The organism is Bacillus sp. ok061, assembly GCF_900108285.1.
Classification (GTDB): domain Bacteria; phylum Bacillota; class Bacilli; order Bacillales; family Bacillaceae_G; genus Bacillus_A; species Bacillus_A thuringiensis_S.
This window is the reverse complement of sequence record NZ_FNUW01000006.1, coordinates 172,330-230,000: the sequence shown is the minus strand read 5'-3', so window position 1 is coordinate 230,000 and position 57,671 is coordinate 172,330. Positions and strand designations below refer to the sequence as shown.

Below are 57,671 nucleotides of genomic sequence, written 5' to 3'. Positions count from 1 at the left end.
ACTATTTTAGTCCCTCTTACACTAAGTTTTTCATTTGAAAACAAAAACTTATTTTCGCCTTACGATTGAAAAAACGTATGTAAAACTTTCTAAAACAGCTGCCTTATCATACTAATCTATAGCAATTCTGTCTTCTTCCCTTACCTGTTTCCTTTAACACATACGATTTTAAAACAAGCGCCGTTAATGAATCTGTTAGTGTTTTATATGATAAATTTGATAATGCCAATAGATCGTTCGTATATAACATTCTATGCTTCTCTAATAATAATAGTACTAATCGTTCAGACGGTTTTAATGCCTCATCACTTTCTAGTATAAAGTCTATATTTTTCATTTCTCTAATTATTACTCCTTATATAAAAAAATACTTTAGGTGCTAATTTAATATAAAAATAATACACAACAAAATTTGAAATATATTAAAATAGCATTGCTTTAAGACACTATTATACTATAACATATAAAAAGCATTTGCCGAAATAGGAAATGCTTTTTATATTGCTTATATAATTCTTCAAAAACTACATTTAAAAACGGTTAGTCATTCTCTAAATATGAATGACTAACCGTCTTCCAGCTTCTTCTCAATTAACATGTTTTACCTTAAATATTTCTTGCAATATGCGGCTTACTGTAATGACTTGTTCCACCACCACCTACTACTACTTTACCGCCTTTTTCAAAAATTAATAATTTACTTGAACCATCTGCAAGAAGCACTATTACTTCAGCATTATTACTTGTTGCTACATAAATTACATAACCACTCTTTGATATACAAGTTTCCCAATTCGAATCAAATTCTGATCTTACTACACGATTTGAATACACTTGATTTTCAATTCTATCTTGTTCTACGTTTTCCAAATTTATTCTCCCCTCTTCCCTGTATAGTTATATATATATTAAAATAGCAGTCCTGTTTAAAATAGCGACCGATTTTAACATAAATAGTATATGTAATTAGTAGGAGAATGCTTAGACAATGGAAACGAAATAGACTTCGAAAATTTTACAATTGAAACTTCTCTTTAATCATTTCCGCTACTTCTTTTGCACTCAAATACGTGTTATTAATTTTTATATACTCTTCTTTTTCAATTTCACCATGAAGAGAGTTTAATCTATGCTTTTTCATCGTTTCTTTCAAATTATTTTCAGACCACTCAATATCTCTTTTTTTCGGTTTATGTTCTAATCTATTCGGACTTTTATTCCGTTCTAATCTTTCATCTAATTCCGCTTCCAGCTCTACAAAATACACTGTCCCACCTTTTGATTCAAAAATACTTTCTACATGATGTATATAATCCCAATCCGATTGGAGGTCAAATGCCCATATATACGTAAAAATCATTCCAGATAAATGACTTTTAGATACTTCTTCAAATATTTCATTACGAAATAAACTTACTAGTCTTTTTGCTTCTGTCGTACTGTAATCAAAAATTGGACTTACTAAATCTATTGTCATGTGGTTATGAAAAAGTTTTAAACCGGTTAATGTTGCTAATTCTTGACCCACTGTCATTTTCCCAACTGCTTGTGGGCCAAATATTAATATAAGTTTCATTTATTTCCCTCCGATCTTTCTCTATAAACAATTACATAAAATTAAAAATAAGGCAGCCGATTTTGAATCGATTGCCTAATTTTTTTATTCATAGTATTAGTTCTATTCTTTTCGCACAGCTTCAAAAGTAAACATTTGATTTGCATTTGACGGTTCGTTTTTATAAGCATATTCAGCAGAGCAAGTAAAATTAGAGAAACCTATACTTTCTAACAGAAGTTTAAACTCTTCTATCCCATACCAACGTACCGCAAAGCGTTGTAGTTCTGTTTGTACTAACTGTCCTTTACTCCACTTTTCATATTTCAAATATGATACAGTAACTTGGTTCAGCCAATCTATTTCAATTGATTTATTTTCTAATGTGATTCCGTCTCCGCTCGGCAAAGAGAAAGTCGATGTATGAATTCCCCCAGTCTTCCAGTCATGCGGAAGCATAATATCTACAATTAATCGTCCATCTGGATTAAGATGTTCATAAAAACATTTCAATGCATTTATAGAATCCACACGATTTTCAATTAAACAAAAAGATCCAGTAGGAATGATAATTGCATCATATTTATGCGGAAGTGACAATTGTTGCAAGCTTCCTTCATATAAATTAGGATGTAAGCCTCTCTCTTTACAGCGCTTACGGAAAGAATCTAGCATTTCAGGTGAATAATCTATCCCATCCACTTTAAAACCAGCCTCTAGAAGCGGAATGATGACACGCCCTGAACCTACTGCAGCTTCGAGGATTCTTCCTCTACAATCTTTTAAACGTTCTTTGTAATACTCAATATCACCATTTAAAGAATAACCGACAGGCTTTGTGTAATCATACAGTTCCGTACAAAGTGTACTATAAAAACTAAACATTTATTTTCTCCTCCGTTTTTACGTACGGAAGATTTCAATTCAACTAATCTTCCTGTACCTCGAATTTTAATGAGATTTTGAAAGAGCTGACTGTCATAATATATCACTCACTTTCCATAGAATATAATGATATTGTATTACATAACCTTCCAATTTGAAATATAAAAATTAAAAATTCAGACTATAAATTAAAGAGCTTACTTTAGTAAGCTCTTTAGAAAAAATATTTATTTCACCATCGGCAATGTCACTTCACTTAATTTCACTGTAAGTTTCGTGCCACCTTTCGGTCTAATTGTATAATCATAATCACTTGCAATTAAAACAACTCCGATTTGATGCCCCACTTTAAATACATAATCATCTGGCTGCATGTCCCATGTAAATGTATAATCTTTGCCCGGTTGAATCGCTGTTGAATTTTCTATACTCTTTAAGTTTTGTGGATCCATCCAGCCTCTCGTTACGATTTCCGGCTTCGCTCCTCCATAGTCAACAAGTAATGCTGTTAAATTTGATACAGATCGATCAATATTTCCTGTAATTGAAATCTTTGGTGTACCACTTATACGCGTATCTTTTTGCAGTACAGGCATTGTATATACTAATCGATTTGCTACTTCTACTTCTGGGTTTGCTACTAATTGATTTGATTTCATTTGTGCATCATCTACGAATGAGAAAACTTTATTAGCCGATCCCATACTTAATGGCAAATTGACTGATTTATTACTTAAATACATACGGATTTTTGAAGGTACAGCCTCTGGATCTGGCCAATTTTTTATCTTTTGCCACGATTTATTTTCTCTTTGCACATCAACCATTGGTTCATCCATAATTCCATTTTCAATTCCGTATAACCAATAATCTAACCATTTATTTTGTGTTTGCTGCCAGTTATTACTTGATGTCCCACCATGACCACCTTGGTGTAGCCACATTTTACGAGGAACATTATTTTCCGCAAGTGCTTCCCACCATTGCGCGAACTGTTTCGTCTTAACATTCCAATCGTTTAAACCATGAACAACAAATACACTCGCTTTTACATTTTTAGCATCTTTTACATAGTTACGTTTATCCCAAAAATCATTATAATTACCTGTTTTTCGGTCTTGTCCAGCCGTTAACTCTTTTATAACTTGTCCGCAAACTTCAGGATTTTCCCTTGTCAGTACTGCTTCTGCCATATTATCTGTATCTTCTCCTTGATATCCGCCTGGAGCAATGACTGCACCATTTGCACGATAATAATCATACCAACTACTAATTGCTGCGATTGGAATAATTGTTTTTAAACCTTCAACTCCAGTAGTCGCAACAGCATTTGGTAATGTACCATTATAAGAAACTCCAGTCATACCTACATTTCCTGTAGACCAATTTGCCTGAACTTCCTCACCCTGTTCTGTAAATGCTTTCGCACGACCGTTTACCCAATCAATAACAGATTTTGTCCCGAGTATCTCTTGCTCATCTCCAGTTGTAGGACATCCATCTGATTTTCCAGTACCGATACTTTCGCCTAGAATAACTGCATAACCTCTTGGCACGTAATAGTTCCCATACGAACCAAGATTAACCGCTCCATACGGTTTTCCTTCATACGCATACAATTCTTCATCTACATTATATACAGGAACATCTTTTAATCCAGATCGATATGGACTCATTTCATAAATAACAGGAACCTTCACATTCGGATTTGTCTTTGGACGCATAACTTTTATCGATACTCTGTCTTTCTTACCGTCGCGATCACTATCAACTTCTGTCTCTACATATAAATTTTCGATAATAGCTTCATCGAGAGAATAAATCGGCTTTGTCATCCCATTTTCTAATTCAATTTTCGTATTTTTAGTCTCTTCCTTCTTCTCTGCATGCACATTCATAGTAAAGCTAGGTATAATTGTTGCAGATAGCATTGCTGACAGTGTAATTGCCATTTTCTTTTTACTCAAAATGTTCCCTCCCCTTATTCGTTCTCTTTTACTATATAACAAAATAACTGAAAATTCAGTTTTATTTTTATATAAAAGTTGAGAAACTCAAAGATTTCTTATTAAGTAAAATTTAATGCAGGTGTGAAAGTATTTTCCCACTCCCCCCTTCTTTATAAAGTGAAACTTTAATCAGCACTCACCAATCGGGCGTTTACGAGCAGCAGGGCCCCCTCCTAACTTCTTTGCTTCCCCTGAATTTTGAAGTGGGGGTCTTACTGCCCGGCAAATAGCGGGATAAATAGAGAAAAAGACAACCGATATTTCTATCGATTGTCTTACATTCCATTTATTATTTTTCTAACTCTTTAAAGGTATCTTTCAAGTCTTTATCAGATACCTTTATATCTGCATTTTTAAGCAGATCTCTAGTAACTTGTTGATGGAATTGAGGATCTTGTATACGTTGCTGTTCTAATTCTTTACGAATATTTTCTTTCTCTTCCTCATACGGTTTAAGCTCTTTTTTATCCGTTAGCTTAATAATATGATATCCGAAAGAAGATTTAACAGGTTCACTCAATTGACCAACTTCTAACTTATACGCAGCATCCTCAAATTCTTTCACCATCATACCAGGTCCAAATTCAGATAGTTCTCCACCTTTTTCTTTAGAACCTGGATCCTCTGAATATTGTTTAGCCAATGCCGCGAAATCTTCGCCACTATTTAATTTTTCTTTAATTTCTTTTGCTGTCTTTTCATCTTTCACTAAAATATGGCTAACTTGAAGCTTTGGCTTATAGTGATTTTTAATATCTTTTTCCGTTACGGTTGCTTTAATAGCTTTTTCAAAAGCGAAAGTAAGCTTTAATTTCTCTTTCAACTGATCTTCATTTTTCACACCATTAGATTCCATATATGTATTAAAATTATCGCCCATCTTGTCTTTTAATTCTTTCAGTTGTTTCGTTATCTCTTCATCCGTAACTTTATATTTATCATTTAATACTTTCTCTACTACCATTTCAGATAAATTCTGTTTACCGTAGTTTTCTTTTAATTTTTTGTTAAAATCACTTTCTGAAATACTTCCTGATTTTGTAGTTACAATATTATCTGATGAACCACATGCAGATAAAGATAACGTCATACCCATTAAAATGCTACCAATTACTAATTTCTTTCTTTTCAAATCTGAATACCTCACTTCATTAAATTCAAATATAACTATGTAAATATAACGTTTCCCTGTGAACTTCACGTGAATTTAATGAAAGTAGAACATTTGCTAATTCTCCATTTAATACATCAATTTTGAAAATTATGGTGATTCATCCTGTATCGCTAATCTCTAAAGCTGTAAAAAGGACTAATATTTTCATCAGTCCTTTTTCACATTTATATAAAATTGAATTTCTCCATCTATAGAGGAAACTCCATATTCAAAACCATGCCTTTCTAAAATACTTTTCACTATCGCTAGACCTAATCCTGTACCTGATTTTTCTTTACTACGAGAAGATTCTAATACGTAAAAAGGCTCCCAAATTTTCTCGATATCTTTAATTTTATCCGTATGAATGCCATTTTTTATTTGGAAATATATACTTTTATTTCTATCTTCTAATGTAATTATTATGTTTTGATTTGCTGTATATTTTATCGCATTAGAAATTAAATTTTGAAATACCATTCTCATTTTATTTAAATCTGCATAAACGATTGTATCGCCCGTATTACAATTTACTTGCAAGTTAATTTCTTTCGAATCCAGTTCAATCTGATGCTTATCTAATATACTCTGGACAAGTGGTTCAATGGGGAATTCTTCTTTTTGTAAAATATCTCTTTCTAGTTTAGAAAATCGTAATAGTTCTTCAATTAAGTTTGATATTTGATCTGTTTGTTTAATAATTGTATCTACGTAAGTCCCATCATCTAATCCATCTTTAATCCCCATAGAGTATGCTTTTACTAATGCGATCGGTGTCTTTAATTCATGCGTTACATCACCCATAAATCGTTTTAAATGTTCATTACGATCAGTTAAATCTTGATGTGCTTCATGTAGTTTTTCACTCATGATATTAATACTATTGGCCAACTCTCCTATTTCATCATTCGTTTTCACTTTCGTTCTTTTAAACTGCAAATGTGAAATATCCTGAGCTACATCACTTAGCTCTTTCAGTGGCGTCGTTATTATTTTTGAAAGTATCCACACAAGTAAAATAATAAGAAGGAGCGAGAAACATACGATGTATAAGTAAAATGTATTTAACGTATTTATAATTTCATTTGAATTCGCAATGGAAGTCCCAATTAAAATTATCGTATCATCCTTCGCAATATATTTAGCAAAAAAACTCGATTTTACCTTTCCTTGATCGTACAGTTTATTCGATTGCCCTTCCGTCTTCACTTTCATGACTTCGTCTTTCGTAATCCAAAGTTTATTTAAAGTTACTTTCTTTTTCGTAAGTTGCATGCGTAACGCTTCGTTCATAGCATCTTCTGACTGATTAATCGGTGTATACGCAATTGTAACGTTGTTTTCACTTTCAATTTTATGAATAACATCCTCTATATTTCCCACTGTTGTATTTTGTATTTGTGTTGTAAATTTATTTAAGTTTTCACGTGTTTTATAAATATTATAGTTCGGTAAGAGATTGTTAATGAATAATAATGAAATCATAAAGATGAGAATAACAGTTGCAGAAATGCTGAAAAATAACTTTTTCCCAAGTTTATTCACTTTGTTCCTCCAAACTATAGCCCAGCCCGCGATGCGTCTTAATAATATTTTCTCCAATTTTTTTACGCAGCCTTCTTACATGTGTATCAACCGTTCTCTCTTCTCCAAAATAGTCAAATCCCCATACCATATCTAGCAATTTTTTACGAGTTAAAATCGTTCCTTTATGATTTAAAAAGCATTTTATTAATTCGAGCTCTGTTTTTGTAATTTCTAACTCTATATCATTTTTATATACTTTATTTTTGGCGAAATTTATCTTTACATCTTGTACTTGAATAATATCATCATGCTGAATAAGTTTTTTCGCTCGTGTAATTAGTACTCCTGGATGAAATGGTTTTTTTACGTACTCATCTGCCCCACTTTGAAGCGCCGCTAATTCATCTTCGCTTTCACTTTTCGCCGTAAGCATTAATACTTTTACGCTTGAATTCTTTTTTATTTCCTGACAGACAGTAATACCACTATGTTTCGGCATCATCCAATCCAAAATTGCTAAATCAATTTTTTCATCATAAAACATTTGAAGTGCTTCCTCTCCGTCTTTCGCTAATAAAACTTCGAAACCTTCTTTTTCAAAATAAGCTTTTAAAATTCTTAACATATCTTGTTCGTCATCTGCAATTAAAACTTTCATATTTTTTCCTCCATTGCTTTTAAACAAAAACCAATTGTATCATACAACATCTTTGTTACATGAATGTGACAGAAAAATATTTAAAGCTTTTGAGGGGATAGTAATGGTGAGGTGTTGTATTATGATAAAAAAAATCGGGGTCATTTCTCTTCTTTTATTTCTATTATCAACAAATGCGTTCGCAAAAACCAATCAACAAATTGAAGTATTTGATTGTCAAAAAGAAATGGTCATTCAAAAACAATCTTTAGATCCAGTAATCCAAAAAGAAGCAGTTCAATACGCTAAAGCAATAACCGGTCCATTTAAAAACTTAAATGTCGTTCCAAAAGATGGCTATATGATAAAAATCCCATTATCTAAGCCGGTTTCTATTACTAATCAATGGTTACACACTACAATAGACGAGGTACTTATACTGCTCCCACTAAATGAAAAGCCTTATATTATGCTTTATGATGATGAAAATAATCCACATTTTTATTATGTAAAAGGTAAACCAGGATTATTATTGAAACAAATGAACGTTAAAACGTAATTGACTGAAAAGGAGTCACCTTATAAGCTAAATTTTAAAAGCTAAGGTGCTCTTTTTTATAATAACAATTTAGTAAATGAAATTATAAAAGTTGTTTTTTAATATAAGGGTCGCAACTTCATATATATCAGCGATTTTTAAGATATATCGATTTACCAACAAAAACCCTGTCCGTAGCTATTCTTTGGATAGCAATCTCTATAATAGTTTGTAGTGACTCGATCCCTTATATAATCCCCCTTTTACAAATCCATTTGCAGTATAAAACACATCCCCTTGCTTCGTGTCAGCATGTAAAACAATCACTTCAAAATACTTTTCCGCATGACATAATAGTTGGTTTAATAATAAGTTCCCTAACCCTATACGCCGATAATCCCTTGAAATATAAAATCTCCTTAACCGTCCAATCTTATTGTCTTTTGTGTACGGATCCTCATTTAAACCTCCAACTCCAATTAACATATCACCTTGGAAAACACCATATAAACATTCTCCAGTTTTATTGAATACATTTATTTTGTTTTTATATTCATTTATTAGCCTTATAAGGAAATTAAAGCCCTCTTCTTCACTGTCTTGAACGAGATGACTGAATTCATATTCCATTAAATTTTCTATTTGTTGAATATGTATATCTTTCAAGTCCATTCCCCCTAAGTACGAAAATACCTAAAAATGCTCGAGAATCATTTATTCTGAGCATTTTTATGCTTGTTACTTTATTTAATTCATAGTATGCATATACTTCACTTCATATGTAAATCGATAATACAGTTGATTAATTTTATTATGAAAATATAAGAGCCTTGTTACAATCTAGTGTGTCGTAAGGCTCTTTAAAGTTGTTTAATTCTTATTGAACTAAAGCATCTGTTTGTTTAAGTGTATACATTCACCATTTATAATTTCTCTCAAATATACTATCAGTTTATATATTCCTCATTCTTCTCTAACAGGTTCAAGATAAATTATAATTTGTTAATCGATATGTTTGTGTAACCACTGTTCAAATATCTTTAACTGTTCTTCGGTATGAAAGTAATGTTCACCCGTCTCCATAATTTCTAATTCACAACAATGTTTTTTTGTAAAATAGTTAATAGTTTCAAGTTCACACAGTTCATCCTTAGCTCCGTACATAATATATGTATCTGTATTCCATGTACTAATAGGATGCTCTTTTACATAGCATAAATAATCCCAATATAACTTTTGACCAATAGGTGTCTCTATAGTCATTTCTTTTTGCAAAAGCTCCGGTGTTACATTAAACCATTTCATCATATTTTCAATAATCCGTTCCATATTAACTACTGGTGATAAAAATAATGCCTTTTCTAGCACATCATTTTGATAAGCTAAAAGACTAAAATACGCCCCCATACTACATGCAAATACGTTTATTTCTTTCCAATGTACTTTTGCGTAGTTCATAATTATAGATAATTCACTAACACAAAACTGTACTTTGCAAGGAGTGTTATCATTTTTTCTTTCTCCATGCTCAGGTAAATCCAAGCTTAATACTTGATAACCTTTTCGATTGGCTTCTTCAGCTAATATTTGAATAACTGCATCTTCCTTATTTGACATATTTCCATGTACTGCAATAAAAACTTTTTCACTCTTCTCTCCCCACAAAACCGCAGGAATATTACTAATTTTAAAATTATTTTTAAGCATATTCCCCTCCATAAAATAAGACATATAGGACTCGAAAAAAATGCACACACTTTATTTATCTCTGTACAGCAGGCAGTATCCGCTTTAACTCTATTAAATCATCTATTACTATATCAGCCTGAGCAAGTTCCTCTTCTTGCGCAAAATCAAAATTGCATCCAATTGCAAGTAAACTGTTGTCTTTCGCTGCATTTATATCAGATAGCCGGTCACCAACTACCGCTGCCTCTTTTATATCATATTTGTTCATAATACTTTTAACTAAGTCACTTTTATTTAACGATTGTATTTGTTCAATACTAAACGTTTCAGTCACCCACTTGTCTAAAGCATAATAAGTTACGATTGCTCGTAAATATTCTTTCAAACCATTACTAGCAATGTAAATTGAACAATTATTTTCTTTTATATATGTAAATATTTCTTTTACATTTGGATATAAAGCGCCTTTTCCGCTTTTTATGTTTTCAATAAGTCTATCTAAAAAATATGCATCTGTTTGTTCTCTTACTTCAATAGAATGGTCCGGTAATAAAGCTTCCCAAACTTTCGGTAACGGCACACCCATAATTTCTCTATATTTATCAATTGGTGTTACTGTATCCCATAATTGTAGTGATCTTAAGTGATTGAAAGTATCATCTAATGATAATTCTAAAATTTTATCTGTTTGAAATAACGTTCCGTCCATATCAAAAATTAATGCTTGTAACATCTCATTCTCTCCTTTTGAACTATAGTACAGTTTTACTCGTTATATTTTTAAGCATCTCAATAATAATTTCTGAGCAATAATTCGCAGCAGTTTTCGCGAAGTCATCATAAGAAATTTGAGCTTCATCATCTGCGCTGTCAGAAATACATCTTATAATGAGAAACGGTATATCATTTATGTAGGCAACATGTCCAATTGCTGCCCCTTCCATTTCTGTACAATGAGGTGCGTATTCGTCTATTAATTTCGCCTTTAACTTTGAATCTTCAACAAAACATTCACCGCTGACAATTCTTCCTTCATGAACTGCAATCTGTAAACTACTACTAATACAAGCTTTACGTGCTAACTCTATTAATTCCTTACTTGCGATAAATTCTTCCTTGAACGGAAATAAATTTTTCATTTGAGTTTTACTTACATCATGATGAGTAACGTTAGTTGAAATAACTATATCGCCGACTTTTACATCTGAATGTAATCCGCCAGCAACGCCCGTATTAATGATAGAGTCTACATCAAATTTATGAATTAATGTTTGCGCGCATGCAGCTGCATTTACTTTCCCTACACCAGAACGTGTAATAATTACTTCTATTCCCATGAATTCTCCAATATAAAAAGGCATTCCCGCTATTGTCTGTTCCTCTTGTATAACTAGTTTTTCTAAAAGTAAATCTATTTCAATTTGCATTGCTCCAATAATGCCGGTTCTGTTCATGTATGTAGTCTCCTCTTTATTTATAAGTCGGCCAATATATTATGTAATACACCATAATTTTCAGCTATCCAATTCATTTCATCTGCAAAGCGTGAAGGTGGTACACTATGCTGATCCATATTGGCATGGATCCACCAAGTACTCTCCATGTACCAAAGCATTTGAATTGCCCGAACAATATTCCCTACTGGAAAGTCTACTTCATTGCGGTACCCTTCTAAAAATGATGCAACAAGACTCTTATTTAATACTCCGTCACTTAATGCGCACGATATAACTACACGGCCAATATCTAACTCTACATAATCGTAATCCATGCGATCAAAATCAAGAATCGCTGATACTTTATCATTAAGAAACAAGAAATTATCTACCCATAAATCACGGTGCACCCATGCCCGTTGGCTATTATGAAATTGTTCTGTATTTACCAATTGTGTTGCTTCTTGCTGTAATTTTATATAAGGGAGAATGTGCTCTTTTCCTAGCTTCTCTACTTCTCTCCTTTTATCTTCCCAATGTTTCAATCTTGCCTCTTTAGTAGGTGGAACAAATTTAGGATTTTCTCCTTTTATTAAAGAGCCATCATTTAACAAGTTATGCATATAACCTATCGTCTGACCAAGAGAGTGAATTTCCTTTTGATTCACTTTTCCTGGTGAAACTAAGCTACCTTCCTTATGTTCTAATACTATAAATCTTTCATCACTTTTTGATATATGCATTACATTATTTTTATAAATTAATACCTTTGGACAACTTACACCATTATTATGTAATCTTTGCTGTTGTTGTAATGCTTGTATTAAAAGGTCTGAGTTATACATTTTGTACCGTTCTTGATTATATTGCTTTAATACAAAATCCCCTGCATCCGTTTCGAGTTTCCACTTCAAATTTAGCCAACCACGATGAATAGGTATTGCATTTCGAATTTTAAATTCAAATAAAGTTTCACATTCTACTTTCAGCTCTTGAAAAATCATTGTAGCTTTTTCATTAGATAACGGCTCTATCATCTTACTTGTCCTTTCTTAACTTGGCATTCCTTTCACTCTCTCTAACATAACCGACAATAAAAATTTCGGAAGTACAAGTTGTCTCTTTAACCTTTTCGGCTGTGAGAGTAACCTATACAGCCATTCAGTTCCAGTATCCCTCATTATTTTTGGTGCTCTTTTTACAGTACCAGATATTATATCAATCATGCCTCCGATACCAATAGATAGCGGAACGTTTAATGTTTGTATGTTTTCATAGATGAACTCTTCTTGTTTTGGTGAACCTAGTCCTACGAGTAGTAAATGCGGCTTGAATTGCTTAATTTTCATTTTTATTTCTTCTATTTCTTCACCATTTACAAATCCATGCTGTCCTTTAAACTGTGCTCCTGGGAACTGCTCATTTAATTTTTCTAATGCCTTTTTATTACTTTCTGGAGCGGCTCCAAAAAGAAAGACACGATATTCATTGTCGTTACAATATTTTATTAAATCGTGAGTTAAATCCGCCCCAGTAACACGTTCTTTCAAAGTTCCTTTTAATATTTTCGAGCCAATTATGACACCAATCCCGTCCGCTGTTATTAAATCCGCAGATAGTAACATCTTTTTAAACTGCTTTGATTTTCCCGTATTTCCCTTTGCAGACATAACAATTTCAGGATTTGCAGTTACTACAAACCTTGGTTTCTCTTGTTGTTCATGTAGCCAACCTTTTAATAAACTTATAGCTTTTGCATATTCTAAAGTTGAAAAAGGTATACCTTTTATAAACTGCTGATCCACTATACTCTCCCCTTACATAAGCTGCAAATATTCATCAATGTCTTTAGAAATTTGAATAAAAGCTTTATTCCAAAATTCATAATTTCTTATATCTATTTCAAAATGTTTTTTCATAAGCTCTTCCACTGGAGCCTTTCCTGTTTCTCGTAAAAACTCTTTATATTTCGAATGAAAAGTACTTTTACCTTCTTGAGCTATTTCTAATAAACTAAAACTTACTAAATATCCAAATGTGTATGGATAATTGTAAAAAGGAACATCTGCTATATAAAATTGAATATATTTCATCCATACAAACGGCTGGTATTCACTTAAAGCATTTCCATAAGCTTCTTTTTGTGCAATTATAGATAATTTCTCAATTTCATCAGCACTTAAAGGACCCTCTTTACATTTTTCATAAAATGTTTTTTCAAACTGATACGATGCTCGTATTGCCATTACATAATTAAAACTATTTCTTATTTTCCAGCTAAGTAATGACTTTTTCGTATCTTTACTATCCGTTGTTTCAATTAGATAATTTAAGAGTACCGTTTCAAAGAAAATAGATGCTGATTCAGCCGTACTCATTGGCAAATAATCATCTAAAAAAGATGTAGATTGTTCAAAACTCATATTATAAAAATGCCAAGCATGTCCTAATTCATGAGCGAGCACTCTTACACTATCTATACTCCCATCATAACGAATGGAAATTCGCGATTCTTTCTCACTGAAAAATGGAGCACAAAACCCACCTGGTGGTTTATTCTCTCTCGGTTCAGCATCTACCCAACCACTTTCTATCGCATTACGTGCAAATTCTGCTAATTCTTCATCAATATTCTTACATGCATCATAAACGTTTTGTATTGCTACTGAAAAAGGAATCATGACCTCATTACTTTCCTTTACCGTCATAAGTTCATGCCATGTAATTGAAACTTTCCCTTTCTTATACACGTTTAAAGCACTTACTAATTTATCAAGGTTTTCTTCTGTCGCATTCCACATTTGGAATAATACAGTTTCTGAAATGCCATTCGCATGAAAAGATTGTGTTAAAATCTCTCTATCTTCTATTTCACTACTCTTTGCATTACGCAATCTCCCTATTTGATTTAATACAGTAGCAAAGATTTCTTTTTCCTTATGTAAAGTATTTGTAAGTAACTCGAATACTTCTAATCTTTCCTTTTCATTTTCACTATTCATTGCAATATTATTTGCTTGTCCAAAGGATAATTGTTTATTATTGTGCTCTATTTCTATCCTATCCCGTAATTGTATGTACATATTTTCCCACGCACTAAGTTCATTTTTTATAAACTTAGTATTAATATTATCGGAAGTTTCTACTTCACTATGTTTTATTATTTGCTGTACTTCACTTTTTAGTTCCTTCACTTTCACATTCAATTTAGTAAGGTCAGATGAAACACTTTCTTCAACCGATTGACAGTACAAATAGTATTCTGCTTTTTCAATAGCTTGTATAAGCTTTGAAAGAACCTCTACATCTTTTGTTACAAAATATTGCTTTTTCAACTCTAAAATCGGAAATAGAATATCCTCATTCAAATACAATCGATTTAAATCCCATCTAGCAATTTCTTGCATTTTTATAGCCGCCTCCTATTTTTACAAATAGTTACAGATATTTCTTCCTACACAATTATATATGAAATGAAAAAATTTCGATATCCTTAAATATTCAGATTCCTATAAATACATTCTTATTTATACTCTTTTCTTCTACCATAAAGTATCATTCCACATAAAAAAAATACTCCCTCTACAAGATTGCATTTGATATAGGCTAACTTCAAAGGTTTCATCTTCATCAATACCATATCGACCGATTATCACAGATTAAAAAATAAAAAAGGATTGATCAAAAGATCAATCCTTTACTCTACTTCATTTAAGAAAAATAACGTTATAACGCCAGGACCTGTATGTGCTCCGATTGCTGCACCAATTGTATTTACGATAAATACTTCACAACCGAATCTTTCCGTAATTAATGATTTTAATGCTTCAGCTGTTTCTAAATCGTCACCGTGAGTCATACCGATTATTTGACCTTTAAGGTCTTTACCACGCTCTTCCATAATATCAACAATACGGCTTAATACTTTCTTTTTCCCTCGTACCTTTTCAAGTGGTACAAGTTTTCCTTCTTCCACGTTTAAGATAGGCTTAATGTTTAGTAAACCACCGATAAAACCAGCTACTTTACTTAAACGTCCACCTCTAACAAGGTACTGTAAGTCAGCTACAGTGAAGATGTGCTCCATATGGTTCATTAGAAAAGCGACACGGTTTAAAATATCTTCTTTTGATGCGCCGTCTTTTGCCATTTTAGCAGCTTCTAAAACGACAAGACCTTGACCAAGCGAAGCACATTTCGTATCAATAATTTCTAAATCTAAATCTACATATGTTTCTTTTACTTCCTCTTTAATGACAACTGATGATTGATATGTACCAGACAGTTCAGATGAAAAAGCTAAATATATACAAGGGTTACCTTCTTTTGCATAAGAAACAAATTTTTCTTGGAAAGTTTCAAGTGAAGGCAATGACGTTCTATAAACAGCGCCTTCTCTCATTTTTTGCAATAATGTAACTGACTCTAATGTTACTCCATCTAAATACTCTGTTTCTGCTTCATCATATACACGGAGTGGAATTAAATCAATATCATATGCTTGCAGCAATTCTACTGGTAAATCCGCCGCACTATCCGTAATGATTTTAACACCCATTTTTAAACCTCTATTCTGTTATAAATATAAAATAATAAAATAAAAATAGTACTTTTAAATTATATACGTAAAACTTAAATGAAGAAAGGAAAACACTTTATATTGTATGCACTATTCTTCAAAACTTGAACTGTTAATGAAAATGATTCTATTTTAAACACCTTTTTCTTATTATTTTCTATAACACGAGTAAATTTATAAGTATTTTGTATCAGTATATTTTACTTCTTTAACTTAATATTATCTTTTCAAATTTATACTGTTTAAAATTGAAAAGCCAAATCCAATAAAGGAAATGGCTTTTCAATTTTCATAAAATAACCAAACTTTATTTTCCATCACATTGTTTGTTTACATTCATACTTTGGTGATGTTGAATATTAGTCCAGTTATGATAAATATTTATAGCCTGTACTATAATTAAAATAGTGAATATTTACCTGTAAGATGCACTATATCTAAAAAAGGTTAAACATTTTATAAAATATTTAATTTTACTAGTAAAGCTAATAAAATTTGGAGAAGAATTTGAACATTTACTGCTATGTCTGTATCTGTAGTCGTAACTGTAACATTTCTAGAATTTCTAATAACAGTTTCTTGTTTATTAACTTGTTTAATAGATGATTTTTGAAACAATTCTTGTGCTACACGGTCAGCTTTTTCACTATCTGCTATAGAAATACTTATTATAACCACAATAGCTGCTTGTAAAGCTGCTTGAATAGATAACGCAGCTTTTGTATCTGTAGTAGTAACTTCTACATCTGCTGAATCTACTATTGTAATAGATTCTTCAGAAATTTGATAAGTTTTACTTTCTTGTGCAGCAGCTTCTGAAACATTAGCGTTTTTAAAAGACGGATGAGGATTTGAAGAATCTAATGCACTCCACTTTTTATTTCCATCTGAATGACATGTTTTTTCCATAAGTTCACCCCCTTTCAATCTAAATAACTATTAACCTGTGATTGTATTTCAGAAACAATACTTTTAATTTGCTGCTTTTTTTCTGGCGATAAATTCTTTAATTTTTCTTCATTTATCCCATGCCTATTAAAAATATCTGAGAGTAAAAGGTCTATAATTATATTCTTTTGATCCTTATCAAACTTAAAGGAAGAGAATTTATTTAAATCATCCATTTACAATGTTCACTCCAATCAGTTTTTTTATAAAAATTTCAAATAACTACCAGCATTATATGTATTTAAATACAAAATGCTTGGACAAGTAACTTAATCTTTTATTTTCACTACTTTTTACTAATAAAATCAAAAAGCTGTCTTCTAATACGAAGACAGCCTTCCTTTACTTCACATATATAAGTTTTGTTCACTGTTAAATAATAAGTTTACCTTTGTTATTGTGTAGCTTTCCACACTTAATTTCCCATCAATCTTGAATATTAATTCAGTCATAATGAGAAGTCCAAGCTTGTACCAAATATTACAGCAAAAAATATTTACCTAAAGTGAACCTTATGGCTAAATATAAACAGAATTGACACTTTATAAAATGTTTAGTTTAACTAGTAAAGCTAATAAAATTTGAAGAAGAATTTGAATATTCACTGCAATATCTGTATCAGTAGTTGTTACGGTTACGTTTCTGGAATTTTTAATAAATGTTTTTTGTCTATTAATTTGTTTAATAGATGATTTTTGAAACAATTCTTGTGTTATTTTATCTGCTTTTTCACTATCTGCTATAGAAATACTTACTACAACCACAATAGCTGCTTGTAACGCGGCTTGGATAGATAGCGCAGCTTTTGTATCTGTAGTAGTAACTTGTACATCTGCTGAATCTACTATTTCAATATATTCCTCAGAAACTTGATCGATTTCATCTGTTTGTATAGCTTCTTCTAAAAAATTTGCATTTTTACTATATGAATAAGAATTTACTGATTCGGAATCCTGATTTATTGGCTCAGAAACCTGTTTTTTTGGTTCAAAATCTCGATTTAATGGATCACGTTTTTTCTTTCTTCTACAAACTTCACAATCACACATAAAATCACTCCTTTTAGTCTAAAAATTTAGCAATATGAAAATATTGGCTAACTACTAGCATTTTATGTATTTTTTAATAATTTGTTTGGACAAGTAACTTGAATTTATATTTTACTTCTAATTCTTTTTTGTAATAACAAAAAACTGCCTTCTAACAAGAAGACAACCCTCTTTTATTTCACATTTATATAAAAGACCCATACTTAAATACACTTAACTTCATATGATATATTGCATCCTTTCTTTTTAGAATGAGTAGTCGTTACTGAAGGGCACTTTTCGAAGTGCTCTTATATTTAATCCCCCCTTTTTCAGGAGGATTTTTTTACTAAACTCTAATACAATTTGCATCAACTAGGCTGGCGATTATCACATTTCCTTAAGAGATTCAATTAATACAGTAACTACTAATTAAAATAACGCTATGATCTCTATACACTTAAACAATATCGCGTTACCGAACGTATGAACTAATTTTTATTTTGACTATGTAACACTAAATTCACAAGATTATTATCCTATGTTTGGTGAAGCCATTATTTCAATGCCAGCAAACCCACACCTTTAACTAATAAATTAAACAAATGTTCTATATAATGAAGATAGCGCTAGTATTTCGAAGGAGGATGTATATGAGTATTCAATTGGCTACATCTAATGATCTAGAATGGATTAATAATCAATATGAATCGATAGGATTTGTACGAAGTGATTTAAAGAGAGATAAAGTTGCAATTATTACATATAACAACGAGTATGCAGGTGTTGGACGATTAGTCCAAATAGATGCAGATACTATAGAAATGGGTGGGATTTTTATTCTCCCTAAATTTAGAGGGCTACAATTAGCTGGTGAGCTTGTTTCATTTTTAGTAGAAACTATAAAAAAATCACAAATACAAGATGTATATTGTCTTCCTTTTGAGGAATTAGAAAACTTTTATAAGAAATATGGCTATACTGAAGTCGATACTACAAAAGAAGCAGTCCATCCAATTATTCTAAAAAAATATAATTGGTGTTTGGAGAACTACGATAAACACGTTCTACTATTTAAATTGTAAATGTAATAAAAAGTATATTCTCAATCGTTTTTCTATCAGTACTCCTAATCGGAGCCTAAGGATTAATCAAAGATATTTTATCTCTCCTTTTATAAATGGCTGATTAAAACTCAATGTTCCGTCAATACTATAGGTAACATGATTGTATTTCTCCATTCCCCCTTGGAGAGGAGCAGTTAGCTTTTGCTAGCTGCTCTTTTATTTTTTCAAAAAGTCACATAAATATCTTTAATTCCAAACATTCAAAAGATAAAATGTGATAAGATTGTTATGAAGATATTTACCAACTAATAAATACGCCCTAGACTTACGTACTAGGGCGTATTTATTTTTTAGTATGTAATTCCTTTACTCATCTATTATCCACAAAATAAATATCATACGCTTTATCAAAAACATATCCTAACTTTTCTGCTAGGTTAGCAGATGTAGTATTCGCTGCGTCCCAGTTTGGATACTTTCCATTTTCTAAGCAATCCAATATAAGAGCTGCACTAACTACAGTTGCCAAACCTTTTCTTCTATGATTGTGATCAGTCGCAACTTCAATTTCAATTCCATCATTATAAATACTATACGAGGATGCACCGCATACAACTTCTCCGTTATATAAAATGCTATAACCTATACCACGGTTTATATAATCTTCTACCGACTGAAATTGACTTGTAAAATCTTCAGAGATCTGATGTAATGTAGGGCTATTTGCGATATGCTCATCTATTCTTTTTAACTCATATCCTTTTGGAAGTATTGATATAAAAGACTGTAATTTTGAACGATTAAAACCTTCTGAATTTCGTTTGAACTTATAGCGTAAAAACTTATCTATTTTTCTTTCATGGAATGTTTCTAAGCGTTGTTTCCACTCTTCACTATTTACAATAACTAAAATTCTTTCAGGAATATTACGTAATAACTCTTCTGTTTCTTGCACATTTGGGTCTCCAGCGTAAAATGTGAAAATTCCTACCGTAACTTGTGCTACTGTTGGATTTTCAAGATCATTTACCCAAGCAGTACCCATATGCCCTTGTAAATAAGAAAGTAAAATAACGTTATTGAAATCATCAAACATAGAAACTAGTTTTTTTCTTGTATGTATATTCGCTTCATGTATCATTTACATTCCCGCCTTCTATAAAATCAATCTTATTCTAAATCTTTTAAAATAAACTTATATAATTTTTCAATCAATCATTTACCATATAAGAAAACACCTATTAAACTTAATTTTTATATAACTATAAATTATTCACAAATATAAAATTATTATAACATCTAATAAAATAAGAATGCCTCACTTTTTCGACTTTAGAACGTACATCTTATTATCTAAATAAAAACTATTTATTGATAAAGTTTTAACCATATATCCAATTAAACTGAATAAATGTAAGATTAATTTATAAATAAGCTTTTTAAGGGGGATTATAAAATGTCTGATTTCTATTCTCGTCTTTCAAAAAGTGATGCCGCTGTTCTTCTAGTGGATCATCAAACTGGTCTTATTTCCAGCCTTGTACGTGACTACGGCGTTGATGAGTTCAAGAACAATGTTTTAGCACTTGCTAATACCGCTAATTTTTTTGATTTACCAGTTATTTTAACAACTAGCTTCGAAGACGGTCCTAATGGTCCACTTATGCAAGAATTAATTGAATTATTTCCGAATGCGCCTAAAATAGCGCGCCCTGGACAAATTAATGCGTGGGACAATGAAGAGTTTGTAAAAGCTATTGAGGCAACTGGTAAAAAGAAGTTAATTATCGCAGGAGTAGTTACTGATGTTTGTGTTGCATTCCCAGCGCTATCAGCTGTAAAGGCAGGTTATGAAGTGTTTGTTGTAACCGATGCGTCCGGAACTTTTAGTAAACAAGTTGCTGATGCTGCCCTAATGCGTATGGCTCACGGAGGAGTCCAACTAATGAACTGGTTTAGCGTGGCAGCAGAATTACAGCGTGACTGGCGAAATGATATTGAAGGCTTTGGAAATTTACTTGCTAAACATCTCCCAAGTTACCAAAATATCATCGGAAGCTATAAGGCAGCTCAAAAAGAATTTAGTAAATAATTCAATTCTTGATCAAACATTATATCAGTTTTGGAAAACTTTATAAAAATGATAAAGACTGCTAAGAGCTAATTACATAATTAAAAAGGGCTGCTTAAATAGCCCTTTTCTTATTTGTTTTACCTATATTATCTGTTACGCCCTCACTATATTTAGATTACTTAAATAATTTCTCCCTAGCTTCACTGAAATAATTTATTGTAATAAACCGTTCTGTAATAGGAAATTACTCTTACCTATTAACAAAACACTTACTTTAATACTACAATCCACCTCATATATGTAAAAACCCTCAATATAATGTAAGAGGGTTAATCAATAGGTATGTTATAACTCATTTTTATAAATAAAAGATTCCGTCTCACCGTTCTTATATACTTTAGTCAATTTAACAACCGACTTGTACGTGCTATCGTCATCCTTTATCATTTTTTTCAGCTCTTCTATTTCGGCATTACCAGTTCCACTATCTATTTTTAAACAGTTCGAAATAGAAAGGTATCCACTTGATGCCAATATAAAAATAAAAATTGCATCAGGAAAATTAATAAATAACAATCCGTAGTTTAAAGGATCTCCAGCTGGATGCGATAAAAGCAATCGAAAACCTAACAGTTCAGGCATTTGAACGAAATCCCTAGAAACAATCGCCTCGCCTACTATAGTAATTTGCTTTACTACATTCCCAAGTTCATCTGTAAATTCATTACATCTAGGTGGATTAATTGTTGTTGCTTGGAAAGACACATTTAATTCCGGATTATTAAAATCGAAAAAGATTCTACTCCCCTCCGTTAAACATTGCGGGCAAACATTTCCTAGCAAGCTAAAGTCCTCTTCAATATATTTAACTTTCGATTTGCAACTACAAACTTTTCCTATTCGGATTGCATCAATTTTTGAGCAATCTACAAAAATAACCTCACTGTCTTCTTGTACGAATGATACAATCCCTTTCATCGCATTAAATGAAAGAAAATAGGATACAACGATTTCGTTTCCTGCTATTACAATACTTTCAACTTTAGTATACGGTTCTAGACTTTGTAAAAATTCACATATACTATTTTGGCAACACCCACAATCACGTTTCGGCTCACAATCCACTTACACTCCATCCCTTCTCTATATAGAATAGCTAATACATATATATGAAAGGAAAACAAAAAAGCTTGGACAATATAACTTTAACGTAGGAATATCGTTACCTATTCATAATATTAGTAAGGGAATTACACCAATAATGAGTAATAACACATAATTTTTACTATAAATACATATAACAATTTCATCTTTCATGAAAAAAACGTTATAATGAAGTGTAGCCTCTACGATTACGTTATAAAGGAGATTAAAACAATGGCTAAAATTAAAGTATACCAAGTAAAAGAAGAAAATATGGAAGCAGTAAAAAACATCATTGATGTTGAGGAACAAAACCCAACTGCTGAAAACTTACAAAATCTATATGCATGTGTATTAGAAACTGAAGATATGGCATTGCCTGAATCATACATTGAAGAAGATATCTTAATCGATTCTATGGAAGTTATGGTTAACGCTTCTCAAAGCAAAGTAAGAGACTTAGGTGCATACGATGTAATCGAAGTTCAAAACAAAGGTAAGAAAACACAAATTTTATTACTTGCAGACGAAGAATACGAAATTATCGAAGGCTAATCTAATACCATACATACGAAAAAGCTCCTTTCCAATTGGAAAGGAGCTTTTTCATTACGCTTTTGATGTTTCACTTTTTTTATTTGTTTGTTCTTTCTTAATTACCATACGCTCATTTCCCATAAAGAAGATGAATATGAATGCTAATCCAGCTGGTACCAATGCCCACATGAATGTTTGAACAATTGAACTAGAAAGAGCATCAATAATTTTATCTAATATTTGCGGAGGGATTTGAGATCTTGCCGATTCTGATAAAATGGCTCTTGAATCCCCTAATGTGTTTGTATTCATTCCCCCGCTCATACCTTTAAATGCTTCTTCTAATTGATCTTGGAAACCTGTTCTTTGGATCATTCCGAAGATTGTAATACCCAGTGTCATACCTAATGAACGAATGAAATTACTCGTCGAAGTCGCAGATCCGCGCTGTTCCATACCGAAATTGTGAATAGCTGCCATACTTAGTACAGAGAATGAGAAACCGACTCCAAATCCGATAATAATCATATACACTGTTAATAATGCACGACTTGTTTCTGGCGTTAATGTGCTTAATAAAAATAGTCCAATTAGCATAATAACCGCAGAAATGATCATAATGTTTCGGTAGCTAAGCTTTGTCGTTAAAAACCCACCTAACTGCGCTGTTACGACTGAGCCTAACATCATTGGTAAAAGTAATAATCCCGAGTTTGTTGCAGTGCCACCGTATACACCTTGAATGAATAATGGAATGTATACAGTTGCTGACATAAACGCAGCTCCGTAACATAAAGCAATAATTGTACTCATTCCGAACAAACGTTGTTTAAACATCTCAAATGAAATGATCGGTTCTTCTACTTTACGTTCAATAAAAATGAATGCAATAATTAAAATAGCGAATCCACCAAATAAACTTAAAATAAAGTTAGAATCCCAATCATACTTTTGTCCGCCAAGTTCAAGCGCAAACATTAAAGAAACTACTGCACCAACTAAAGTAATTGCGCCAAACCAATCAATTTTTTGCTTTCTATGAACTCGTGACTCTTTATAAAAGAATGTAATAAAAATAAGTGCTAAAACGCCAAGCGGTAAGTTAATATAAAATACCCAGTGCCAGCTTATGTAATCTGTAATATACGCACCAAGCAACGGACCAAAAATACTTGATAAACCAAATACTGCTCCGAATAAACCACCCATTTTCCCGCGCTTTTCAGGAGGGAAAATATCAAAAACGATAGTAAACGCGATCGGCACTAATGCCCCACCGCCAATACCTTGAATGGCACGATAAATCCCTAACTGTGTAATATTTTCAGCAGTACCACAAAGTGCCGAACCAATCATAAAGACGATTAAACCGAAAATAAAGAACCTCTTTCTACCATACATATCTGATAGTTTTCCGAATATCGGCATACCTGCCATTTCTGCGACCATATAGGCAGAAACGACCCATACAAAGTTTTCAAGGCCTCCTAAATCACCAACGATTGTTCCCATCGCTGTTACGACAATGGTATTATCCATTGATGCCATTAAAATACCTAGCAATAAGCCCGCTACAACAAAGCCGAGCTTATTATTCTTCTCAACCATATCTCTTGCTCTCCCTCATACTACTTATATTTGTTTATGTTCCTTTACGACTGCATTACCTTTTTGATTAAAACTAGTATGATATTCTACAACACTAATTTCACATCCGGGACCAATTGTAACATTATTTCCTCTTACTACTTCAGCAATCGTATGCTCTAAATAAATCTCATCTCCTTCAATGATAGACGTTTGGAGGCTTCCAGCATGATTTGTAAATGGAATAAATCTCACTTTTTTACGAACGGTAATCTTCTTACCGCCAATTTCTCTTACTTTGCTACCTTCATAACGAAGTGAAATTTCAATATTTTCAGCATTAAGTAATCCATCACTTTCAAGGCCGCCAGTTAGTGATAGTTCTTCAACTTCAATATCTCCTTTTACATTTAAAGCGCCTTTCACATCTACGAAATCACCAGTTAATTTCCCCTTAACTTCTATCATACCTCTTACTTTTATTTTTTCAATATGAGCATCACTATGCATTTGTGTATTTCCGTATACTTTTACATATTCCGCATCTACATTTCCTTGTACTTCACTATCTCCATACACGACATAACTTTTCACTTTCATATTACCGCACACTTCACTCGTGCCGTATGTTTTAAATTCATTACAGCTCATATCATTAGAAATCGTTCCTTCACCGCGAATCTTCACTTTATTATAATCCCCGCCTGCTGAATTACCAGAGCCATTTACTGTGAGACTATGTGGATGTTCCATACTGATTTCCCCTTCCGTTAAAACTGCTTAATTTCTTTTACATTTGCATTTTTATCAACAGTAAGAACACCCGTATATTCGATCAGTTCAATCTCACAGTTCGGTCCTACTGTAACATTGTTTCCTCTTACCGTTCTTATGTGAGCATAATCAATATCGATATTGTCACCTTCTAACAATTCGGCTTCTAACTGCAAGCCAAATACTGTTTTAAATAGCCTACTAAATGTACCTGATCTATGCCTTACTTTAATCGTTTGACCACCAATTTCTTTCGCTTGACATGTACCGTGAATATTAATATTTATTTCATCAGCGCTTAATAATCCGCCAATTGTAAATTGTCCTTCTGAAGAAAAAGTATCCACTTCACAATTACCGTCAATTGTAGCTTGACCATTGACTTTAAATTCTTCACCAGTGACATTTCCACCTATCGTACCTTTTCCTGCAATTTTCAAACTGTTTGCCTTCACATCTTGCGTAATTGTTGCTTTTCCATCAATTCGCATCGTTTCAGCATGAACTGTGCCATCGACTTTACCAGATCCACTAATTCTTGCATTGCTACTTTTCAAATTTCCAGTAACAGCACCGTAACCGTTACATTCAAATTCCTCACATTCAATATTTCCATTAACATTCCCTTTTCCATTTAATTGCACTTTATGAAACTCGCCGCCATTCGATGAACCGTAACCATTTATAATCAAATTATCTGTACGCATACTTTCTCCTCCACTACAACAGTTTCGTTTTTAATGCTTCGGTATATTTCATAATCGCTTCGTGTAAAACAATTTTAGTACCTTTTTCAAAAATTAAATCGTCCACGTTTGAAACTAAGAAACATGTAGAAATCCCTAACTTTCGGACGATGATTAAGTCACAAGTTTTATGCTTAATCGCTTCATAATTATCACGTAAAACTTGCAAGACCATTTTTCCTTCTTCTAAACTAATCTCTCCCGATTGTAGTAATTCTTCTAACATGTACACATAAAGAATATCTACAAAGTGAAACTCTACTGTTTTATTCGTTTGTTCTATGAAAAATTGTAAAACTGGTTCTGATGCAATCCCCTTACGTAAAATGTCTTCCTTTGTTAAAAGAATTTCTCTCACACTCGGTGAAAACATATTCGCTAGTTCATCAAGTGATAAATCCTCTTTCATCGTTTGGATTTTATCGATGCGCTCTAATATCTTTTCTTTCGGAAAAAATGTCTCTTGACCTGTGAATGTTGACTTTCGTACAAACCAATCTTCCGGTATTAAATTTTTTCTCTTCCACCTATATAACTGTCCGTATGAAATACCAGTTAGTTCTAATAAATCTTTTTTTGAAATTAAATCTGTACTCAACTGTATAACACTCCTTCCTAACAACAATGTAACATAACACTGTTACGCTGTAAATAGACTTTTATCACAAGTAGCGTAACAATGTGTAAAACAAACCTATTCCTACATACAAAAAAGGCTTTTACACATCTTATGAAAATGCGCAAAAAACCTTATATATCAAGATTTAAACCAAATATTATAAAAATCAATCCAACCTTGTGAATTAATCATTATATTTTGGACTTTTTCATGTGTACTTACCTCTTGTTTATTACGATATAAAGGAATAATATGAATTTGACGTAACAAAGTATCCTCAATATCGCGTAACAGTGTAACTCTTTTCTCTAATTCTTCTTGTTTAAAATAAGGAGACAACTTTTCATGAAAGTCCATGCTGCTTTGTCCATGAATAAAACTATTTTTTGTAAGAAACATATATAATAGACTATCTTCTATTCGTTCACTTATTGTGGCACTATCATGCATCATATCGGCCTTTTGTATCGTACTTACTTCCAATAGCTCTTCTATGTCAAGAAAATTATTTTCTACACGAATCCCGTACTTCACACACTCTTTTTGTATCCATTGTGCATCTTCAACATGATCTCGTCCTGTAAATGTGTAGAGTTGTAGCACTTCATTATGATAAGTACTCCTTTTAATTAAACTTTCTACATCTTCCTCAATCTCTACAATGCTTTCACCTGCTAATATTAGTTTCTGTGCCACTTCTCCACGTTCTCCGCCGAGTTCTTGAACGATTGTATAACCATGAATGATTTTATATAATGCTTTCCGAAATAACTCATCTTGCATTGGTCCTTCTTTCGTATGATTACATGTTATATATGTCACGTTCGACTCAAGCCGAGACAATTCTTTATTATGTTTTTCTTTATCTTTATACTGCGCCTTTACTAAAACATCGTATGTACTTACACCTTGTTCTACATTCCACAACTCAACACGATCTAAAAAAGGTCTTTCACGAAAATATAAAGGATGACCTTCTAAAATGAACAAATTTTCATTACTTTTATATAATTGAAAAGGCCCTGTTCCAATTAGCTCTCCTGCTTCATCTTTATTCACGATAGAACACTGTTCTGCACTTAGCATATGTAAAAACATTCGATTTTCCGTATGTAATTGAATTTCGACAACGTAGTCATCCACTGAACGAATACTTTCAACGTGTTGTAACATCCATGCGTGTGCATTATTTTCCAGCTTCATAAATCGATTCAATGAGTATATAACATCATGTGCAGTAAGTTGTTTTCCATTATGGAAGTGAACTCCTTTTCGTAAATAAAACGTCCATATTTTTTCAGCATCATTATATTCCCAGTGAAATGCAAGTCTTGGCTCTATAATGTTTGTATTACCGTCTACATACACGAGTGTATCGAATATATGTTTTACCATATGGCATTCTGAACGCATTGTAGCGTATACAGGATCTAATGTGATATCTAAATTCATTTGTACTTGCAACCGGAGTACATCTCTTCTCCCTTCAGATGTCATTTCAATCTTATGACCAAATATTGAATCCACCCAGGAGTGATATTCTTCCTTTACTAATGGAAAATGTGAGCTATAGCGTTCCACAAATATGCTTCCGCTTTTCACATCCCCTTTTTTCGTTATTTCTTTTCCTCTATCTAAAATTAAAGATATCGGGTCCTTTTGAAATATTAACTTAGAACGATTTCCTCTGCCGCGACCTGGAAACCACTTGATCCAATTTAACTCATCTAATTTTTTTATAATTAATTTACTATTACGCTCTGTACAAAATAATGTTTCAGATATATTTTGCACTGTTACTTCCAATTGTTCTCCCTCTTTTCCCCCTTTTCCATAAGCAATCCATAGTTCAATGTATTGATCTAAAATAAACATCATAATCCCCCTAAAAGGTGAAAAATACTCCCTATTGTTTCTACCCTTTTTCCAATTCTTCTTTCATCTTATCATTTCAATATAGAAAGGAGGAATTAATATTGAATTATCTCTTACTTCGTTACAATAAACCTATTTTTATTAGACTGTGTGGTGAATTATTAACCCGAACGACTGAATCTATGTTAGCTCTCATTATGATTATTCATGTTAACGAAATGTTAAATGGTAATATAATAATAACTATGATCATTTTTGGACTACAGCCACTTTCAGACATCGTATTTACCCTTATTGCTGGAGGAGTTACTGATAAATATGGGCGAAAGAAAATTATGTTACTCGGCTTATTACTGCAAGCTGTTGCAATCGGCAGTTTCGTTTTCGCTCAATCTGTTTTTATATTTGCATTGTTATACGTTATGAATGGGATTGGACGTTCCTTATATATTCCGGCTCAACGTGCACAAATAGCTGATTTAACAAAACAAAAGCAGCAAGCAGAAATTTTTGCTCTTCTACAAACGATGTGGGCAATTGGTTTCGTAATCGGTCCTTTAATTGGTACTTTTTTTTATCGTACTCACCCTGATTATTTATTTATAATACAAAGTATTACACTTATGGTATATGCAGTAGTTGTATGGACGCAGCTTCCAGAAACTGCTCCAGCACTTACAACGCCAAAGCAAAAACTTAAATTGTCATCTCCAAAACACTTTGTACACAAACATTACGCCATATTTGGGCTTATGGTTTCTACACTTCCTATTAGCTTTTTTTATGCACAAACTGAGACAAATTATCCTATTTTCGTGAAACATACATTTCTGGATTTCGAACTCATACTCGTTTTTATTTCAACATGCAAAGCTATTATGGAAATCTTCCTGCAAGTTTTCCTCGTGAAATGGTCTGAACAATTTTCTATGGCGAAAATTATTCTTATTTCTTACGCCTGTTATACAATAGCTGCAGTTGGCTTTAGTTATTCAATGACGATATTGTCGTTATTCTTCACCTTACTCTTTTTAGTCATTGGAGAAAGTATTGCTCTAAACCATTTATTACGATTCGTTTCAGAAATTGCACCTCATGATAAACGTGGTTTATATTTTTCAATTTACGGTATACACTGGGATATATCTCGAACGTGTGGACCAGTTATTGGTGCAGTTTTATTAAGTAAGTTAAATGGAAGTATGCTATTTTATATTTGTGCTAGCTTCTTATTAGTTGGAGGTATTGTACAAGCGCTATTTGTTCAAAATTTGGAACGTAAAAAAATCGTGAACCATCCTACACATAATTTATAAGTTACTACTTTTTCAGTAGATCAACCTTTCTTATTGGATGCATGTTAAAAAACAAAAGTAAAGTATTTCGCATACGAAAGGAGACGTTCCTTGTTTACAACTAAAAACACCTCACTTAAAGAAAGTGAGGTGTTTTTGAAATCACTTAATTTCTTATCCAGCCATTTTATTAATACTATCCTCTGGTGAAAATACGGAAATATGATCTACCTTACCAGTCGATTTTGGAATGACAAATTTCAACTCATACTGGTTATTTACTTTGTATACATATATTTTGTCTTCACCATTCCCTTTAACTGAAGATGGTTTTCCTAATGCTTTTTCAATTTCTTGTAATGTAATTGATTTTAGTTCTGCATGATATGAGCGTACATCAAAAACTTGTGACCCTTTATTAAATCCGAAAACAACATTTTTATTTGTAAAAGTTGCGTACATTCCATTCCCTGCATGTTCGGTTTTATTCGCTTTCCCCCATGCTTTTTCTATTTCTTCAATATCCCCTGTATGGGCTGCAAATGGTACATTAGGTACTTTTCCTTCTTTTGCTAGTTCAAATAAATCTTTAACGTGGTTAATTGATTTTTGATTAAGTGTTCTATTTTTCGAATCTGGCTCAGGTGATGGTTTTGTTGTTTTTTCATTACTTGGTTTTGCTTCAGGATTTTTCTGTTCTTCTGAAGAATTGCTTTGTTCATTTTTATTATTTTCCGAGGTTGGATTTGTTTCCTTTTTTTCGTCTGTCCCTTTACATGCTGTTAGCGCAAACATACATGCTAAAGCCAAAAACAACATGACTATTTTCAAATACCCTTTCATCATTTTACCCCCTATTGCATCTTATTCATTTCGATAACTAACCCATTACACTACTTTTCAAATTATTTTTGTTCTAAAAAGTCAGTGCTTCACTCTCTCCAAAGGCTTGTACAAAATATGTTACAAAAGCTGTTCCTAAAAAGTAACCAAGTCTGTTATATCCGAAGTAACTACCTCCTGATAAACGAAACCATTTTCATCTCCTTATTTAAACCTTCTCTTCTCAATGATAATATCCTCTATCTATAGCTTAAAACATGCTGTCACAATAGCTCCTTGAAACAGAAAAAAACCAGTAGGAAGTGATTACTCTTTTCCTACTGGTTGAAATGAAATTAAACGGTAAATCTTAGTTTCTTAAAAAATGTAGCGATAGCGCTTTTTACAGTTTCAAAATTATAAGCAAATGTATTATCTCCACTTAATGATGAAATACATGTTAAACCTGCAGCTTTAATAAAAGCCTTTACATCTACAAGCATAGAATTAGCATCCATGAATTTAATTACAATCATTATAACAGGTGTTTTACGATGCTAACATGAAAGTAATAAATAAATTTCTATTATTAATTTATCCCGTAAAAGCCCAATTGGTTCAATTAATAATCAGTGGGGATGAACAAAACTCCCACTGATTAAAGTTGCACTTTATTTAGCTCACAGTACACCATTTCAATGTCATATAAAAAAGCTGCCCTAAAAGGACAGCTTCAAATATGTATATTACACTTCGATTGATTTACCATCTTCAACAATATGATAAAGTAAGTGCGCTAAATGATGAATTGGACCGTATTCTTCCTCTTCCTCATCTGTTTCGCCTTGGAATTCAAGATCGTTTAAGTATAGCGCTAAAAATTGATAATATAGTTTTAAATCAAATCCGTAGCACGCAGTTGGTTCTTCATGATCCCCTTCATATTGTAACATTAAGTATTGATCATTTCCTTCTGCATCTTCTGCATCAAAGAATACGAAGAAGCCAACGTTTGTATCTAAATCGAATAAATGACGAGTACCTTTTTCAGTTGCCTTATTGAAGTCCTCTTCACTTAATTTATGTACTGTTGTCGCTTTTGCATTATCTTCTTGATGGAAATTTACTGTAAATGATTTCAATGCTGACACCTCCTGATTGTATAATACTAGCATAACATATAAAAAGGACTGCTTACAAATGTAAACAGTCCCGCTACATTCATTTCCGCATTGCTCGTAGTAAAAAGCTCACAATGAAGATCAAAATAACCGCACCAATTAAAGCAGGAATGATTGCAAATCCGCCTATAATAGGACCGAAACTACCAAGTAATTTCGTACCAATCCAAGAACCGATAATACCAGCAATAATATTACCAATTACACCACCTGGTACATCTCTTCCAGTAATTAAGCTCGCAAACCATCCTAATAAACCACCAACGATTAAAGACCAAATCATATAATAACCTCCTTTATATTTAACCAATCAAAATATAATTAGAAACAATTGCTTACCATTAGTTATGTGACATTTTTCATAAGTTATTCATGCTGCTCAACTATAAGATTTTTGAGAATAATACACACCAATAAACCATTTTTCGAACTAATGATTTATCCGACTTATTATTAACACATTACGGACAATCTGGCTTCAATATTGTTCGCATAAACTCTTCTTTAAAAGCTGCATAGTTAAAACCAACAGCAATTCTTTGAATCGGTCGATCATCAAACCTTGTTGGTTCAGCTATTTTTCTAAAGTCAGCTACACTTTGGCCCCTAGTCACATCATTTGTCGTACTAATCCACACTGCCGATTTTTTATATTCAAAAATACTATCATTTATAAATGAGATAAAAGGTAGTAAATCGTGTATAGGACTTCCACCAATACCTGGGTATTCTTTTTTATAAAAGTTCTCATAATAAAAATCAATCATTGGTTTAATGAGTTTCGCCTGTCCAGTTCCTTGTTTATCTATTATATTGGCCATTTCAGGCGTAATGAGTGCGCCCTGTGTTACATTTAACGGGTATATGCTAGCGTTTTTCGCATATTTCATAACAATATTTGCTGCAATTGGATCACCATAAAAATTCGCTTCAGATACTGGTGTAACATTACCTGGAAATAGGAAAGCGCCGCCCATTATATAATACGAACAAATACGATCCATTATATTTGGATACAATAAAAATAACGTAGCAAGCGTCGTTAGTCTTCCTGTCGCCACAATTATAATATCTTCTGGACAAGGTTCGATTAATTTGATTAATTCACAAAAATTTTCTCGTTTACAAATTCTCATCTCTGGTGGAATAATAGGACCTAAACCGTGATCCCCATGGATTTCAGGGAAAAATAAAGGCTCTTCAGCTGTCATCGGCCTACTCGCACCTTCAATAATTTTCACTTGTGTAGCATAGTACCTTTCTAAAAAAAAACATTTTCCGTAACGATATCCCGTGATACATTCCCGTACTCTGCAACAATACCTAGAATATCTAATTTACACGTTTTATTTGCATAAATTAACGCTACGGCGTCATCAATACCAAAGTCTCCAAAAAAGATGATTTTCTTATTAACTATTCTCACCCCTCTTCAGCATAATCTACTATTATTATTATGTGAAAAAGACAAGGCGGTGAAACAGCGCAAACTAAAAAAGCCGCCTATTTATTGGCGACTTCAATCTTTTTATAAGACAAATATGCTAGTACATTTTTACTTGAATCGTATTTCGGGTTATTTCCTTTTCTCGGTTCTCTCATATGTGTCTTTTCAAATCCAGGGATGTCCGGCATTTTCCCTATAAATTCAAGCATTTCTTCCTCAGTACCTTCAATGCGTACACGAATCATTATAACTATTCCTCAATTCTCAGTTTCTCTGTACTAAGTATATCGTACTTCAGAAAGACTGCAACACATTTATCTTTTTAACGTTGTACTTTTTTTACATATAAACATAGCCATTTCAGTATAGAACGAATCTACTTTATTATTTTTAAGTTGAATATTAAAATATTCCTTCATTTCGTTTGGTGCTTTCATCATACATTCTGTTAATTTTTCACGCTTTTGTACAGGGACATCCATCATATTACACCACCAGTCAAAATCAAACCTCTTATCAAAAGTAAGACATGACTGCATTTGCAAACCGTTTTTTTCTAATAAAGTAAGCCATTCTGTCTTTTTAAGAGCTCGTTCATGACTTGGGTCCCGCTTTTTTTCTATAAAATTATAAAATGTATCATATTCATTATTTTCTGGCGAAACATTATCTATTAAGATGAATAATCCATTATCCTCCAACGTACGATTTACTTCATAAATAAATTGAGCCGGATTCGTAAAATGATGGGCTGCAATCCGGCATGTAATTGCATCAAAAAAATGGTCTGCAAATGGTAAATCCTCTGCGTTTCCTGCTACAAAAGACACATTTTCATGACCATTCTGCTTTATAAAACCTTTTGCTTTTTCTAACATCTGTTCTGTTAAATCAAGTGCAACTACTTCTTCAAACATAGGGGCTAACATATTTGCCACATGTCCGCCACCAGTAGCAACATCAAGAAGACGATTATTATGACGAGACTCAACTTGTTGAACTACATATTGTAAATCCAGTCCTTTAGCATGTATTTTACTATTTACATATTTATCTGCATTACTTCCAAACTGTTTTTTCACAAGTTCTTCTTTACTCATATTATCATCTTCTTTCTATTGTTATTTACATATACGGTTCATATAATTATTACAATTCTCTTAATGTATTTTCAAATCCTCTTTTCATCTCACTTCTTATCAGATTTCCCTATCATCAAAATAATATAATTTTACATTTTATCATTAAACAAAAAAGGCTACGGGAACTTGTCCCCTAACCTGACTAAATATTTACTACATTTTCATTTCTTCATATACATCTATATAATATAAATCCTCTTTCAACTTCATAATAACATCTACTTCGTTATAAGTAGCCTCACGTGCATGTAATCCAAATTGATCCATACCAATCCATATCCACCCAGGTGTATGATATAAAACATCTATGTTAAAATAATCTAATTTAGTAAGCTCCGATGTAATAAATTTATCTTTATTCGCGATTTGTTTATCTATTAAACCATATTCTTTTCCATTTTCAAATAACGATATAAATTTCCCTACAATCGGATGTTCACGAACAATAAAATGATATTCCTTTTCCTCTACATTTGCCACAATCAAACGAGAAACAGATAAATCAGACTCCGAATTCGACATATTTGTTTATTCACCTCCTTATATCGGTTTCTTCAATATAATAACAAATGAATATTCAAATTATGTTAATATAATGTAAAAAATAAAAAAGCTGCCTTCCCTTTAGAAATCAGCCTTTACAATTTGATCAACTTGATACTTTTACAAATTATTATAATGTTTCTTTTTCCTCATCATTTCCGGAAACTAAACTTCCTATAGCGTCCGCTGTTACTTCTACTACCAATTCACAAATACCAGCTACAACTTCTCCAATTACTTCATCCATCTTTTTACCCCCTTATTTTGTGTAACTTATTTGTAGTATAGAAGAAATTGGTGAAAGTAAACTATCGAAAAAGGTGACATAAACCTTACAGAATTGTAAGCTCTTTTATCCCTTTACTTACCTCTTTTGAAACTCCAAGTATTTTTAGCAGACATATAGGCCATCATAATATGAAGTAAGTAATAATCTAGTGTCAGGAGGCGTTTAATATGTATTACGTAAAATTAATTAAAGGTCAATCTTTCTACGCTTTTGATCATCGTTTCTTAGTGTCTGAAGAAGAAGAGGTTTCAGAGAAAATTTTTAATTACTTACGACGTAATGAATTTTTTGAAGTACGTAAAGAAGAATATTCTGCTTAATTACAAAAAGCATTAAGAAAAATATCATCTTATTGTGATATATTCTTGATGCTTTTATGTAAATTACTTCTTTTCAACAATTGTTGTGTACTCTATTAAAATATTCTAGTATTTGTCCAAGCTAATTCATCACTGCTTTCATATTTTAGTATATGAGGAGGTGAAGAATATGACTCATATCATTGATTACCAAGCTACTCAACCTATAAGTAAAACTGGTGAAACAACTTTTGCAATCCCAGCTTCTCCAAATAAAGCAATTTTAGCAAATTTGAAATTGAGAATTCCAAGTAGAGATTCACGAAATAATCGAGTAGAATTAATCGCTACAATTGGTGTAGAAGGTATAACTGAGATTCCACAAGTTTTATTCCGAATTTTCCGTGATAACATTGAAATTTTTAATGCACAAGTAGGTATTGAATCTACAGATTCTGAACAATTCTACGTACAAACATTCCAAGCTATAGACCAAAACGTTAGCAGTGGAACACACGAATATTCATTAACTGTAGAAAACCTTACTAGTGGTGCAAGTGCAGAAGTTGTTGGTCCTCTATCTTTTAGCGCTTTAGCTATTGGACAAGAGCGTAAATGTTGCTAAGTGAAATTAATTTTTAATTTTGTACTTTGGAAAAGCAAGACGTAGTTATACGTTCTTGCTTTTTTATATTTATCCTTGCTTTCTATTAGCTTTAATCATAAATCTTTTACGTTTTAATTCACTTATTTCATCAATTAATACATCGAATTTTTTACAAATCAAAAAGATTGAAATCCAATTATGAAACACGTAATATAGACTCTGACTCTAAAAAAGTTCGTATAAAAATACTACATAAATAAGGAGGTTTTATATACGAGTTTTTCATTTTAAAAGACGGAGAGGTTTTATGTTATGTGGCGTAATAAAAACGTTTGGATTGTTTTAATTGGGGAGTTTATTGCAGGTCTAGGATTATGGCTTGGTATTCTTGGCAACCTTGAATTTATGCAAAAATATGTCCCTTCTGATTTCATGAAATCAGTTATATTATTTATCGGACTATTAGCCGGTGTTCTAGTTGGACCTATGGCTGGCCGTGTCATTGATCAGTATGAAAAGAAAAAAGTTCTTCTTTACGCTGGGTTTGGTCGAGTTTTAAGTGTTATTTTCATGTTTTTCGCTATTCAATTCGAAAGTATCGCATTTATGATTGCATTTATGGTTGCTCTTCAAATTTCAGCAGCATTTTATTTCCCTGCATTACAATCTGTAATTCCACTCATCGTACGTGAGCATGAGTTATTACAAATGAATGGTGTACATATGAATGTTGGTACAATCGCTCGTATTGCAGGTACTTCACTAGGTGGAATTCTTTTAGTTGTGATGAGTTTACAGTACATGTATGCCTTTTCAATGGCAGCATACGCCTTATTATTCCTCTCGACGTTCTTCCTACAATTTGAAGACAAGAAATCAACAACACCAAGTAAACAAGCTGCAAAAGATAATAGCTTTATGGAAGTATTTCGTATTTTAAAAGGAATTCCTATTGCTTTTACAGCACTTATATTAAGTATCATCCCTCTATTATTTATAGCTGGGTTTAATTTAATGGTTATTAACATTAGCGAAATGCAACATGATCCTACGATTAAAGGGTTCATATATACAATTGAAGGTGTCGCATTTATGTTAGGTGCCTTCGTAATTAAACGTCTATCTGATCATTTCAAACCTGAAAAATTACTATATTTCTTCGCAATTTGTACTGCTTTTGCACACCTGTCATTGTTCTTTAGCGATATAAAATGGATGGCTCTTACATCATTTGGTTTGTTTGGGTTTAGTGTTGGCTGCTTCTTCCCTATTATGTCGACGATTTTCCAAACGAAAGTGGAAAAAAGTTATCACGGTCGCCTCTTCTCATTCCGTAATATGTTTGAGAGGGTTATGTTCCAAATCGTCTTACTTGGCACAGGCTTCTTCTTAGATACAATTGGGTTACAATATATGGTTCTCATCTTCGGATTCGTTTCATTATTGATTATTTCTATTTCCCTTTCTAAGCAGAAACATTATGAAAAACAGCATTCGCAATCTGCGAATTTATAAAATAAACAAAGAAGTATGGATCTAGTATTGAATCCATACTTCTTTGTTTTATAATACGCCTATTTATTACGTTTATTGAAATTACCTAAAGGAGTATCCCCCTTTTATTTCGAATAAATTATAAAAAGTACTCTTTATAAAAGGAGTGGTAAAATGTCTGATGGCATCGACGTATTTATTGTCCTGCTCTTTGCAATTGCTCTGTTTAGCATCCTAAACTTTTTAGCCATTTCCTTATCTGGACATAGTTTTAAAAAAGAATCGTGGCAGGTTTCATATTTTTACTACTGACTCCCATTATCTTTTTGACTATCGCAACATTTGCTTCTATATTCGATGAAACAGGATTTGGCGCAGGTACGTTAGCCTTTATGATTGCAAGCGTATATATATTAAATGGAATAGTGATTCTGCTTTCCTCTTTATTTATCCTCAAAAAAGACATAACATAGGCTATAGTACTAGCATGAATCTGACTTTACACTAGATTCATGCTTATTTAATTTCTCCTAAATTTTTATATGAAATTAAATAATTCTTTAAAAAAATTTAAACTTTATTTATTATAATATCCCTATCGTATTCGCACGTTTATTCAAATTTAAAAGAAAGGAGAACAAAATGAAAAAGGTTCTACTTACAATTCCTATACTAATCATCCTACTTAGTGGATGCAGCAATAACGATATATACGGTTCTTGGGAAGTCGTTGACAATAAAAATGGTGAATGCCCTGTATATTATAAATTTGAAACAGTTGTCAAAAAAGAAAATAAAGAGGAAATTGTGCAAAATTTAGTAGAAATGCAAACAACAAAGAATAAAGACGATTTATATAAAGGCTCATTTGTCAAAAATTCTAATGTATATCACATTGATTATGGTAATTCATTTACATCGGACCAAACTTTAAAAGTTGCCGACGGTACATTAAATGTATACTTTTTGACAGCCGAAAAATTATGCACATATAAAAAGAAATGATTACATTTCAGAGGAGACGCAGAAAATATTTTCTGCGTTATTTCACTTTAGAAATCCTCCGCAAAAATAGCCCTTGTTTTCGTATTCTTTTTCATTCAAAACATGAGAAATATACTTAATAAAAACTAGAAAATACCTTAAGTTATATAAAATGAATCCTATAATAGACATTTCAATTAACACATCTACGCTATTTACATCGTTACTTTTCAAAATAGGCTAATCCTTCTTCTAAATTTGTCAATCATTTTAATTTTCATAAAAAAATGATAAAATGTAAACATGTGTTTTCAGAATAATTAAAAACACAGAATGAAAGCACTGTTTTTAGGAGGGGTTTTGATGACTTACACGTTAGCAACTAGAATGAAAGCATTCCAATCTTCTATATTTAGTGAATTAGGGGCCTATAAAAAAGAAAAAATTGCAGCAGGTCATAACATGATTGACTTAAGTATCGGAAATCCTGATATGCCACCAGCTGATTTTGTAAGAGAAGCAATGGTACATACAGCGAGTGAAAAAGAGAGCTACGGGTATACATTATCAGGTATTCAAGAATTTCACGAAGCTGTAACTGAATATTACAACAACACTCATAACGTTATATTAAATGCGGATAAAGAAGTTTTATTATTAATGGGTTCACAAGACGGGCTCGTTCATTTACCTATGGTTTATGCAAATCCAGGTGATATTATATTAGTTCCTGATCCAGGATATACAGCTTATGAAACAGGTATTCAAATGGCTGGTGCAACATCTTACTACATGCCTTTAAAGAAAGAGAATGATTTCTTACCAGACTTAGAAGTCATCCCTGAAGAAATTGCCGATCAAGCGAAGATGATGATTTTAAACTTCCCAGGGAATCCCGTTCCAGCAATGGCTCATGAAGGTTTCTTTAAAGAAGTAATCGCATTCGCGAAAAAGCATAATATTATCGTTGTCCATGATTTTGCTTATGCTGAATTTTATTTCGATGGTAATAAGCCAATTAGCTTCCTCTCTGTACATGGTGCTAAAGAAGTTGGTGTAGAAATCAATTCTTTGTCAAAAAGTTATAGTTTAGCAGGTAGCCGTATTGGATATATGATTGGAAACGAAGAAATTGTTCGTGCACTTACTCAATTTAAATCAAATACCGACTACGGTGTATTTTTACCAATTCAAAAAGCGGCATCTGTAGCACTAAGAAATGGCGCTGCATTTTGTGAGAAAAACCGCGATATTTATCAAGAACGGAGAGATACTTTAGTCGATGGATTCCGAACATTTGGCTGGAATGTCGATAAGCCAGCTGGTAGTATGTTCGTCTGGGCTGAAATTCCACAAGGATGGACTTCTCTAGACTTTGCTTATGCATTAATGGATTGTGCGAATGTCGTTGTTACACCAGGTCATGCATTTGGACCTCACGGAGAAGGCTTTGTACGTATTGCACTTGTTCAAGATAAAGAAGTGTTACAACAAGTTGTTGAAAACATTAGAAATAGCGGCATTTTTGCTCTTGAAAAATCAAATGAATTAGTTAAAAATTAGTTCCCACTCCCCTGCTTAACTTTAGCAGGGGTATTATTCATTGGAGGTAATTACAAATGCATATTAAAGACACACTTCCCCATCGTTATCCATTTTTAATGATTGATAAAGTAACAAATGTAAAACAAGGTGAATCCGTTACAGGATATAAACTCATTACAAATAACGAATGGTTTATAAATGATAGTCAAAAATATATGCCTCATATGTTAATTGTAGAAGCACTTGCTCAGCTTAGTGGGTTTGTACATACAAGTGATTCTGAAGGACTAGGATTTCTCTCCTCTTTAGATGAAGTTGAATTCCACGGAAAAGCATATCCCGGTGATAAACTTGATTTACATTATGAGCTAACGCGCAATCGCCGAGGTTTTGTTCTTGGTAAAGGTATTGCAACTGTAAACGACCAGCCGATTGTAACTATAGAAAAACTATTAATATATCAAGCAGATTAAAGTGTTCCTTATATCAGTTGGAAATATCTATTCTCAACCAATTAAATAAATAGGAAAACATATTACGTAGTTAGGAGCAGGAAAATGGAACGTACTATCGGTATCGATGCTGGAGGCACATTAACGAAAATAGCTTATTTTAACGAAAAAAAGCTATTAACTTTTGAAAAATTTTATTCGCATGAACAACATAAAATAATAGATTGGATTAAAAGCAACAATGGCATAAAACAAATATGTATTACGGGTGGTAAATCGAAACTATTACAGCAACTGCTTACAGGTTCATATAAAATAATAGAGCTAAACGAATTTGAAGCTACTCTTGCAGGTGTCCGATACATATTAAAAGAAGAAAAACATACTATAAACAATTTTATTTTAACCAATATCGGTACAGGTACTTCTATCCATTACGTTTATAATGAACAGTATATTCGCGCTGGTGGAACCGGAGTTGGCGGTGGGACTATTATGGGACTTTCAAAATTGTTAACAAATATAGATCATTTTGAAGTTGTAATCCCTCTAACAAAAGTAGGCTCTAGAAAAGAACTAGATATTACGGTTGGAGATATTTATGGTGGTATTCTTTCCCCTATCGATAATAACTTAACTGCTAGTAACTTCGGGAAAGCAGCTATTACAGAATCAAATAATAGTAGCTCCGATATACTAGCTACTGTACAAGGACTTGTCGGTGAAGTCGTTACTGCATTAAGCCTTCAATTCGCTGAAACAAAAAACATTGAACATATTATTTATATTGGTTCGACTTTATGTAATAACGTACAACTTCAACATATTATTAGTAGCTACACCGAATATCAAAATAAAACACCAATCTTTTTACAAGATGGTGGTAATAGCGGTGCAATTGGTGCATTACTTCATGCTACGAAATAAAAAGCTGACTTTTGTCAGCTTTTTAGAAATGGCACTTCAAATTCAATAATTGATTCCCCGTTCTCTCCAATTCGCTCCACGCTTATTCTATCAATCACACAATTTAACTTCCCATGAAAACTAGGAATCTCCTTCACTACTTCAGCAGCTAACACGGCACTTTCTTTTCTTCCGACTGTTACATGCGGGATGTACGGAATGTCTTCTTTCAAAAATTGTAATAAAGGTCCTTTATATAGAATATTATGTAGTTCCTCTATTTGTTCTTTCCCCTTTTCAACTCGTAAAAACAAATATTCTCTTTCACTTGTAATTTGATTCTTAAATTCAATTTCTATATTCTGTATCGGTTTTGATACATTTAAAATATGTAATTTCAGCTCATCATTTGAAATCGAACTTTCAAATGGGAATACAATTGTAATATGCGGTGGAATTAATCCAAATAAAGGATCATGTTTTTGCCTAATGTCCTCGATTTCGCTAATGAACATGTTGTTTAGAAAAAGTAAAATTGTACGCATTTTTATCCCCTCAACTTTTCCTCATTATAATATGTATCATATTCTATGACAGCCTGCCCTTCAACAACTTGTTTTGCTTACCTGTAAAAATAAAAAAACTTCTCAAATGAGAAGTTTTCATATAGCATGATTATTATTTTCCAGCCAAACTTTCCTAAACTTTATATAACAGGCAATTCTCCAAGGAAAAATATACGATACTGCAACAACATAAAATAATAAACCTATTGTTTGCTGATCTAAGTCAACAATATATTTTCTTGAACCGTATCTCAAAACGACAAGTGCAATAAAAGTAATTAAAAAAGCTGCACTTTTTTTCGTATAAATATTCCCATCATCTCTTCGTTCATAATTTGTTAATACTATAAGCGGCACAGCAAAAAGTACACCAATGAATACCGCTATAATTACTTGTAATATAGCTAGATGTACGGGACCTAAAAACCATACAATACCTGGTGTTAAAAATAGTAATGGCCATAAAATACGTTTTCCCGATCCCTTTATTGGCTTATGCATGGAGCGATAACGACGCCAAAATATTAGTAGTGCAATGCATAAAAAGACGGTTATTAGTGAGGACGTGTCTCCCATATATTTTCCTTCTCCCTAAAAGAATAATCTATCACTATTTTAAACTGTTCGTTCAAATGATACTTTACGAATAAATATACTACTAGTTATGATATAAAGAATTGTTAATCCAATTGAAATAACCATAAAATAGGGAATATCTATTAAAATGACTCTCTTTCTAAAATTTCGAAGTTTCAACTCTTGTTCTCAAATTCTTTTCATTTATACCATTTTGACAAAAGTTAAATTGTTGTCCCTGTATTGACTTTGTACGATCTACTATTTGCCCTAAATGATAACTCGTGTGCTCCACTAAATGTAATAAACTATGAAGTTCAACATGGCTTTTTTCTTCCCGTGCTTGTATATATGCTTTTCCCCATTCATCAAATACTTTTTCAACGTACTGTAGCACAACTTCAGTACGTTGTCGTTTTACTGGAAAATACTCCTCAATTCCATTTTCAAAAACTATATTGGGATCCTTATAACGCCATGTATTTCTCTGTAAATGTTCACAAATATGTAGTACGATTCCACCAATTGAATTCACAGAGGCCTCTTGTTTCCACAAATCTTCTTCACTAACGAGCCTAATTGCCTGTACTAACTTAGGTAAATAATGATCCTGCATTCTATGATAAGAAATTTTGTATACTAACTCCATCTTCTCCCCTCCATTATTTCAACTGCCTCACTGGATATTTAGCAAATAAAGATTTCCGAAAATCTTTATCTTCCACAAGCATTTTAATTTTTTCTTCATTGTCGTTAAAGAACTTTATAACTTTAATTTTATCCCATATATCATTTTCTTTTGGAAAATCATCGAATTCCCTATGCAAAATTGATAACATTTCTTCCCTCGTTATCTTAAAGTTTTTATTTTCTATTTGAAACTCATAAGCTTTTGCGTTTGGTACTAAAATTACTAGATAGATAGCATTAAAGAGAAAATTCTTCTTCATCGTATCTTTCTCATCAAACCAATACGTCTCAATCATTTCTTCTGTAAGAGCCCCACTCTCTTTTGCGCCATATTTCACTTTTACATTTTCATGTTCTAAACTTACACTTTGAAATGTTTCACCACCAGGTAAATGATTAATAATTGCAACCACATCTGAATTATTACCAACGTATGCCCCAGTATATTTCTTAAAATCATCTGACCTAACATCATATATATCTTTTATTCTTTCTCCGTTAGAACAAGCCGCAATGAATAAAAAAATTGTTAGCATAACGATCATGTTATGATGCATATATTTCATTTAGCATCCCCCATTTTTATCGATATTTCGTTAATTACAATATTTACTTCCAAATCCCTTTTTAAATATACGCATTTTAATCAAAATTAAAAATTTTCATTTTTTATGTTTACAATTATCCATTAATTGTATATACTTACTAACGTAAGAAAAAAATTCTAAAAGGAGGTCGAAGGAAATGATGAAATTACAATTACATGCATTAACTTTAGCGTTAACTACACCTGTGTTTTCTGGACAATTAAATATGAATTCGACCACCCTAATGGAGAATTGAAAATCGTACTTTATTTCATTTAATTCATAAATTCGCCACAGGAGGTCGTATACTTTCCTGTGGCTTTTTCACGCCCAGCCATAGGAGAACTGTATCTTCCTGTGGTTTTTTTGCGCGATTTTTTAGTCTCTTACATTATTTTTCTAAGAAAGGAGCAACATTCAATGACTATTAGCGTATTGTTTTTAAGTATTACGATTCAAAGAAATACAATTTCCAAAGATGAAATTCTTCATAATGAGCAAATTGAAAAAGCTATGAATGATATTAAGGAGCGCCAAGCACTTTATTGTGATCACATGTAATTCCTTTTCGAAAGGAGGAATTCATTTATGACTTTTCATATTTTCTTTTTTACGACTGTCCTTCAAAAAAATACTTTATCTGAAACTGAAATTAATCGTAAACAACAGTTAAAACAACTGACTGATAAAATAATTGACATTAAAAGTTCATACTACACTCAAATGTATTAAAAATATATTTTAAAGGGGTAATATATTCATGAAATTTAAAGCATTCTTTTTAACCATCACCATTCAAAAACGTAAACTTTTACAGAAAGAGATTTTACGTGAGCAACACATTCAAAATATTATGGGCGAAGTAAAAGAGCGCCAATCTTCTTATTACACTCTTTTTTTCTAAATCACTTATAAAGGGGTAATTATCTAATGAAATTTAAAGTATTCTTTTTAACCATCACCATTCAAAAAAATAAATTTTCTGAGTCTGAAATGCTTCATGAACGACAAATTATTCAGGCTATAGATCATGTAAAAGAAAGACAAAGTCATTACTGTAGTCACCTGTAATTTCTTATTACACTCGTTTTTTCTAAATCACTTATAAAGGGGCAATTATCTAATGAAATTTAAAGTATTCTTTTTAACCATTACCATTCAAAAAAATAAATTTTCTGAGTCTGAAATGTTTCATGAACGACAAATTAATCAGGCTATGGATTCTGTAAAAGAAAGACAAAGTCATTACTGTAGTCATCTGTAATTCCAATTCGAAAGGAGGAATTCACATATGAAGTTTCACCTTTTCTTTTTAACGATTACGATTCAAAAAGAAACAATATCTCAAAATGAATTAAAACAAGAAAGACAATATAAACAAGTTATTGATGAAATTCGAGATCGTAGAAGCAAATACTACACTCACCTTTAATCGTTTAACTATATAGAATTGAAAGGAGTCGATTATGATGTTGATAGCACGCTGTAAGGAATTGATTTGGATAGTTCAGAGGGATTCCACATAGTTTTATAGAGCTTATATCACACAAGTTTATCACTGAATTTGATGTATAAAAAATATATAATAAAATCAAATCAACCCACTTTTAATTATTTATTTATAAACAAAAGATACACCACTTAAAAAGCGGTGTATCTTTCTCAGGTTTTACTATTTACGATTACTTCTCTTTGTCTTAAACAATCTCACTAAGTTCGAAACAACAGTTTTTGTTACTGCATAAACTGGTACTGCTAAAATCATTCCGATGATTCCAGCAAAGTTACCTACCCCTAAAATTAGGATAATAATTGTTAATGGGTGAATGTTTAATTTCGAGCTCATAATACGTGGTGAAATAATATTACTTTCAAACTGTTGTACAATTGTTACGATAATAATTACGTATAAGGCTTGCATCGGAGATACGAACAGTCCTACAATAACAGCTGGTGCTGCCCCAATAAATGGACCTAAGTTAGGAATGATGTTTGTAAATGCTGCAATAATTCCTAAAACGAAAGCGTACGGTAAATCGATAATTAAATAACCGATAAAAGTAAACGCACCTACAAATATACAAACGAGCGCTTGTCCTTGAATATATGCAGATAATGTTTCGTTCGTTTCCTTAATGATACGAAGCCCCTCTTCACGGTAAGACTCTGGTAATAAACTTACCGCTTTTCCTGGAAAGGCATGTCCATCTTTAAACATGTAAAATAAAATGAACGGTACAGTAAATACAACTAATGCAACGTTCGTGATAATACCAAATAAAGCCGTTGCACTCGACGTAATTGTATTTGGTATATCTTTTAAGTATTCAATTGCATTTTTTTCAATTGTTTCAATGGAAACGTAGTTTTGTGTAGATAACCATTCAAACAACCTATGATGTGATAATTCTTGTATGTATACTTTTCCCTCTTTTATGTAGCCTGGCATATTTTTTACTAAGTCCATTAGCTGTTGTGATATAGTAGGAACAACTACTCCAACGCCAACGGCAGTTAATGTTATGATAAAAAGATATAACAGTAATATCGCTAAATTTCTAGGTACTTTTTTATTCTCCAAAAAGATTAATACAGGATTAAATATGAAGTATAAAAAAAGCGCGATTAAGATTGGGAAAAATAATGTTGATATGAAGATACCAATCGGTTGAAATAAAAATGATATTTTTGTGCAAATAAATATGATTCCTACAACCATTAGCACTTCTAATGTCCAAAAGTGCACTTTCGATTTCAAAAAAATGGCCTCCTTTAAACTAGCACTTCTCTTCATTGTACCAAAATAAACATGAATTTCACATAATATTTTCCTTTACAATATTCCAAAATACCAATAAATACACTACAATGAGATTATATACAAATTTGCGGGTAAAGGTGATAAAAATGACACAATGCATCATTTGCAGAAAAGATACGAAAGAACTTAGTGAACAATATGTCATTCCAGAAATATTATGTGGATATTATTTCACAAACTCAATTTGTGATACTTGTCATGAACAAATGACAACAAATATTGATCGTCCTTTAATTAGGCATAAATTGAGTCAGTTTAAGATTGAACAAATGAAAAGACAAATTGATTCCCCACTCTATACGAATGAGCACGGTGAAGAACTTGCGGCTGCTGAGACTGATGTTGTCGAAGTAAGCGACGAAATTCTTTATTCTAATGCATTAATTATGAAACTATGTAAAAAGCACGATATTTCCTTACATAATGAAATTTGGAAAGAAGAACGTGTAACGAAAGTAGCGAGTTCTATTCAACGTGAATTGCTATTAGATAACCGTAAATATAAAATGAGTATATTAAAAATGGCTTATACATTCGCTGTACAAGCAGTTGATGGCTACTTTGAAGATCAAGATGCGATTGATATTTCTACCATTCTCTCAAATGCAGATTTCGTGGAACTAAAAGAAAAAAGCATTGTACGTGATTTAAGCAAAAGTTCTTTATGGAATACGCTAAATACAAGTAGTGAAAATCATTACTTTATTTTACTTAGCGATAAAGATGGGCTGTTCTGTTTCATTCGTCTATTTGATATTTTTGATGTTGTTGTTCATTTATCAGAAAAAAGATTCGACCTTCCATCACCAATTGTCGGTGTAAATAATGTGAATACACAGAAATTTTATATCCAAAGTTTAAAGCAGTATATGGATGGGCTGTTTAAAGAAAAAGCACCTACTATACAATAGAAATCAGAACATACGGTCTCCTTTCTTGATGAAAAGACACTGTGTTATAATGAGTATGAAAAGAACAATACAATCACATAAACCAATTATAAATTGTATATAAATAAAAAAGACTAGTGTGCGGCTACACACTAGTCCACGTAACTTAGCAGATTGGATTGTTCATTTATCCTATTTGTTTCTTACAAACAAAACAACCCACATTCTATAGGCATAGGTGGGTTGTTATTTTTTGAGCTTGTCTATTAAAACGACGACGAACGTTAACAATGCAACGAGAAACAGTCCACCTTGCAGTAGCAACGCTATTTCACTCACGTATTATCACCCCCCTCCTACTCGGAGAAGTGATAATTGAACAACCAACCGCACCTTAAGTTACCCTTTAATTTTACCATATTTTCTAATAATTTACGATGAAAACCCGCAAGCGAATAACTTGCGGGTTTTTTCTCACTATTTTTTTAATGCATATGCATCAGCAATCATTTCACCAACAATTTTATTTTCTTTTTTCTTCTCGTCTTTCAATAATGGAAATAACAATTCTGCCACTTCATACGCTTCTTCTAAATGCGGATATCCTGATAAAACAAACGTATCAATTCCTAACGATTCATATTCTTTTATCCTTTCTGCTACTGTATGCGGATCGCCTACAAGTGCAGTACCTGCCCCACCTCTTACAAGTCCGATTCCGGCCCATAAATTAGGGCTTATCTCTAATGATTTCCTTGTTCCTTTATTTAAATGTGTCATTCGTTTTTGTCCAACTGAATCATATCTTGCAAATGTTTTTTGAGCAAGCTCAATTGTTTCGTTATCTACATATTGAATTAAACGTTCTGCCTCTTCCCATGCTTCTTCTTCTGTTTCTCTTACAATTACGTGTAATCTAATGCCAAATCGCAGCTTACGTCCCTTCTCTTCTGCAAGTTTTCTTACTTCTTCTATTTTCTCTTTCACTTGCTCTGGTGGCTCTCCCCACGTTAAATATACATCACTATGTTCAGCTGCTACTTCTTTTCCAGCAGCTGATGATCCTCCGAAATATATAGGAGGATATGGCGTTTGAACTGGTGGGAATACCACTTTACTATCTGTAACTTTAATATGTTTTCCTTCTAAAGAGATCGTTTCACCTTGCAATGTCGATTTCCAAACTTTTAAAAATTCATCCGCTGCTTCATATCTTTCATCATGATCAAGATATAATCCATCTCCTTGTAGTTCAACTGGATCTCCTCCAGCTACTACATTAATAAGCAGTCTCCCATCTGAAATTCTATCAAATGTAGATGCCATCCTCGCTGCAACTGTAGGGGACATTAGTCCTGGTCTCACTGCTACTAAAAATTTTAGTTTTTCTGTTTCAGCAGCAAGAGCTGAAGCTAACACCCAAGGGTCTTCACACCCTTGACCAGTTGGAAGTAAAACACCCGTATATCCTAAATAATCAGCTGCCGCAGCAACTTGCTTATAATAACCATATTCAGCTGCTCTTCCTCGTTTTGTCGTTCCTAAATATCGACCATCTCCATAAGCCGGAATAAACCATAATAATTCCATACCTTTACACACCCCTTATTTATTTTGAAACGTATACTAACACATTCTATATAAATTACCTCTAATAATTTATATGTTAATTCCCAGTCTCACCTTTAAAATTATCTCGCCATCTTAAAAACTTCACTTCTAGTAAACGTACAAGAGAGTCAGAAAACTTCCCAACAAATGCAAAGATAATTATGCCGACAAATACGATATCTGTATTTGAAAATTGCCTTGCATCCATAATCATATAGCCAATACCTTCTGTAGACCCCATAAGTTCTGCTACTACTAAACTCACCCATGCAACACCTAACGATAACCTTGCTCCTAGTAAAAGGTTAGGCAATGCGGCTGGTAAAATTAGTTTCGTGATTAATTTTCTTTTACTAAACTCTAACACTCTCGCAACATCAAATAACTTTGAATCCACACCTCTAATACCTAAAAATGCGTTTACGTATAAAGGAAAAAATGCACCATCTGCAATTAATAGCACTTTCGATGTTTCACCAAAACCGAACCATAATACGAAAAGCGGCGCAACAGCTAAATGAGGTACAGTTCTTAACATTTGCACAGATGGATCTAAATATTGCTCACTTCTCGTTGAAAATCCAACAATCGTTCCTAAAATGATTCCTAAGCCCCCACCAATAAAGAAACCAGCCGCAGCCCTGAATACACTAATACTTAAATGGCCGAATAACTCTCCTGTTTTAATAAGCTCTTGGAAAGCTAGAAAAATATCTAATGGTGTTGGTAAAACTGTTTTAGAAACAAGACCGAATACGCCAGCCAACTGCCAAATTATTAATATAATAACCGGTATAGTAATCGCCCTTACTAAAACCTTTACATTTAACTTTCGCACCTTCTTGACGCTGTTTTTCTCAATCGTTATACTCGTTGGTTTAATAACAGCTTTCGTATTTTCCACTTTACAAAACCTCTTTTCACTTCGCTTTCAATGCTTTTTCTACGAAAGAATTATCTACAACTTTTTCCGTCTTAATTTCTTTCTTTATAGAACCGAGCTTATATTGAAAATCCGCTGTCTTTTGTTGTTCTGCTATTATTTCCTTCGTTACCGGAACTAAAATTGGTTTGTCGTGATTAAACACTTCTTTTACGATCTCCGCATCTATCTTTTTTACAGAAGTATATACTTTTATTGCTTCATCTAAGTTAGCATCTTGCCATACACGTGCTTTCTCATAAACTTTGAGGAATTTCTCAACTAATTCTGGATGTTCTTTCGCAAATTTTGTTCTCGTAATTAAAAATTCTGGTGAAGAGGCATTTAATGTTTCACCGTCTGCAATCACCTTCGCACCTTTATTTAACGTATGTAATGATATGAAAGGGTCCCAAATCGCCCATGCATCTACTGATCCTGATTCGAATGCAGGCTGCGCTTCATCTGGTTGTAATTGAATGACATTTACATCTTTTGAATCAATCCCTTCTTTATCAAGTGCTCGATACAATAAATTAAAAGCACTACTTCCTTTTGCTACTGCAATTTTTTTACCTTTTAACTCTTTTACACTCGCAATCTTGCTATCTTTTTGAACAAGAATTCCAGTTCCTTTTCTCGCATAACTTGTATTGGCGATTTCGGTAAATCCAATACCTGCTGCTTGCGCTGAAATGACTGGAGAATTCCCTACTTCACCAAAGTCTAATCGGTTTGATGCGATTGCTTCAAAATAAGGAGGTCCACTTTGGAACTCTGTCCATTTCACTTTAACTCCTTCTTTTTTAAACTCCTCTTCAAACCACCCCTTTTTCTTTGCTAGTAATAGCGGGCTTAATCCTTGTTGTATACCAATTTGTATTGTTACATCTTCTTTCTTACTACTTGCTGTACTTTTTTCACATCCTAATAAACATACTGATATAGCTAAAGCAAAAGAAAGAACTTTAAATTTTTTATACATATAAAATCACCCTTTTCCTATATACTTGTTTGAATCAATCCTCCATATTCAAACTGCTGTAATACTTTCGTTCGAAGTTGTTGGAACGATTGAGAAGTTTTATTTCGCGGATAAGGCAAATTATTTTCAATTACTTTATGTATTTTTCCAGGCTTTGCACTCATAATGATGATTCGGTTTGAAAGATATATCGCTTCGTCTATATCATGTGTAACGAATATCATTGTTGTTTTCTTCTGCTCCCAAATATTTAGCAATACTTCTTGCAAATGACTTCGAGTAAAAGCATCTAGCGCTCCAAAAGGTTCATCAAGTAATAATACATTTGGATCTCTTAATAACGCTCTCGCTATCGCAACACGTTGTGACATCCCGCCTGAAATTTCTTTCGGATACGATTTTTCAAAGCCATCTAACCGAACGATTTCAACCCATTCTCTCACCTTATCTTTCACATACTTATCTTTTAACGACAAATCTGCCGCTATATTTTCTTCAACTGTTAACCATGGAAAAAGCCTATGTTCTTGAAAAATAAAACCTTGTTTCTTACTCGGTTTTAAGATAGACTCCCCGTCAATAACAACTTCACCTTCAAAATCATTATCTAGACCTGCAACAATTTTTAGTAATGTACTTTTTCCACACCCACTCGGACCAATTACTGTAACAAAATCCCCTTTCTCTAATTGAAAATTAATATTCTCTAATACTTGAACAGTACCAGTTTGTTTCAAAAAATATTTTGATACCCCATCAATTGAAACAGTCATTTCTTCCCCTCCTTAAAATGATTCATATAAATGAACAGATTCAGTATTTGTGCAATAAAAAAACCAAAGGCATTTTATCAACAGATAAAATGCCTTTGGTTTCTCCAATCAGCAATACGTTATGGAATTAAGTACATATTATACAAATATTTCCGATAAGTCAACTAGGTTTTATCAAAACATACATATGATTCGTTTGAACATTTTTACTGTTGTTTATTTGAACGATATCATTTACTTACTATTTCTTCTGATCTTTAATCCACTGTAACCAATAAGAAAACTCACATGCTAAATGCATTTGATGGGATTTAATTAGGCTATTAGGACAAAGGGCTGGGAACTCAACAACTAGACTTACTTCTATCCCTGTATCAGTATCTTTAAATTGATGTCGAACTCCACCAATAGTAGTACCATCTTTCATACGTGCAACACCTGTTGATTGGTATTGATAAGATTTATCTCTCGGTGTTTTTAATCCGGTTTCGTCACCAAAAACAATGAAAAATTGAACTGGAAACGGAGAATTACCAGTAGTTTCGATAACCTCTAATTCATTTTCCCCAAAGGGTCTTAGTACATAGTGATCAGGACAAGCAGATAAATTCACTTTGTTATTTTCACGTGATTGTTCAAGCATCAAACTATCAATTCCATGTATAGCTACTTCTGCTGTAATCCCATCTAAATAAATACTAGTTTTTGAAAATTTTCGTCTATCACCAGATAAAAGAGTACAGATACGCATACCTATTGCACTTAATCTAAGTTTTGATTTCAACTTTTCGTACACTTCATTGTATGTATATCGCAACTTTATTTCCGTTAGCTGTTTTATCATGACGTCTGTATCATTTATTTCAGGCTCTTTATGTCCTAATGTATATAATACTTTTTTTATCCGTTCTCTTTTCCATTTTATAAGTTGCTCTTGTGAGATATTATTTCCATCGATAATAATTTTCATAAACTTTCTCCTTCCTTTTGATTGTATCGTAGTGTAGTTAATACTAAATTAACCATTTCATGTTTTGTATCTAGATTCAACTTTACTTCTGAATGAGCAATACTGCTAAGACCGTATAGAATAAACCCAGAAGCTAATAACGAGTTATCAGTATAAAAAAAACCTATGTTTACTCCCTCTTCAATTACTTGTCTAATTAACGGTTGCATACGTGCGAATAATTTCTGTTCCAGTTGAAAATGTTGTTCCGTTTGAAACGAACTCACATTTTTATAGGGTGCTAACTTTTCAATAAATGTCCAAAATATATCTAGTGAATCTTTCATCTTTTGCATGACAGACCGTTCATTTGAAATAAGTATTTCTTCAATTAACTCCATATTTTTCACAATAAAGTCATTTAAAACTTCATCAACAAAATCCTCCTTAGACTTGAAGTAATAATAAAATAAACCCGTTGCTACACCTGCATGATTCACAACATCTTTTATGCCAAATCCTTTCATACCATTTTTCATATATAGTTCAAAACCAATATCCATTAACTCTTGCCGTCTTATATCTGGTTCTTTTGATATTCTTTTCATAGGTCATCTCCTATTTTTTTCTTGCGACTGAATCTGATTCAATCATAAACGACTGAACTTGATTCAGTCAATCTTATTTCATAAATTTAAAATCAATTTAATAACTAAGCAACGAAATTTCTACAAAAAAAGTAATCTCAAGAAATATGCTACTAACCTTAGATTTATCAAAAAAGTTAGATCATATAACTTGAGACTACTCATTTCCATTCAAAATATTTATGTAATTAAATTTTAGTTCTTCTGCGCCCTGGCTGTCTCCAAAACTATTTGTGGAAGCTCTTTTTGAATGATTTCTTTCAGTCCATAAAGAGCTTCCTTCACATAACCACCTTCGAAATTTCCTAATGGTTCTGGTAATTCATCCTCATCTAATATGAAGTATTCTCCATTTGGAAGTACCATAATATCGATGATTAAATCTTCGAAGGAAACCACTTCGTCTTTTATTTGTGTGTTTTTTACGATATTAAAATAGGAACCTAAATAATTTCCTTTTATATCTCTCCAAACGTATAAATTGTACGAACGATCTTTCCAGTAATATGCGATTGTATAACTCCCTTTTGGGATTGTTAACTTAGTATCTTTTGCAGTCATTGTAAATGAATACTGCACCTCGTGAAATAAAACGATACTTTGTGATTGCTTTTCAAGTAATAAGCAATTGTGATCTACTATCGTTGAGTTATACCGGATTTTTCTTTCTATAATTTCAATTTTCGATGTAAGTAACTTATTCATTATTTTGTTTCCCCTTACGCTAGTTCTATCCTCAATTATATCTATTTATGTAGTGATAAAGAAGTATATAGTTTTTTATATAATGATTTATACAAGTACACAATAAAAACTCCTTCTTATTTAGAAAGAGTTTTTCACTATCCATGTTTCATATTTTTTCACTTCTAACGGAAGCTCATTTGTTTTTATGTAACTAACAGCACTATTACTCATGTTTTAACTTTTCCTTAACCGCATCATAAAATTTTCGCTCTTCATCAACATTTAAGTGAACACGACTTACTGTTTTAGAAAAGCCATATAACAACTGTGCTTTCACTGGCTCTTTTAATGTTATTTCAAAAGTAGCAGGTTCTTTTATGAACTCCATAACAGTTGCATCCAATACCTGTTTCCCTTCTTTTGCCGATAGCAATTCACCCTTGTAGAACGCAATATTATCAATTTGTGTAAATGGTATAACAATTTTCTTTCCTAATCCAATTTGAATGATTACTTGTTCTTCTGTTACGACAAGTGGATTTTTACGCATTGCTTGTATTTCAGCTAAAAAATAAAACATTGCATATACGTTTAAAATAAGTAACACCCATGCTACAACCGGATTCCATTGATGAAACAAATAATGAAAACCGATACTTTCTATTAAGGTCGCATGGATGATCATGATATATACACCTATTGCACCAGTCTTTTTGTGATATGAGTATACGGATTCACCTTCTGGTACTTTTTCACGCCACGATAAAAATGCATAATAGATTAACTTACACTCCGTTACAATGATATCTATTAATTTATTTCTTTTCATAGTAGCTTCAAATGCTGCATCAATCGCATAAGAAAAGGAATAATTTTCTCTTCTATATTCTTTATATCTTTTTATTATTTTAGGAAGCACTCTAACAATTTTATAGAGAAGGAATAATTCTAGACCTACAAATACAATTTCACCCGCAACAATAATATAAGAAACGTATGAAAAATCTTGTAAATAGTCACTTGGAATAATAAATCTTGCAAAAATATAACCAGCTATTACAACAGGAACTATATACGTTAACGAGTATCTTTTTCGAATAATGAAGAAATACGTGATGATCGGAATGACAAACATGCAATCTAATAATGACCCAAGCACAACTTCTTTCGGCGCAGCTGGTACTATTGGAAGAGCATACAATAAATAGTTTGATAGCATAATTAAAGAGACGAGTCCAATCCAAATACCTTTTCGCCTTCGCGATAGTGTAATATTCATACGTTTACTCCCTTATTTAAAAACCTCATTTAAATGGTCTTTATAAAATGAAATGGCACGTTCAAATTCTTTTACTTCCTCTACTTTCACGACAGTTTCAAGTAATAATTTCATCGCTGATTCGTGATCGTTTACGTTATATTTTGCTAATGATAAAAATACTTTCATCGGAGCGTTCTCTGGGAATTTTTTCACCCCAGCTTCTAATACTGTAATTGCCTTTTCATATTCCCCTATACAACGATATGTACTTCCTAAACCAATATAAGCACTGCAAAGCGATTCGCCATCAAGTCCATTTGCGATTGCCTGCTCATAATACGGAACTGCTTCTGTTTCTAGCCCCATTACATCATGTATCCACGCACACTGATACAGTACTTCTGCATCCTTTGTAAAGTTTGTTAATCCTATAAGTATCTCTTTAGACTGCGCATATTTCTTTTCGTTTCTAAGTTTAATAGCTTGCTTTAATAAATGTTCCATAGAATCCACTCCTCACCAATTATTCTGTGTATAGCTCTTGATTGGTATACGCTTCACATTCGTGTAAAAGTAAAATTCCCACCAATTAAAGTTTCGCTTACTTATTACTATGCGGATTCATTCTTATCTAAAAACTTAATTTTAAAAAGCAGTGACACGATTACATAATATCTCTAAGCTTTTGACAATTTCTTTCGCTGTTTCATCTTTCCCATTACACAACTTCCCTTTACCATCCTGTCCAATTACATAATGTACGGCTCCGCGCGAATATAAAGAATGTGGTGAATTCGCAATCATTACATTCGCCCTTGCTTCTTTCATTCTATTTTTTGCTCTTTCAAACAGTTCTTCTTCACTTAAATCACTTTCAAGTTTAAAACCAACAAGTACTGTTTCTGGGTCCCATTCTTTTATTTGTTTTAATACTTTTGGAGCCTTTTGAAAATGAATAATCGGTGCTATATCACTTGAAATTTTTCCGTTCATATTAAGAACATTACCATCTTGATCACAAATCTTCTCCACAATCCAATCTGATCCAGCCGCTGCCATAATGACTGCATCAACCTTTTCATGTTTGATGATACTTTTCATTTTATCTTGTAAATCAACGATTCCTTCAAACGGATGTAATTCTAACCCTCTATGTACATCACTCGGTTTCTCCGCAAAATAACCGTGTAAATATATAACATGTGCCCCTTTAGCTAGAAGTTCTTCTGCGATTATCCTTCCGATTGTACCTTTGGCCATATTCGTATGCCCGCGTACTTGATCCCATTTTTCTAGACAACCACCGCTCGTAATTAATACCTTTTTCCCCTTCATTGTAACCATCCCTTACTAATTTTTCTTACGAAACCATTCTGTTCCAAAGTCAACTATATCACGCTGTTTCATTAGACGACACGTTGCATTCCCTATCTTCCCGTTGTTTACAGTTCCTTTTCGCTCAAACTCCACACCAATTTCTACAAACTTCTCAGATTCGTAATCCATTTCAATAAACTCTTTCCACACTCTTTCACCATTTTCTATAATAGGTGCTCCTACTTGTATTAACTCACATGCACCAGTGCGCACCTCGGATAAATGAACAGACGTATTGGAATCGTATCCAACACCAATTAATAATACGTAACCGTCTAAATCGTATATTTTTCTTAATGGAGATTCTTCTCCAAAGCTCATTGATAACGTATGGTTCATTGTTATTTCTACTGCATGTTTTCCCCATGCAGCAAAACTTCCTAACGGATGATTACTACGTACTACATTCGGATATGTACGAAAACATTCAACTATTTCACCCATTCCCCTTGTTGGGGTTATACGTGGATCAAATGCTGGGACGTTATCTCGGATAATTTGCCACCAGTCTTCCGGTACAGGCGGTCTGGACCAATGCTTCGGATCGGATAAATCCGAAGATTGTGTTGGCATTATTATCGTTCCCTCTTCCGTAACAACTTTCATTAATGCTTCTACTACGGCAACCGCACCACCAGATATCCACCCGATAGAACTTAATGATGAATGAACGATAATTATCATTCCTTTTTCAATTCCTAATGCTTTTAAATCTTTTGTTATAGTTTCGATTGTATTTGGAAATTGTGTACTTGCTACTATTTCATTCATTTTCATATTAGTTCCCCCACTAGCCACATAAATTTAAACTTTTATATAAGTATATTATCATATTTTTCTTAATTTTTAACTTAATCATATTCATTACTACAAAAATATGTATATTGGTGTACTGAAGCCTCAAAACTCTATTAAAA

General features: G+C 32.5%; 69 protein-coding genes and 4 pseudogenes. 20 read left to right on the top strand and 53 right to left on the bottom strand.

Annotated features, from left to right (window positions below; all coding sequences use genetic code 11):
• Positions 1–106: 106 nt before the first annotated feature.
• The 8 genes from C4S65_RS11320 to C4S65_RS11285 form a co-directional block, all read right to left on the bottom strand.
• On the bottom strand, positions 107–337 hold the full coding sequence (locus C4S65_RS11320; protein WP_000789031.1) for a hypothetical protein: 231 nt from the start codon (positions 335–337) through the stop codon (positions 107–109).
• A gap of 269 nt (positions 338–606) precedes the next feature.
• The gene (locus C4S65_RS11315; protein WP_000432429.1) at positions 607–870 is read right to left on the bottom strand and encodes a hypothetical protein; all 264 of its coding nucleotides are present in this window, start codon (positions 868–870) and stop codon (positions 607–609) included.
• 145 nt (positions 871–1,015) lie between these two features.
• Positions 1,016–1,576 carry an AAA family ATPase gene (locus C4S65_RS11310; protein ID WP_000767069.1) on the bottom strand — a complete coding sequence of 187 codons (561 nt, stop codon included), beginning with the start codon at positions 1,574–1,576 and terminating at the stop codon, positions 1,016–1,018.
• A gap of 102 nt (positions 1,577–1,678) precedes the next feature.
• Positions 1,679–2,440: a class I SAM-dependent methyltransferase gene (locus tag C4S65_RS11305; protein WP_103945229.1), complete on the bottom strand. Its 762-nt coding sequence runs from the start codon at positions 2,438–2,440 to the stop codon at positions 1,679–1,681.
• A gap of 227 nt (positions 2,441–2,667) precedes the next feature.
• Positions 2,668–4,407: a Xaa-Pro dipeptidyl-peptidase gene (locus tag C4S65_RS11300; RefSeq protein ID WP_098517001.1), complete on the bottom strand. Its 1,740-nt coding sequence runs from the start codon at positions 4,405–4,407 to the stop codon at positions 2,668–2,670.
• Positions 4,408–4,738: 331 nt separating this feature from the next.
• Positions 4,739–5,581, bottom strand: a complete 843-nt coding sequence (locus C4S65_RS11295; protein WP_042973340.1) for a peptidylprolyl isomerase PrsA — start codon at positions 5,579–5,581, stop codon at positions 4,739–4,741.
• Positions 5,582–5,770: 189 nt separating this feature from the next.
• Positions 5,771–7,147, bottom strand: coding sequence for an ATP-binding protein (locus C4S65_RS11290; RefSeq protein ID WP_001037227.1), 1,377 nt, complete (start codon positions 7,145–7,147; stop codon positions 5,771–5,773).
• Positions 7,140–7,787: a response regulator transcription factor gene (locus tag C4S65_RS11285; RefSeq protein ID WP_000865985.1), complete on the bottom strand. Its 648-nt coding sequence runs from the start codon at positions 7,785–7,787 to the stop codon at positions 7,140–7,142. The genes C4S65_RS11290 and C4S65_RS11285 overlap by 8 nt, the downstream gene beginning before the upstream one ends.
• Positions 7,788–7,908: 121 nt before the next feature.
• Here C4S65_RS11285 and C4S65_RS11280 point away from each other — a divergent pair, with 121 nt between their 5' ends.
• Positions 7,909–8,325 (top strand): hypothetical protein, encoded by a 417-nt coding sequence (locus C4S65_RS11280; RefSeq protein WP_000591758.1) that lies wholly within the window; start codon positions 7,909–7,911, stop codon positions 8,323–8,325.
• Between the two features lie 198 nt (positions 8,326–8,523).
• On the opposite strand, the gene C4S65_RS11275 is transcribed toward C4S65_RS11280, so the two are convergent.
• The 11 genes from C4S65_RS11275 to C4S65_RS11225 form a co-directional block, all read right to left on the bottom strand.
• Entirely contained in the window at positions 8,524–8,970 is a 447-nt protein-coding gene (locus C4S65_RS11275) for a GNAT family N-acetyltransferase (RefSeq protein ID WP_000651678.1), read from the bottom strand.
• Positions 8,971–9,306: 336 nt separating this feature from the next.
• Positions 9,307–10,011: an alpha/beta hydrolase gene (locus C4S65_RS11270; RefSeq protein ID WP_098285674.1), complete on the bottom strand. Its 705-nt coding sequence runs from the start codon at positions 10,009–10,011 to the stop codon at positions 9,307–9,309.
• 55 nt (positions 10,012–10,066) lie between these two features.
• A complete protein-coding gene (locus C4S65_RS11265) occupies positions 10,067–10,726 on the bottom strand; it encodes an HAD hydrolase-like protein (protein ID WP_000938427.1) in 660 nt (219 codons plus the stop codon).
• A 19-nt stretch (positions 10,727–10,745) separates the two neighbouring features.
• Complete coding sequence (locus tag C4S65_RS11260; protein WP_001082283.1) at positions 10,746–11,447, bottom strand: 5'-methylthioadenosine/adenosylhomocysteine nucleosidase; 702 nt, start codon at positions 11,445–11,447, stop codon at positions 10,746–10,748.
• A 20-nt stretch (positions 11,448–11,467) separates the two neighbouring features.
• Positions 11,468–12,466: a phosphotransferase gene (locus tag C4S65_RS11255; protein WP_098517002.1), complete on the bottom strand. Its 999-nt coding sequence runs from the start codon at positions 12,464–12,466 to the stop codon at positions 11,468–11,470.
• Positions 12,467–12,481: 15 nt separating this feature from the next.
• Complete coding sequence (locus tag C4S65_RS11250) at positions 12,482–13,234, bottom strand: WecB/TagA/CpsF family glycosyltransferase (protein ID WP_000372661.1); 753 nt, start codon at positions 13,232–13,234, stop codon at positions 12,482–12,484.
• 12 nt (positions 13,235–13,246) lie between these two features.
• Positions 13,247–14,836 (bottom strand): M3 family metallopeptidase, encoded by a 1,590-nt coding sequence (locus C4S65_RS11245; protein WP_001155366.1) that lies wholly within the window; start codon positions 14,834–14,836, stop codon positions 13,247–13,249.
• Positions 14,837–15,126: 290 nt separating this feature from the next.
• Entirely contained in the window at positions 15,127–15,987 is an 861-nt protein-coding gene (locus C4S65_RS11240; protein WP_000538279.1) for a DegV family protein, read from the bottom strand.
• A 477-nt stretch (positions 15,988–16,464) separates the two neighbouring features.
• Positions 16,465–16,917 carry a spore coat protein gene (locus C4S65_RS11235; protein WP_061666577.1) on the bottom strand — a complete coding sequence of 151 codons (453 nt, stop codon included), beginning with the start codon at positions 16,915–16,917 and terminating at the stop codon, positions 16,465–16,467.
• 14 nt (positions 16,918–16,931) lie between these two features.
• Positions 16,932–17,132: a hypothetical protein gene (locus C4S65_RS11230; RefSeq protein WP_000342254.1), complete on the bottom strand. Its 201-nt coding sequence runs from the start codon at positions 17,130–17,132 to the stop codon at positions 16,932–16,934.
• 366 nt (positions 17,133–17,498) lie between these two features.
• Entirely contained in the window at positions 17,499–18,005 is a 507-nt protein-coding gene (locus tag C4S65_RS11225) for a spore coat protein (RefSeq protein ID WP_061666576.1), read from the bottom strand.
• Positions 18,006–18,637: 632 nt separating this feature from the next.
• Here C4S65_RS11225 and C4S65_RS11220 point away from each other — a divergent pair.
• Positions 18,638–19,069 (top strand): GNAT family N-acetyltransferase, encoded by a 432-nt coding sequence (locus tag C4S65_RS11220; protein WP_061666575.1) that lies wholly within the window; start codon positions 18,638–18,640, stop codon positions 19,067–19,069.
• A gap of 352 nt (positions 19,070–19,421) precedes the next feature.
• Here the strand turns inward: C4S65_RS11220 and C4S65_RS11215 are convergent, their stop codons facing one another.
• Positions 19,422–20,192 carry a GNAT family N-acetyltransferase gene (locus C4S65_RS11215; RefSeq protein ID WP_061666574.1) on the bottom strand — a complete coding sequence of 257 codons (771 nt, stop codon included), beginning with the start codon at positions 20,190–20,192 and terminating at the stop codon, positions 19,422–19,424.
• A gap of 315 nt (positions 20,193–20,507) precedes the next feature.
• On the opposite strand from C4S65_RS11215, the gene ycaC reads away from it, so the two are divergent.
• Positions 20,508–21,143 carry an isochorismate family cysteine hydrolase YcaC gene (gene ycaC, locus C4S65_RS11210; RefSeq protein WP_001279448.1) on the top strand — a complete coding sequence of 212 codons (636 nt, stop codon included), beginning with the start codon at positions 20,508–20,510 and terminating at the stop codon, positions 21,141–21,143.
• 327 nt (positions 21,144–21,470) lie between these two features.
• Here the strand turns inward: ycaC and C4S65_RS11205 are convergent, their stop codons facing one another.
• The gene (locus C4S65_RS11205; protein ID WP_098838731.1) at positions 21,471–22,250 is read right to left on the bottom strand and encodes a BC_2878 family exosporium-associated protein; all 780 of its coding nucleotides are present in this window, start codon (positions 22,248–22,250) and stop codon (positions 21,471–21,473) included.
• Positions 22,251–22,502: 252 nt separating this feature from the next.
• Between C4S65_RS11205 and C4S65_RS11200 the strand changes: the two genes are divergently transcribed.
• On the top strand, positions 22,503–22,823 hold the full coding sequence (locus C4S65_RS11200; protein ID WP_001062742.1) for a hypothetical protein: 321 nt from the start codon (positions 22,503–22,505) through the stop codon (positions 22,821–22,823).
• 54 nt (positions 22,824–22,877) lie between these two features.
• On the opposite strand, the gene C4S65_RS11195 is transcribed toward C4S65_RS11200, so the two are convergent.
• The 5 genes from C4S65_RS11195 to C4S65_RS11175 all read right to left on the bottom strand — a co-directional run bounded on the left by C4S65_RS11195 (position 22,878) and on the right by C4S65_RS11175 (position 28,406).
• Positions 22,878–24,413, bottom strand: a complete 1,536-nt coding sequence (locus C4S65_RS11195; RefSeq protein WP_000229632.1) for an MDR family MFS transporter — start codon at positions 24,411–24,413, stop codon at positions 22,878–22,880.
• Positions 24,414–24,437: 24 nt separating this feature from the next.
• Positions 24,438–25,145, bottom strand: a complete 708-nt coding sequence (locus C4S65_RS11190; RefSeq protein ID WP_086407448.1) for a polymer-forming cytoskeletal protein — start codon at positions 25,143–25,145, stop codon at positions 24,438–24,440.
• A 17-nt stretch (positions 25,146–25,162) separates the two neighbouring features.
• On the bottom strand, positions 25,163–25,873 hold the full coding sequence (locus C4S65_RS11185) for a polymer-forming cytoskeletal protein (RefSeq protein ID WP_061666571.1): 711 nt from the start codon (positions 25,871–25,873) through the stop codon (positions 25,163–25,165).
• A 13-nt stretch (positions 25,874–25,886) separates the two neighbouring features.
• Positions 25,887–26,510, bottom strand: a complete 624-nt coding sequence (locus C4S65_RS11180; RefSeq protein WP_061666570.1) for a YhbD family protein — start codon at positions 26,508–26,510, stop codon at positions 25,887–25,889.
• A 159-nt stretch (positions 26,511–26,669) separates the two neighbouring features.
• Positions 26,670–28,406: an SgrR family transcriptional regulator gene (locus C4S65_RS11175; RefSeq protein WP_098536221.1), complete on the bottom strand. Its 1,737-nt coding sequence runs from the start codon at positions 28,404–28,406 to the stop codon at positions 26,670–26,672.
• Between the two features lie 101 nt (positions 28,407–28,507).
• On the opposite strand from C4S65_RS11175, the gene C4S65_RS11170 reads away from it, so the two are divergent.
• Entirely contained in the window at positions 28,508–29,722 is a 1,215-nt protein-coding gene (locus C4S65_RS11170; protein ID WP_103945227.1) for an MFS transporter, read from the top strand.
• Between the two features lie 153 nt (positions 29,723–29,875).
• Here C4S65_RS11170 and C4S65_RS11165 read toward each other — a convergent pair whose 3' ends face one another.
• The 9 genes and pseudogenes from C4S65_RS11165 to C4S65_RS11125 form a co-directional block, all read right to left on the bottom strand.
• Positions 29,876–30,547 carry a YjgB family protein gene (locus C4S65_RS11165; protein WP_103945226.1) on the bottom strand — a complete coding sequence of 224 codons (672 nt, stop codon included), beginning with the start codon at positions 30,545–30,547 and terminating at the stop codon, positions 29,876–29,878.
• Between the two features lie 70 nt (positions 30,548–30,617).
• Positions 30,618–30,740: pseudogene (locus tag C4S65_RS11160) on the bottom strand (aminopeptidase); the annotation flags it as partial.
• Between the two features lie 139 nt (positions 30,741–30,879).
• Positions 30,880–31,026 (bottom strand): hypothetical protein, encoded by a 147-nt coding sequence (locus C4S65_RS11155; protein WP_000959550.1) that lies wholly within the window; start codon positions 31,024–31,026, stop codon positions 30,880–30,882.
• Positions 31,027–31,269: 243 nt separating this feature from the next.
• A complete protein-coding gene (locus C4S65_RS11150; RefSeq protein WP_000834883.1) occupies positions 31,270–31,665 on the bottom strand; it encodes a hypothetical protein in 396 nt (131 codons plus the stop codon).
• A gap of 79 nt (positions 31,666–31,744) precedes the next feature.
• Positions 31,745–31,987, bottom strand: coding sequence for a GlsB/YeaQ/YmgE family stress response membrane protein (locus C4S65_RS11145; RefSeq protein WP_086407445.1), 243 nt, complete (start codon positions 31,985–31,987; stop codon positions 31,745–31,747).
• A 178-nt stretch (positions 31,988–32,165) separates the two neighbouring features.
• Positions 32,166–33,130, bottom strand: a pseudogene (locus C4S65_RS11140) (nucleoside hydrolase).
• Between the two features lie 77 nt (positions 33,131–33,207).
• Positions 33,208–33,396 (bottom strand): DUF3970 family protein, encoded by a 189-nt coding sequence (locus C4S65_RS11135; RefSeq protein ID WP_000621875.1) that lies wholly within the window; start codon positions 33,394–33,396, stop codon positions 33,208–33,210.
• A 69-nt stretch (positions 33,397–33,465) separates the two neighbouring features.
• On the bottom strand, positions 33,466–34,251 hold the full coding sequence (locus C4S65_RS11130) for a class I SAM-dependent methyltransferase (RefSeq protein ID WP_061666568.1): 786 nt from the start codon (positions 34,249–34,251) through the stop codon (positions 33,466–33,468).
• Between the two features lie 195 nt (positions 34,252–34,446).
• Complete coding sequence (locus C4S65_RS11125; protein WP_000071361.1) at positions 34,447–34,815, bottom strand: hypothetical protein; 369 nt, start codon at positions 34,813–34,815, stop codon at positions 34,447–34,449.
• Positions 34,816–35,292: 477 nt separating this feature from the next.
• Here C4S65_RS11125 and C4S65_RS11115 point away from each other — a divergent pair, with 477 nt between their 5' ends.
• The 8 genes and pseudogenes from C4S65_RS11115 (at position 35,293) to coaW (ending at position 41,433) form a co-directional block, all read left to right on the top strand.
• Positions 35,293–35,445: a YqbF domain-containing protein gene (locus C4S65_RS11115; RefSeq protein ID WP_000291904.1), complete on the top strand. Its 153-nt coding sequence runs from the start codon at positions 35,293–35,295 to the stop codon at positions 35,443–35,445.
• 169 nt (positions 35,446–35,614) lie between these two features.
• The gene (exsC, locus tag C4S65_RS11110; protein WP_103945225.1) at positions 35,615–36,049 is read left to right on the top strand and encodes an exosporium protein ExsC; all 435 of its coding nucleotides are present in this window, start codon (positions 35,615–35,617) and stop codon (positions 36,047–36,049) included.
• A 294-nt stretch (positions 36,050–36,343) separates the two neighbouring features.
• Entirely contained in the window at positions 36,344–37,546 is a 1,203-nt protein-coding gene (locus C4S65_RS11105; protein ID WP_061666566.1) for an MFS transporter, read from the top strand.
• A 153-nt stretch (positions 37,547–37,699) separates the two neighbouring features.
• Positions 37,700–37,998 (top strand): annotated as a pseudogene (locus C4S65_RS11100) (hypothetical protein).
• Positions 37,999–38,167: 169 nt separating this feature from the next.
• Positions 38,168–38,530 carry a hypothetical protein gene (locus tag C4S65_RS11095; RefSeq protein ID WP_000757022.1) on the top strand — a complete coding sequence of 121 codons (363 nt, stop codon included), beginning with the start codon at positions 38,168–38,170 and terminating at the stop codon, positions 38,528–38,530.
• Positions 38,531–38,872: 342 nt separating this feature from the next.
• On the top strand, positions 38,873–40,072 hold the full coding sequence (locus C4S65_RS11090; protein ID WP_000222690.1) for an LL-diaminopimelate aminotransferase: 1,200 nt from the start codon (positions 38,873–38,875) through the stop codon (positions 40,070–40,072).
• A gap of 56 nt (positions 40,073–40,128) precedes the next feature.
• A complete protein-coding gene (locus C4S65_RS11085; protein WP_000547661.1) occupies positions 40,129–40,527 on the top strand; it encodes a 3-hydroxyacyl-ACP dehydratase FabZ family protein in 399 nt (132 codons plus the stop codon).
• Positions 40,528–40,611: 84 nt separating this feature from the next.
• Positions 40,612–41,433, top strand: coding sequence for a type II pantothenate kinase (gene coaW / locus C4S65_RS11080; protein WP_098318094.1), 822 nt, complete (start codon positions 40,612–40,614; stop codon positions 41,431–41,433).
• A gap of 14 nt (positions 41,434–41,447) precedes the next feature.
• Here the strand turns inward: coaW and C4S65_RS11075 are convergent, their stop codons facing one another.
• From C4S65_RS11075 to C4S65_RS11055, 5 genes and pseudogenes are all read right to left on the bottom strand, one after another.
• Complete coding sequence (locus C4S65_RS11075) at positions 41,448–41,957, bottom strand: 2'-5' RNA ligase family protein (RefSeq protein ID WP_098013410.1); 510 nt, start codon at positions 41,955–41,957, stop codon at positions 41,448–41,450.
• 117 nt (positions 41,958–42,074) lie between these two features.
• Complete coding sequence (locus C4S65_RS11070; protein ID WP_000502961.1) at positions 42,075–42,554, bottom strand: cytochrome c biogenesis protein CcdC; 480 nt, start codon at positions 42,552–42,554, stop codon at positions 42,075–42,077.
• A 39-nt stretch (positions 42,555–42,593) separates the two neighbouring features.
• Positions 42,594–42,707 (bottom strand): annotated as a pseudogene (locus tag C4S65_RS11065) (DUF4052 family protein); the annotation flags it as partial.
• A gap of 7 nt (positions 42,708–42,714) precedes the next feature.
• Complete coding sequence (locus C4S65_RS11060) at positions 42,715–43,203, bottom strand: hypothetical protein (protein ID WP_098318093.1); 489 nt, start codon at positions 43,201–43,203, stop codon at positions 42,715–42,717.
• Positions 43,204–43,216: 13 nt separating this feature from the next.
• Entirely contained in the window at positions 43,217–43,810 is a 594-nt protein-coding gene (locus C4S65_RS11055; protein ID WP_086407440.1) for a DUF4825 domain-containing protein, read from the bottom strand.
• Positions 43,811–44,251: 441 nt separating this feature from the next.
• Between C4S65_RS11055 and C4S65_RS11045 the strand changes: the two genes are divergently transcribed.
• Genes C4S65_RS11045 through C4S65_RS11020 form a run of 6 tightly spaced genes read left to right on the top strand, consistent with a single transcriptional unit; the run spans position 44,252 to position 45,263 of the window.
• Positions 44,252–44,392 (top strand): YrzI family small protein, encoded by a 141-nt coding sequence (locus tag C4S65_RS11045; protein WP_098517005.1) that lies wholly within the window; start codon positions 44,252–44,254, stop codon positions 44,390–44,392.
• Between the two features lie 27 nt (positions 44,393–44,419).
• The gene (locus tag C4S65_RS11040) at positions 44,420–44,563 is read left to right on the top strand and encodes a YrzI family small protein (protein WP_000142728.1); all 144 of its coding nucleotides are present in this window, start codon (positions 44,420–44,422) and stop codon (positions 44,561–44,563) included.
• A 28-nt stretch (positions 44,564–44,591) separates the two neighbouring features.
• Positions 44,592–44,735, top strand: a complete 144-nt coding sequence (locus C4S65_RS11035) for a YrzI family small protein (RefSeq protein WP_061666552.1) — start codon at positions 44,592–44,594, stop codon at positions 44,733–44,735.
• Positions 44,736–44,761: 26 nt separating this feature from the next.
• A complete protein-coding gene (locus tag C4S65_RS11030; RefSeq protein ID WP_098517006.1) occupies positions 44,762–44,902 on the top strand; it encodes a YrzI family small protein in 141 nt (46 codons plus the stop codon).
• A 52-nt stretch (positions 44,903–44,954) separates the two neighbouring features.
• Positions 44,955–45,095 carry a YrzI family small protein gene (locus C4S65_RS11025; RefSeq protein ID WP_000669803.1) on the top strand — a complete coding sequence of 47 codons (141 nt, stop codon included), beginning with the start codon at positions 44,955–44,957 and terminating at the stop codon, positions 45,093–45,095.
• A gap of 27 nt (positions 45,096–45,122) precedes the next feature.
• Positions 45,123–45,263: a YrzI family small protein gene (locus C4S65_RS11020; protein WP_000668497.1), complete on the top strand. Its 141-nt coding sequence runs from the start codon at positions 45,123–45,125 to the stop codon at positions 45,261–45,263.
• A 240-nt stretch (positions 45,264–45,503) separates the two neighbouring features.
• On the opposite strand, the gene C4S65_RS11015 is transcribed toward C4S65_RS11020, so the two are convergent.
• Positions 45,504–46,589 (bottom strand): AI-2E family transporter, encoded by a 1,086-nt coding sequence (locus C4S65_RS11015; protein ID WP_000837892.1) that lies wholly within the window; start codon positions 46,587–46,589, stop codon positions 45,504–45,506.
• Positions 46,590–46,738: 149 nt separating this feature from the next.
• Here C4S65_RS11015 and C4S65_RS11010 point away from each other — a divergent pair, with 149 nt between their 5' ends.
• On the top strand, positions 46,739–47,563 hold the full coding sequence (locus C4S65_RS11010; protein WP_000189708.1) for an HNH endonuclease: 825 nt from the start codon (positions 46,739–46,741) through the stop codon (positions 47,561–47,563).
• Positions 47,564–47,788: 225 nt separating this feature from the next.
• Here the strand turns inward: C4S65_RS11010 and C4S65_RS34905 are convergent, their stop codons facing one another.
• The 12 genes from C4S65_RS34905 to C4S65_RS10950 form a co-directional block, all read right to left on the bottom strand.
• Positions 47,789–47,881, bottom strand: coding sequence for a putative holin-like toxin (locus C4S65_RS34905; protein WP_001289320.1), 93 nt, complete (start codon positions 47,879–47,881; stop codon positions 47,789–47,791).
• 138 nt (positions 47,882–48,019) lie between these two features.
• On the bottom strand, positions 48,020–49,132 hold the full coding sequence (ssuD, locus tag C4S65_RS11000) for an FMNH2-dependent alkanesulfonate monooxygenase (protein WP_000422244.1): 1,113 nt from the start codon (positions 49,130–49,132) through the stop codon (positions 48,020–48,022).
• 76 nt (positions 49,133–49,208) lie between these two features.
• On the bottom strand, positions 49,209–50,057 hold the full coding sequence (locus C4S65_RS10995; RefSeq protein ID WP_086407439.1) for an ABC transporter permease: 849 nt from the start codon (positions 50,055–50,057) through the stop codon (positions 49,209–49,211).
• Between the two features lie 16 nt (positions 50,058–50,073).
• Positions 50,074–51,060 carry an aliphatic sulfonate ABC transporter substrate-binding protein gene (locus C4S65_RS10990; protein WP_097888510.1) on the bottom strand — a complete coding sequence of 329 codons (987 nt, stop codon included), beginning with the start codon at positions 51,058–51,060 and terminating at the stop codon, positions 50,074–50,076.
• Between the two features lie 17 nt (positions 51,061–51,077).
• Positions 51,078–51,833, bottom strand: a complete 756-nt coding sequence (locus tag C4S65_RS10985; RefSeq protein WP_000218583.1) for an ABC transporter ATP-binding protein — start codon at positions 51,831–51,833, stop codon at positions 51,078–51,080.
• Between the two features lie 241 nt (positions 51,834–52,074).
• Positions 52,075–52,803 carry a hypothetical protein gene (locus tag C4S65_RS10980; RefSeq protein WP_086407437.1) on the bottom strand — a complete coding sequence of 243 codons (729 nt, stop codon included), beginning with the start codon at positions 52,801–52,803 and terminating at the stop codon, positions 52,075–52,077.
• The gene (locus tag C4S65_RS10975) at positions 52,800–53,390 is read right to left on the bottom strand and encodes a TetR/AcrR family transcriptional regulator (protein WP_000822616.1); all 591 of its coding nucleotides are present in this window, start codon (positions 53,388–53,390) and stop codon (positions 52,800–52,802) included. Before C4S65_RS10975 ends, C4S65_RS10980 begins: the two co-directional genes overlap by 4 nt.
• Before the next feature lie 234 nt (positions 53,391–53,624).
• The gene (locus tag C4S65_RS10970) at positions 53,625–54,134 is read right to left on the bottom strand and encodes a DUF402 domain-containing protein (RefSeq protein WP_097820806.1); all 510 of its coding nucleotides are present in this window, start codon (positions 54,132–54,134) and stop codon (positions 53,625–53,627) included.
• Positions 54,135–54,339: 205 nt separating this feature from the next.
• Entirely contained in the window at positions 54,340–55,395 is a 1,056-nt protein-coding gene (locus C4S65_RS10965; RefSeq protein ID WP_001027867.1) for a hypothetical protein, read from the bottom strand.
• A gap of 12 nt (positions 55,396–55,407) precedes the next feature.
• A complete protein-coding gene (locus C4S65_RS10960) occupies positions 55,408–55,881 on the bottom strand; it encodes a tetratricopeptide repeat protein (RefSeq protein ID WP_061666539.1) in 474 nt (157 codons plus the stop codon).
• Positions 55,882–56,022: 141 nt separating this feature from the next.
• The gene (locus C4S65_RS10955; RefSeq protein ID WP_061666536.1) at positions 56,023–56,712 is read right to left on the bottom strand and encodes a phosphopantothenoylcysteine decarboxylase; all 690 of its coding nucleotides are present in this window, start codon (positions 56,710–56,712) and stop codon (positions 56,023–56,025) included.
• A 15-nt stretch (positions 56,713–56,727) separates the two neighbouring features.
• The gene (locus tag C4S65_RS10950) at positions 56,728–57,525 is read right to left on the bottom strand and encodes an AAC(3) family N-acetyltransferase (protein ID WP_140338010.1); all 798 of its coding nucleotides are present in this window, start codon (positions 57,523–57,525) and stop codon (positions 56,728–56,730) included.
• Positions 57,526–57,671 lie beyond the last annotated feature (146 nt).

Coding starts and splice junctions, on each gene's coding strand:
- C4S65_RS11320 (WP_000789031.1), bottom strand. CDS start 337: ATGAAAAATATAGACTTTATACTAGAAAGTGATGAGGCATTAAAACCG.
- C4S65_RS11310 (WP_000767069.1), bottom strand. CDS start 1,576: ATGAAACTTATATTAATATTTGGCCCACAAGCAGTTGGGAAAATGACA.
- C4S65_RS11305 (WP_103945229.1), bottom strand. CDS start 2,440: ATGTTTAGTTTTTATAGTACACTTTGTACGGAACTGTATGATTACACA.
- C4S65_RS11285 (WP_000865985.1), bottom strand. CDS start 7,787: ATGAAAGTTTTAATTGCAGATGACGAACAAGATATGTTAAGAATTTTA.
- C4S65_RS11280 (WP_000591758.1), top strand. CDS start 7,909: ATGATAAAAAAAATCGGGGTCATTTCTCTTCTTTTATTTCTATTATCA.
- C4S65_RS11270 (WP_098285674.1), bottom strand. CDS start 10,011: ATGCTTAAAAATAATTTTAAAATTAGTAATATTCCTGCGGTTTTGTGG.
- C4S65_RS11265 (WP_000938427.1), bottom strand. CDS start 10,726: ATGTTACAAGCATTAATTTTTGATATGGACGGAACGTTATTTCAAACA.
- C4S65_RS11260 (WP_001082283.1), bottom strand. CDS start 11,447: ATGAACAGAACCGGCATTATTGGAGCAATGCAAATTGAAATAGATTTA.
- C4S65_RS11255 (WP_098517002.1), bottom strand. CDS start 12,466: ATGATAGAGCCGTTATCTAATGAAAAAGCTACAATGATTTTTCAAGAG.
- C4S65_RS11245 (WP_001155366.1), bottom strand. CDS start 14,836: ATGCAAGAAATTGCTAGATGGGATTTAAATCGATTGTATTTGAATGAG.
- C4S65_RS11240 (WP_000538279.1), bottom strand. CDS start 15,987: ATGGGTGTTAAAATCATTACGGATAGTGCGGCGGATTTACCAGTAGAA.
- C4S65_RS11235 (WP_061666577.1), bottom strand. CDS start 16,917: ATGGAAAAAACATGTCATTCAGATGGAAATAAAAAGTGGAGTGCATTA.
- C4S65_RS11230 (WP_000342254.1), bottom strand. CDS start 17,132: ATGGATGATTTAAATAAATTCTCTTCCTTTAAGTTTGATAAGGATCAA.
- C4S65_RS11225 (WP_061666576.1), bottom strand. CDS start 18,005: ATGTGTGATTGTGAAGTTTGTAGAAGAAAGAAAAAACGTGATCCATTA.
- C4S65_RS11220 (WP_061666575.1), top strand. CDS start 18,638: ATGAGTATTCAATTGGCTACATCTAATGATCTAGAATGGATTAATAAT.
- C4S65_RS11215 (WP_061666574.1), bottom strand. CDS start 20,192: ATGATACATGAAGCGAATATACATACAAGAAAAAAACTAGTTTCTATG.
- ycaC (WP_001279448.1), top strand. CDS start 20,508: ATGTCTGATTTCTATTCTCGTCTTTCAAAAAGTGATGCCGCTGTTCTT.
- C4S65_RS11200 (WP_001062742.1), top strand. CDS start 22,503: ATGGCTAAAATTAAAGTATACCAAGTAAAAGAAGAAAATATGGAAGCA.
- C4S65_RS11195 (WP_000229632.1), bottom strand. CDS start 24,413: ATGGTTGAGAAGAATAATAAGCTCGGCTTTGTTGTAGCGGGCTTATTG.
- C4S65_RS11190 (WP_086407448.1), bottom strand. CDS start 25,145: ATGGAACATCCACATAGTCTCACAGTAAATGGCTCTGGTAATTCAGCA.
- C4S65_RS11185 (WP_061666571.1), bottom strand. CDS start 25,873: ATGCGTACAGATAATTTGATTATAAATGGTTACGGTTCATCGAATGGC.
- C4S65_RS11175 (WP_098536221.1), bottom strand. CDS start 28,406: ATGTTTATTTTAGATCAATACATTGAACTATGGATTGCTTATGGAAAA.
- C4S65_RS11165 (WP_103945226.1), bottom strand. CDS start 30,547: ATGATGAAAGGGTATTTGAAAATAGTCATGTTGTTTTTGGCTTTAGCA.
- C4S65_RS11155 (WP_000959550.1), bottom strand. CDS start 31,026: ATGCTTGTAGATGTAAAGGCTTTTATTAAAGCTGCAGGTTTAACATGT.
- C4S65_RS11145 (WP_086407445.1), bottom strand. CDS start 31,987: ATGATTTGGTCTTTAATCGTTGGTGGTTTATTAGGATGGTTTGCGAGC.
- C4S65_RS11135 (WP_000621875.1), bottom strand. CDS start 33,396: ATGATTCGTGTACGCATTGAAGGTACTGAGGAAGAAATGCTTGAATTT.
- C4S65_RS11130 (WP_061666568.1), bottom strand. CDS start 34,251: ATGAGTAAAGAAGAACTTGTGAAAAAACAGTTTGGAAGTAATGCAGAT.
- C4S65_RS11125 (WP_000071361.1), bottom strand. CDS start 34,815: ATGTCGAATTCGGAGTCTGATTTATCTGTTTCTCGTTTGATTGTGGCA.
- C4S65_RS11115 (WP_000291904.1), top strand. CDS start 35,293: ATGTATTACGTAAAATTAATTAAAGGTCAATCTTTCTACGCTTTTGAT.
- exsC (WP_103945225.1), top strand. CDS start 35,615: ATGACTCATATCATTGATTACCAAGCTACTCAACCTATAAGTAAAACT.
- C4S65_RS11105 (WP_061666566.1), top strand. CDS start 36,344: ATGTGGCGTAATAAAAACGTTTGGATTGTTTTAATTGGGGAGTTTATT.
- C4S65_RS11095 (WP_000757022.1), top strand. CDS start 38,168: ATGAAAAAGGTTCTACTTACAATTCCTATACTAATCATCCTACTTAGT.
- C4S65_RS11090 (WP_000222690.1), top strand. CDS start 38,873: ATGACTTACACGTTAGCAACTAGAATGAAAGCATTCCAATCTTCTATA.
- C4S65_RS11085 (WP_000547661.1), top strand. CDS start 40,129: ATGCATATTAAAGACACACTTCCCCATCGTTATCCATTTTTAATGATT.
- coaW (WP_098318094.1), top strand. CDS start 40,612: ATGGAACGTACTATCGGTATCGATGCTGGAGGCACATTAACGAAAATA.
- C4S65_RS11075 (WP_098013410.1), bottom strand. CDS start 41,957: ATGCGTACAATTTTACTTTTTCTAAACAACATGTTCATTAGCGAAATC.
- C4S65_RS11070 (WP_000502961.1), bottom strand. CDS start 42,554: ATGGGAGACACGTCCTCACTAATAACCGTCTTTTTATGCATTGCACTA.
- C4S65_RS11060 (WP_098318093.1), bottom strand. CDS start 43,203: ATGGAGTTAGTATACAAAATTTCTTATCATAGAATGCAGGATCATTAT.
- C4S65_RS11055 (WP_086407440.1), bottom strand. CDS start 43,810: ATGAAATATATGCATCATAACATGATCGTTATGCTAACAATTTTTTTA.
- C4S65_RS11045 (WP_098517005.1), top strand. CDS start 44,252: ATGACTATTAGCGTATTGTTTTTAAGTATTACGATTCAAAGAAATACA.
- C4S65_RS11040 (WP_000142728.1), top strand. CDS start 44,420: ATGACTTTTCATATTTTCTTTTTTACGACTGTCCTTCAAAAAAATACT.
- C4S65_RS11035 (WP_061666552.1), top strand. CDS start 44,592: ATGAAATTTAAAGCATTCTTTTTAACCATCACCATTCAAAAACGTAAA.
- C4S65_RS11030 (WP_098517006.1), top strand. CDS start 44,762: ATGAAATTTAAAGTATTCTTTTTAACCATCACCATTCAAAAAAATAAA.
- C4S65_RS11025 (WP_000669803.1), top strand. CDS start 44,955: ATGAAATTTAAAGTATTCTTTTTAACCATTACCATTCAAAAAAATAAA.
- C4S65_RS11020 (WP_000668497.1), top strand. CDS start 45,123: ATGAAGTTTCACCTTTTCTTTTTAACGATTACGATTCAAAAAGAAACA.
- C4S65_RS11010 (WP_000189708.1), top strand. CDS start 46,739: ATGACACAATGCATCATTTGCAGAAAAGATACGAAAGAACTTAGTGAA.
- ssuD (WP_000422244.1), bottom strand. CDS start 49,132: ATGGAATTATTATGGTTTATTCCGGCTTATGGAGATGGTCGATATTTA.
- C4S65_RS10990 (WP_097888510.1), bottom strand. CDS start 51,060: ATGTATAAAAAATTTAAAGTTCTTTCTTTTGCTTTAGCTATATCAGTA.
- C4S65_RS10985 (WP_000218583.1), bottom strand. CDS start 51,833: ATGACTGTTTCAATTGATGGGGTATCAAAATATTTTTTGAAACAAACT.
- C4S65_RS10980 (WP_086407437.1), bottom strand. CDS start 52,803: ATGAAAATTATTATCGATGGAAATAATATCTCACAAGAGCAACTTATA.
- C4S65_RS10975 (WP_000822616.1), bottom strand. CDS start 53,390: ATGAAAAGAATATCAAAAGAACCAGATATAAGACGGCAAGAGTTAATG.
- C4S65_RS10970 (WP_097820806.1), bottom strand. CDS start 54,134: ATGAATAAGTTACTTACATCGAAAATTGAAATTATAGAAAGAAAAATC.
- C4S65_RS10965 (WP_001027867.1), bottom strand. CDS start 55,395: ATGAATATTACACTATCGCGAAGGCGAAAAGGTATTTGGATTGGACTC.
- C4S65_RS10960 (WP_061666539.1), bottom strand. CDS start 55,881: ATGGAACATTTATTAAAGCAAGCTATTAAACTTAGAAACGAAAAGAAA.
- C4S65_RS10955 (WP_061666536.1), bottom strand. CDS start 56,712: ATGAAGGGGAAAAAGGTATTAATTACGAGCGGTGGTTGTCTAGAAAAA.
- C4S65_RS10950 (WP_140338010.1), bottom strand. CDS start 57,525: ATGAATGAAATAGTAGCAAGTACACAATTTCCAAATACAATCGAAACT.